The organism is Streptomyces sp. NPDC091271, assembly GCF_044757505.1.
Taxonomy (GTDB): Bacteria; Actinomycetota; Actinomycetes; order Streptomycetales; family Streptomycetaceae; genus Streptomyces.
Map to the genome: position 1 here is coordinate 1 of NZ_JBIVVD010000005.1, position 54,341 is coordinate 54,341.

General features: G+C 71.0%; 59 protein-coding genes, 2 pseudogenes and 1 riboswitch (1 of these 62 running past the window's edge). Of the genes and pseudogenes, 26 read left to right on the top strand and 35 right to left on the bottom strand.

The features are described 5' to 3' along the window. Positions 1-306: 306 nt before the first annotated feature. The 3 genes and pseudogenes from ACIQM3_RS21075 to ACIQM3_RS21085 form a co-directional block, all read right to left on the bottom strand. Positions 307-635 (bottom strand): annotated as a pseudogene (locus ACIQM3_RS21075) (DNA-3-methyladenine glycosylase); the annotation flags it as partial. Between the two features lie 199 nt (positions 636-834). Further along, positions 835-1,437, bottom strand: a complete 603-nt coding sequence (locus ACIQM3_RS21080; RefSeq protein ID WP_401626524.1) for a DNA-3-methyladenine glycosylase — start codon at positions 1,435-1,437, stop codon at positions 835-837. Then, positions 1,434-1,616 carry a 3-methyladenine DNA glycosylase gene (locus tag ACIQM3_RS21085; protein WP_401626527.1) on the bottom strand — a complete coding sequence of 61 codons (183 nt, stop codon included), beginning with the start codon at positions 1,614-1,616 and terminating at the stop codon, positions 1,434-1,436. Before ACIQM3_RS21085 ends, ACIQM3_RS21080 begins: the two co-directional genes overlap by 4 nt. 85 nt (positions 1,617-1,701) lie before the next feature. Between ACIQM3_RS21085 and ACIQM3_RS21090 the strand changes: the two genes are divergently transcribed. From ACIQM3_RS21090 to ACIQM3_RS21100, 3 genes are all read left to right on the top strand, one after another. Further along, a complete protein-coding gene (locus ACIQM3_RS21090) occupies positions 1,702-2,484 on the top strand; it encodes a sporulation protein (protein ID WP_401626530.1) in 783 nt (260 codons plus the stop codon). Positions 2,485-2,540: 56 nt separating this feature from the next. After that, a complete protein-coding gene (locus tag ACIQM3_RS21095; RefSeq protein ID WP_401626533.1) occupies positions 2,541-3,074 on the top strand; it encodes a YbhB/YbcL family Raf kinase inhibitor-like protein in 534 nt (177 codons plus the stop codon). Between the two features lie 141 nt (positions 3,075-3,215). After that, the gene (locus ACIQM3_RS21100; RefSeq protein WP_104790099.1) at positions 3,216-3,722 is read left to right on the top strand and encodes an HNH endonuclease; all 507 of its coding nucleotides are present in this window, start codon (positions 3,216-3,218) and stop codon (positions 3,720-3,722) included. Positions 3,723-3,791: 69 nt separating this feature from the next. On the opposite strand, the gene ACIQM3_RS21105 is transcribed toward ACIQM3_RS21100, so the two are convergent. From ACIQM3_RS21105 to ACIQM3_RS21120, 4 genes are all read right to left on the bottom strand, one after another. Then, positions 3,792-4,559 (bottom strand): sulfite exporter TauE/SafE family protein, encoded by a 768-nt coding sequence (locus ACIQM3_RS21105; RefSeq protein WP_401626536.1) that lies wholly within the window; start codon positions 4,557-4,559, stop codon positions 3,792-3,794. 84 nt (positions 4,560-4,643) lie between these two features. Beyond that, on the bottom strand, positions 4,644-5,573 hold the full coding sequence (locus tag ACIQM3_RS21110; protein WP_104790097.1) for an SPFH domain-containing protein: 930 nt from the start codon (positions 5,571-5,573) through the stop codon (positions 4,644-4,646). 128 nt (positions 5,574-5,701) lie between these two features. After that, complete coding sequence (locus tag ACIQM3_RS21115) at positions 5,702-6,130, bottom strand: NfeD family protein (protein ID WP_401626539.1); 429 nt, start codon at positions 6,128-6,130, stop codon at positions 5,702-5,704. A 65-nt stretch (positions 6,131-6,195) separates the two neighbouring features. Next, positions 6,196-6,996: an ABC transporter ATP-binding protein gene (locus ACIQM3_RS21120; RefSeq protein WP_401626542.1), complete on the bottom strand. Its 801-nt coding sequence runs from the start codon at positions 6,994-6,996 to the stop codon at positions 6,196-6,198. A 120-nt stretch (positions 6,997-7,116) separates the two neighbouring features. Between ACIQM3_RS21120 and ACIQM3_RS21125 the strand changes: the two genes are divergently transcribed. After that, the gene (locus ACIQM3_RS21125; protein ID WP_401626545.1) at positions 7,117-7,896 is read left to right on the top strand and encodes a hypothetical protein; all 780 of its coding nucleotides are present in this window, start codon (positions 7,117-7,119) and stop codon (positions 7,894-7,896) included. 77 nt (positions 7,897-7,973) lie between these two features. Here ACIQM3_RS21125 and ACIQM3_RS21130 read toward each other — a convergent pair. The 3 genes and pseudogenes from ACIQM3_RS21130 to ACIQM3_RS21140 form a co-directional block, all read right to left on the bottom strand. Then, positions 7,974-8,057, bottom strand: a pseudogene (locus tag ACIQM3_RS21130) (chaplin family protein); the annotation flags it as partial. Positions 8,058-8,127: 70 nt separating this feature from the next. Then, the gene (locus ACIQM3_RS21135) at positions 8,128-8,772 is read right to left on the bottom strand and encodes a response regulator transcription factor (protein WP_099175983.1); all 645 of its coding nucleotides are present in this window, start codon (positions 8,770-8,772) and stop codon (positions 8,128-8,130) included. Next, complete coding sequence (locus tag ACIQM3_RS21140) at positions 8,765-9,910, bottom strand: GAF domain-containing sensor histidine kinase (protein ID WP_401626548.1); 1,146 nt, start codon at positions 9,908-9,910, stop codon at positions 8,765-8,767. Before ACIQM3_RS21140 ends, ACIQM3_RS21135 begins: the two co-directional genes overlap by 8 nt. Before the next feature lie 182 nt (positions 9,911-10,092). Between ACIQM3_RS21140 and ACIQM3_RS21145 the strand changes: the two genes are divergently transcribed. The 3 genes from ACIQM3_RS21145 (at position 10,093) to ACIQM3_RS21155 (ending at position 12,909) form a co-directional block, all read left to right on the top strand. Continuing rightward, entirely contained in the window at positions 10,093-10,806 is a 714-nt protein-coding gene (locus tag ACIQM3_RS21145) for an SDR family NAD(P)-dependent oxidoreductase (protein WP_401627421.1), read from the top strand. Next, a complete protein-coding gene (locus ACIQM3_RS21150) occupies positions 10,803-11,855 on the top strand; it encodes an S-adenosylmethionine:tRNA ribosyltransferase-isomerase (protein ID WP_401626551.1) in 1,053 nt (350 codons plus the stop codon). Before ACIQM3_RS21145 ends, ACIQM3_RS21150 begins: the two co-directional genes overlap by 4 nt. 307 nt (positions 11,856-12,162) lie before the next feature. Continuing rightward, positions 12,163-12,909 carry a transglycosylase SLT domain-containing protein gene (locus ACIQM3_RS21155; RefSeq protein WP_401626554.1) on the top strand — a complete coding sequence of 249 codons (747 nt, stop codon included), beginning with the start codon at positions 12,163-12,165 and terminating at the stop codon, positions 12,907-12,909. Between the two features lie 138 nt (positions 12,910-13,047). Here the strand turns inward: ACIQM3_RS21155 and ACIQM3_RS21160 are convergent, their stop codons facing one another. Then, complete coding sequence (locus ACIQM3_RS21160) at positions 13,048-15,645, bottom strand: FHA domain-containing protein (protein ID WP_401626556.1); 2,598 nt, start codon at positions 15,643-15,645, stop codon at positions 13,048-13,050. A gap of 278 nt (positions 15,646-15,923) precedes the next feature. On the opposite strand from ACIQM3_RS21160, the gene serB reads away from it, so the two are divergent. After that, on the top strand, positions 15,924-17,180 hold the full coding sequence (serB, locus tag ACIQM3_RS21165; protein WP_401626558.1) for a phosphoserine phosphatase SerB: 1,257 nt from the start codon (positions 15,924-15,926) through the stop codon (positions 17,178-17,180). Between the two features lie 62 nt (positions 17,181-17,242). Here the strand turns inward: serB and ACIQM3_RS21170 are convergent, their stop codons facing one another. The 4 genes from ACIQM3_RS21170 to ACIQM3_RS21185 all read right to left on the bottom strand — a co-directional run bounded on the left by ACIQM3_RS21170 (position 17,243) and on the right by ACIQM3_RS21185 (position 19,619). Continuing rightward, positions 17,243-17,761 (bottom strand): SixA phosphatase family protein, encoded by a 519-nt coding sequence (locus ACIQM3_RS21170; protein ID WP_401626560.1) that lies wholly within the window; start codon positions 17,759-17,761, stop codon positions 17,243-17,245. A 99-nt stretch (positions 17,762-17,860) separates the two neighbouring features. After that, the gene (locus ACIQM3_RS21175; RefSeq protein WP_401626563.1) at positions 17,861-18,070 is read right to left on the bottom strand and encodes a hypothetical protein; all 210 of its coding nucleotides are present in this window, start codon (positions 18,068-18,070) and stop codon (positions 17,861-17,863) included. A 137-nt stretch (positions 18,071-18,207) separates the two neighbouring features. Further along, positions 18,208-18,324 (bottom strand): SGM_5486 family transporter-associated protein, encoded by a 117-nt coding sequence (locus tag ACIQM3_RS21180; protein ID WP_086010434.1) that lies wholly within the window; start codon positions 18,322-18,324, stop codon positions 18,208-18,210. A 17-nt stretch (positions 18,325-18,341) separates the two neighbouring features. Next, positions 18,342-19,619: a CynX/NimT family MFS transporter gene (locus ACIQM3_RS21185; protein ID WP_401626566.1), complete on the bottom strand. Its 1,278-nt coding sequence runs from the start codon at positions 19,617-19,619 to the stop codon at positions 18,342-18,344. 142 nt (positions 19,620-19,761) lie between these two features. Between ACIQM3_RS21185 and ACIQM3_RS21190 the strand changes: the two genes are divergently transcribed. Beyond that, positions 19,762-20,436, top strand: a complete 675-nt coding sequence (locus ACIQM3_RS21190; RefSeq protein ID WP_401626569.1) for a FadR/GntR family transcriptional regulator — start codon at positions 19,762-19,764, stop codon at positions 20,434-20,436. A 15-nt stretch (positions 20,437-20,451) separates the two neighbouring features. On the opposite strand, the gene ACIQM3_RS21195 is transcribed toward ACIQM3_RS21190, so the two are convergent. The 3 genes from ACIQM3_RS21195 to fabG form a co-directional block, all read right to left on the bottom strand. Further along, complete coding sequence (locus ACIQM3_RS21195; RefSeq protein ID WP_401626572.1) at positions 20,452-20,820, bottom strand: hypothetical protein; 369 nt, start codon at positions 20,818-20,820, stop codon at positions 20,452-20,454. Positions 20,821-21,010: 190 nt separating this feature from the next. Further along, positions 21,011-21,778, bottom strand: a complete 768-nt coding sequence (fabI, locus tag ACIQM3_RS21200) for an enoyl-ACP reductase FabI (RefSeq protein WP_401626574.1) — start codon at positions 21,776-21,778, stop codon at positions 21,011-21,013. Between the two features lie 5 nt (positions 21,779-21,783). Continuing rightward, positions 21,784-22,503 (bottom strand): 3-oxoacyl-[acyl-carrier-protein] reductase, encoded by a 720-nt coding sequence (gene fabG, locus ACIQM3_RS21205; RefSeq protein ID WP_099175996.1) that lies wholly within the window; start codon positions 22,501-22,503, stop codon positions 21,784-21,786. Positions 22,504-22,724: 221 nt separating this feature from the next. On the opposite strand from fabG, the gene ACIQM3_RS21210 reads away from it, so the two are divergent. From ACIQM3_RS21210 to tyrS, 3 genes are read left to right on the top strand one after another with little or no spacing between them, the layout of a single operon-like run. Beyond that, a complete protein-coding gene (locus ACIQM3_RS21210) occupies positions 22,725-24,248 on the top strand; it encodes a TldD/PmbA family protein (protein WP_401626576.1) in 1,524 nt (507 codons plus the stop codon). After that, positions 24,245-25,639 carry a metallopeptidase TldD-related protein gene (locus ACIQM3_RS21215; protein WP_401626578.1) on the top strand — a complete coding sequence of 465 codons (1,395 nt, stop codon included), beginning with the start codon at positions 24,245-24,247 and terminating at the stop codon, positions 25,637-25,639. Before ACIQM3_RS21210 ends, ACIQM3_RS21215 begins: the two co-directional genes overlap by 4 nt. 52 nt (positions 25,640-25,691) lie before the next feature. After that, positions 25,692-26,960 carry a tyrosine--tRNA ligase gene (gene tyrS / locus ACIQM3_RS21220; RefSeq protein WP_401626580.1) on the top strand — a complete coding sequence of 423 codons (1,269 nt, stop codon included), beginning with the start codon at positions 25,692-25,694 and terminating at the stop codon, positions 26,958-26,960. A gap of 72 nt (positions 26,961-27,032) precedes the next feature. On the opposite strand, the gene ACIQM3_RS21225 is transcribed toward tyrS, so the two are convergent. Further along, the gene (locus ACIQM3_RS21225; RefSeq protein WP_401626582.1) at positions 27,033-27,317 is read right to left on the bottom strand and encodes a GlsB/YeaQ/YmgE family stress response membrane protein; all 285 of its coding nucleotides are present in this window, start codon (positions 27,315-27,317) and stop codon (positions 27,033-27,035) included. A gap of 213 nt (positions 27,318-27,530) precedes the next feature. Here ACIQM3_RS21225 and ACIQM3_RS21230 point away from each other — a divergent pair, with 213 nt between their 5' ends. Both ACIQM3_RS21230 and ACIQM3_RS21235 read left to right on the top strand, forming a co-directional pair. Continuing rightward, on the top strand, positions 27,531-27,917 hold the full coding sequence (locus ACIQM3_RS21230) for a DUF3099 domain-containing protein (protein ID WP_401626584.1): 387 nt from the start codon (positions 27,531-27,533) through the stop codon (positions 27,915-27,917). Positions 27,918-28,136: 219 nt separating this feature from the next. Then, positions 28,137-28,385, top strand: coding sequence for a hypothetical protein (locus ACIQM3_RS21235; RefSeq protein WP_401626586.1), 249 nt, complete (start codon positions 28,137-28,139; stop codon positions 28,383-28,385). Positions 28,386-28,408: 23 nt separating this feature from the next. Here the strand turns inward: ACIQM3_RS21235 and moaA are convergent, their stop codons facing one another. The 3 genes from moaA to ACIQM3_RS21250 form a co-directional block, all read right to left on the bottom strand. Then, positions 28,409-29,398, bottom strand: coding sequence for a GTP 3',8-cyclase MoaA (moaA, locus tag ACIQM3_RS21240; RefSeq protein WP_401626588.1), 990 nt, complete (start codon positions 29,396-29,398; stop codon positions 28,409-28,411). Between the two features lie 195 nt (positions 29,399-29,593). After that, positions 29,594-31,237, bottom strand: a complete 1,644-nt coding sequence (locus ACIQM3_RS21245; RefSeq protein WP_401626589.1) for a cation acetate symporter — start codon at positions 31,235-31,237, stop codon at positions 29,594-29,596. After that, positions 31,234-31,599 carry a DUF485 domain-containing protein gene (locus tag ACIQM3_RS21250; RefSeq protein WP_401626591.1) on the bottom strand — a complete coding sequence of 122 codons (366 nt, stop codon included), beginning with the start codon at positions 31,597-31,599 and terminating at the stop codon, positions 31,234-31,236. Before ACIQM3_RS21250 ends, ACIQM3_RS21245 begins: the two co-directional genes overlap by 4 nt. Positions 31,600-31,908: 309 nt before the next feature. Here ACIQM3_RS21250 and ACIQM3_RS21255 point away from each other — a divergent pair, with 309 nt between their 5' ends. Then, entirely contained in the window at positions 31,909-33,441 is a 1,533-nt protein-coding gene (locus ACIQM3_RS21255; protein WP_401626593.1) for a S8 family peptidase, read from the top strand. Positions 33,442-33,525: 84 nt separating this feature from the next. Here the strand turns inward: ACIQM3_RS21255 and ACIQM3_RS21260 are convergent, their stop codons facing one another. Both ACIQM3_RS21260 and ACIQM3_RS21265 read right to left on the bottom strand, forming a co-directional pair. Further along, a complete protein-coding gene (locus ACIQM3_RS21260) occupies positions 33,526-34,203 on the bottom strand; it encodes a lysoplasmalogenase (RefSeq protein WP_401626595.1) in 678 nt (225 codons plus the stop codon). Then, a complete protein-coding gene (locus ACIQM3_RS21265; protein WP_401626597.1) occupies positions 34,200-35,084 on the bottom strand; it encodes a sterol desaturase family protein in 885 nt (294 codons plus the stop codon). Before ACIQM3_RS21265 ends, ACIQM3_RS21260 begins: the two co-directional genes overlap by 4 nt. Positions 35,085-35,498: 414 nt before the next feature. Between ACIQM3_RS21265 and ACIQM3_RS21270 the strand changes: the two genes are divergently transcribed. From ACIQM3_RS21270 to ACIQM3_RS21290, 5 genes are all read left to right on the top strand, one after another. Further along, the gene (locus ACIQM3_RS21270; protein WP_401626598.1) at positions 35,499-36,506 is read left to right on the top strand and encodes a DEDDh family exonuclease; all 1,008 of its coding nucleotides are present in this window, start codon (positions 35,499-35,501) and stop codon (positions 36,504-36,506) included. A 63-nt stretch (positions 36,507-36,569) separates the two neighbouring features. Continuing rightward, positions 36,570-36,803, top strand: coding sequence for a hypothetical protein (locus tag ACIQM3_RS21275; RefSeq protein WP_073747930.1), 234 nt, complete (start codon positions 36,570-36,572; stop codon positions 36,801-36,803). Positions 36,804-36,871: 68 nt separating this feature from the next. Beyond that, the gene (locus ACIQM3_RS21280; RefSeq protein WP_401626600.1) at positions 36,872-37,672 is read left to right on the top strand and encodes an SURF1 family protein; all 801 of its coding nucleotides are present in this window, start codon (positions 36,872-36,874) and stop codon (positions 37,670-37,672) included. Between the two features lie 73 nt (positions 37,673-37,745). Next, complete coding sequence (locus tag ACIQM3_RS21285; RefSeq protein ID WP_401626602.1) at positions 37,746-39,539, top strand: glycoside hydrolase family 15 protein; 1,794 nt, start codon at positions 37,746-37,748, stop codon at positions 39,537-39,539. 4 nt (positions 39,540-39,543) lie between these two features. Continuing rightward, positions 39,544-40,299, top strand: coding sequence for an SDR family oxidoreductase (locus ACIQM3_RS21290; RefSeq protein ID WP_401626603.1), 756 nt, complete (start codon positions 39,544-39,546; stop codon positions 40,297-40,299). A gap of 29 nt (positions 40,300-40,328) precedes the next feature. On the opposite strand, the gene amaP is transcribed toward ACIQM3_RS21290, so the two are convergent. The 5 genes from amaP to ACIQM3_RS21315 are packed head-to-tail and all read right to left on the bottom strand — an operon-like array spanning position 40,329 to position 42,663. Next, positions 40,329-40,907, bottom strand: coding sequence for an alkaline shock response membrane anchor protein AmaP (amaP, locus tag ACIQM3_RS21295; RefSeq protein ID WP_401626605.1), 579 nt, complete (start codon positions 40,905-40,907; stop codon positions 40,329-40,331). A gap of 4 nt (positions 40,908-40,911) precedes the next feature. Continuing rightward, complete coding sequence (locus tag ACIQM3_RS21300) at positions 40,912-41,598, bottom strand: DUF6286 domain-containing protein (protein WP_401626606.1); 687 nt, start codon at positions 41,596-41,598, stop codon at positions 40,912-40,914. Beyond that, positions 41,595-41,948 carry an Asp23/Gls24 family envelope stress response protein gene (locus ACIQM3_RS21305; protein WP_401626608.1) on the bottom strand — a complete coding sequence of 118 codons (354 nt, stop codon included), beginning with the start codon at positions 41,946-41,948 and terminating at the stop codon, positions 41,595-41,597. Before ACIQM3_RS21305 ends, ACIQM3_RS21300 begins: the two co-directional genes overlap by 4 nt. Then, entirely contained in the window at positions 41,945-42,136 is a 192-nt protein-coding gene (locus ACIQM3_RS21310; RefSeq protein ID WP_030920082.1) for a hypothetical protein, read from the bottom strand. Before ACIQM3_RS21310 ends, ACIQM3_RS21305 begins: the two co-directional genes overlap by 4 nt. A 32-nt stretch (positions 42,137-42,168) precedes the next feature. Then, on the bottom strand, positions 42,169-42,663 hold the full coding sequence (locus tag ACIQM3_RS21315) for an Asp23/Gls24 family envelope stress response protein (protein WP_401626610.1): 495 nt from the start codon (positions 42,661-42,663) through the stop codon (positions 42,169-42,171). A gap of 93 nt (positions 42,664-42,756) precedes the next feature. Between ACIQM3_RS21315 and ACIQM3_RS21320 the strand changes: the two genes are divergently transcribed. Next, a complete protein-coding gene (locus ACIQM3_RS21320; RefSeq protein WP_401626611.1) occupies positions 42,757-43,452 on the top strand; it encodes a hypothetical protein in 696 nt (231 codons plus the stop codon). A 41-nt stretch (positions 43,453-43,493) separates the two neighbouring features. On the opposite strand, the gene ACIQM3_RS21325 is transcribed toward ACIQM3_RS21320, so the two are convergent. From ACIQM3_RS21325 to ACIQM3_RS21335, 3 genes are all read right to left on the bottom strand, one after another. Beyond that, the gene (locus ACIQM3_RS21325; RefSeq protein WP_401626612.1) at positions 43,494-44,285 is read right to left on the bottom strand and encodes an enoyl-CoA hydratase/isomerase family protein; all 792 of its coding nucleotides are present in this window, start codon (positions 44,283-44,285) and stop codon (positions 43,494-43,496) included. Positions 44,286-44,436: 151 nt separating this feature from the next. Next, positions 44,437-44,658: a helix-turn-helix domain-containing protein gene (locus ACIQM3_RS21330; protein WP_018518904.1), complete on the bottom strand. Its 222-nt coding sequence runs from the start codon at positions 44,656-44,658 to the stop codon at positions 44,437-44,439. Positions 44,659-45,016: 358 nt separating this feature from the next. Continuing rightward, entirely contained in the window at positions 45,017-46,615 is a 1,599-nt protein-coding gene (locus ACIQM3_RS21335; RefSeq protein WP_401626613.1) for an ABC-F family ATP-binding cassette domain-containing protein, read from the bottom strand. Between the two features lie 251 nt (positions 46,616-46,866). On the opposite strand from ACIQM3_RS21335, the gene ACIQM3_RS21340 reads away from it, so the two are divergent. Then, positions 46,867-47,544: a neutral zinc metallopeptidase gene (locus tag ACIQM3_RS21340; protein ID WP_401626615.1), complete on the top strand. Its 678-nt coding sequence runs from the start codon at positions 46,867-46,869 to the stop codon at positions 47,542-47,544. A 67-nt stretch (positions 47,545-47,611) separates the two neighbouring features. Continuing rightward, positions 47,612-48,022: a VOC family protein gene (locus ACIQM3_RS21345; protein WP_401626617.1), complete on the top strand. Its 411-nt coding sequence runs from the start codon at positions 47,612-47,614 to the stop codon at positions 48,020-48,022. Positions 48,023-48,117: 95 nt separating this feature from the next. Here the strand turns inward: ACIQM3_RS21345 and ACIQM3_RS21350 are convergent, their stop codons facing one another. The 3 genes from ACIQM3_RS21350 to ACIQM3_RS21360 all read right to left on the bottom strand — a co-directional run bounded on the left by ACIQM3_RS21350 (position 48,118) and on the right by ACIQM3_RS21360 (position 51,468). Further along, complete coding sequence (locus ACIQM3_RS21350; RefSeq protein ID WP_401627423.1) at positions 48,118-49,416, bottom strand: hypothetical protein; 1,299 nt, start codon at positions 49,414-49,416, stop codon at positions 48,118-48,120. A 185-nt stretch (positions 49,417-49,601) separates the two neighbouring features. Further along, positions 49,602-50,741 carry an alpha/beta hydrolase gene (locus tag ACIQM3_RS21355; RefSeq protein WP_401626619.1) on the bottom strand — a complete coding sequence of 380 codons (1,140 nt, stop codon included), beginning with the start codon at positions 50,739-50,741 and terminating at the stop codon, positions 49,602-49,604. Positions 50,742-50,808: 67 nt separating this feature from the next. Then, entirely contained in the window at positions 50,809-51,468 is a 660-nt protein-coding gene (locus tag ACIQM3_RS21360) for a class II aldolase/adducin family protein (protein ID WP_401626621.1), read from the bottom strand. A gap of 247 nt (positions 51,469-51,715) precedes the next feature. Here ACIQM3_RS21360 and ACIQM3_RS21365 point away from each other — a divergent pair, with 247 nt between their 5' ends. From ACIQM3_RS21365 to ACIQM3_RS21375, 3 genes are all read left to right on the top strand, one after another. After that, on the top strand, positions 51,716-52,966 hold the full coding sequence (locus ACIQM3_RS21365) for an anion permease (protein WP_401626623.1): 1,251 nt from the start codon (positions 51,716-51,718) through the stop codon (positions 52,964-52,966). 12 nt (positions 52,967-52,978) lie between these two features. Continuing rightward, complete coding sequence (locus tag ACIQM3_RS21370; protein ID WP_401626625.1) at positions 52,979-53,203, top strand: hypothetical protein; 225 nt, start codon at positions 52,979-52,981, stop codon at positions 53,201-53,203. A gap of 184 nt (positions 53,204-53,387) precedes the next feature. Next, a riboswitch (cobalamin riboswitch) is annotated at positions 53,388-53,517 on the top strand. 128 nt (positions 53,518-53,645) lie between these two features. Beyond that, positions 53,646-54,341: the 5' portion of a cobalamin biosynthesis protein gene (locus ACIQM3_RS21375; RefSeq protein WP_401626627.1), read on the top strand. Its footprint extends 249 nt past the window's final position; only the first 696 of its 945 coding nucleotides appear in the window; the start codon lies at positions 53,646-53,648; its stop codon lies off the right edge, out of view.

Here is a 54,341-nt window from a genome sequence, read left to right on the forward strand (position 1 = left end):
TTCCGACTCTATCAGACTCTTTCGTGTCCGATTCCCGGCCGAAGCGGGTTCCTGCTCAATCGCTTTCCAGTTCTTCGCTTTCGCGTTTCCCTTTCGGCGTGGTCACTACATTAGCCGATTTCCTCGGTGACTCATAATCGAGTCGTCGGGCGAATTTCGGCATGCCGAAATTGCACCCGCCAGGGGTGAATCGTAGGTAGTGGTTGGCCCTCTCACGATGCTTCGACCCGGCCCGATGGACCGTGCCAAGAACAACTGCATCCGTTCAAGCGGCTCGGACTACATTAGGGAAACAGCAGGGGCGAGTCAAGTTGCCCTGCGGCGCGGCACGTGGGCGCGGGACGGCTGACCATGGGGTCGCCGTCGGTCCAGAAGCGCCACGACCGGTGAGGGCTGTCTCCGCCCACATCCGTGCGAGGACCGTTCCGCACCTGGTCGGGGGGCGGCGGGGAACCTTGCAGGACGGGCAGAGTGAGCCGCCGGCCCGCCACCACATCGACGCCGTTCCATGCGCGGTCGACGTCGAGGGCGGTGGCCGGACGCGCCGGGCCTTTGGCCAGTTCTCTGTCGTGCCGGGCCGAGAATCGACGTTTGCGGGCCGTCTCCGACCCCGTGCCGATCTCGCCGGCCTCGATGTGCTGGTGCTCCACACCACCGCACATTCGCCACAGCGCACCCAGCTCCACAGGCAGCCCGAACCCGAGGTGCCACCTCAGCTGGGAGTCGTCGGCTGTCTCCTCGTCCGTCGCGTGCGGCAGGAAGGAGGCGTACGAGAGGAGGGGAGCGTGCTCGGCAAGCCAGCCGGTCAAGGACTGCCACGCCGCCGCGACCCGCTCAATTCGGCTTGGCTCTCGGGCTCAGTCGGTACGCCGAGACCGTCGGATCACCGGCGAGGTAGAACCGGTGTTGCCAGTCGTGGGCCTTGCTCACGCCTACCCGAGGACCAACCTGGATCAGCGCGGCAGGTACGGGCTCACCCTCGGACAACACGACCGAGGTGCCTTTCAGGAGGTCTGCGCCGTCGTGCTCCGCCGTGATGCCGAGTGCCTGGCAGAAGTTCCCCGGACCTCGGGCAAGGCGTGGGCTCTCTACCTTCTCCCCTCGCCGCTCGCGGGCCAGGTCTTCCCCCTCGATGACCCTGCCTGCCCGGATGAGGACTGCCGAGGCGATGCCGTCCGTCCCGGTGGCGACGTTCGCGCACCAGTGGAGGCCGTGGGACCTGTAGACGTAAAGGTGTCCTGCGGGTCCGAACATGACGGCGTTACGGGGTGTCCGACCTCGGTAGGCATGGGAAGCCGGGTCAGCCGTCCCGGAGTACGCCTCGGTCTCCGTGATGGCGATGCTCACGGTTCCCTCGGGGGTCTTGCAGGTGAGGACGGTCCCGAGCAGCTTGGGCGCGACCTCTTCGGCAGGATGGGCGAGCAGGTCGACGTTCATGCCGACCGCCTGGGCATGCCGTAGGTCCAGTAGACGTACGAGTGACCCGGTGGCCCGGACATCACACTGCTGTCCGTGCTCCGGACGAGGATGCGGCCCTGGAGATCCGGTGCCACCCCCAGGACCGGCCTGTCGAAGAATTCCCGCGTGAGCGGCGTACGGTCCATGCCCTTGTTCATGGCGTCCGAGGGTACTGGGGTCGCGACGACGGGAACCGGCTACGGTCATGGCGCGTATGTAGGGGACAGGACCTAGGAGGAAAACATGGGCTTCAAGCGGCTGCTCGCGAGCATGGGTGCCGGCGGTGCTTCGGTCGAGACCGAACTCACCGAAATCAATGTCGTCCCTGGCGGGGTGGTCCAGGGCGAGGTGCGGATCCAGGGCGGGTCCGTGGACCAGCAGATCGAGGGGCTCTCGGTCGGTCTGCAGGCGCGGGTCGAGGTCGAGGGCGGCGACCAGGAGACCAAGCAGGACATCGAGTTCGCCAAGCTGCGCCTCGGTGGCGCCTTCGCGGTGCAGGCGAGCGCCGTGCACGTCGTGCCGTTCGGGCTGGAGATCCCCTGGGAGACGCCGATCACCATGTTCGCCGGGCAGCAGCTGCACGGCATGAACATCGGGGTGACCACGGAGCTGGAGATCGCGCGCGCACTGGACTCGGGCGACCTGGACCCGGTCAACGTGCACCCGCTGCCCGCGCAGCAGACGATCCTGGACGCCTTCGGGCAGCTGGGCTTCGGCTTCCGCAGCGCCGACATGGAGCGCGGTCACATCCGCGGCACGCGCCAGCGTCTGCCGTTCTACCAGGAGATCGAGTTCGTTCCCCCGCAGCAGTACCGGGGGCTGAACCAGGTGGAGCTGACCTTCGTCGCGGACGACCGCGAGATGGACGTCATCCTGGAGATGGACAAGAAGCCGGGGCTGTTCAGCGAGGGCAGCGACTCCTACCGTGCCTTCAAGGTGGGTCTCAACGACTTCCAGGGCACCGACTGGGCCGCGTATCTCAACCAGTGGCTCGCGCAAGTCGGCGGCCAGCGCAACTGGCTCTGACGCACCCTCTAGGGTCGGGTGGGAAGAACGCACAGCCGATCAGGAGAGGTGCTGACGTGACCGAGCCGAAGAGGGCGCCGCTGCCACACGACTTCCATCCCGAGGTCCCCTCGTTCACCGTGGTGAGCGAGGACCTCGCGCCGGGAGCCGTACTCGCGGACGCCCAGGTGTTCGCGGCGGGGAACACCTCGCCGCAGCTGCGGTGGGAGGGCTTTCCCGCGGAGACGAAGAGCTTCGCCGTGACGTGCTTCGACCCTGACGCCCCGACGGGCAGCGGGTTCTGGCACTGGGTGCTCTTCGACATCCCCGCTTCCGTGACGGAGCTCCCGGCCGGTGCCGGAAGCGGGGCGTTCAAGGGGCTGCCCGAGGGCGCCGTCCAGGTCCGCAACGACTACGGGGCGAAGGAGTTCGGCGGTGCCGCGCCCCCTGCCGGTGAGAACCACCGCTACGTCTTCACCGTGTACGCGGTGGACACCGAGAAGCTCGGGCCCGACAGCGACGCCTCGCCCGCCGTGGTCGGCTTCAACCTGCGGTTCCACACACTGGGCCGTGCCCAGCTGATCGGGGAGTACGCCGCCCCCGAAAGCTGAAGGTTCGCCTGCTGTTTGCCCTGCCCTGGTCTTGGAGAGATCAGGGCAGGGCACTTTTTATTGCGTTGTCCATCACGGCTCGCCCGGACAGAGTTGATCCGGGCCCGCCGACAGACGGGCGGCACACGGGAGGTGGGCAGGATGCGGGACACACTTGTACTCAACGCGAGCTTCGAGCCACTGTCGACGGTGACGCTCAACCGTGCGGTGGTCCTGATCCTGCAGGACAAGGCCGTCGTCGAGCAGTCGCATCCCGGGCTCCGTATGCGGGGTGCCGCCGTGGACATTCCGGTACCCCGGGTGATCAGGCTCTGCCGGTACGTACGGGTGCCGTTCCGAAGACACGCGCCGTGGTCCAGAAGGGGTGTCCTCATACGGGACCAACACCGGTGCGCGTACTGCGGGCGGCGGGCGAGCACCGTGGACCACGTGGTCCCGCGGGCCCAGGGCGGCCAGGACACCTGGCTGAACACCGTGGCCTCGTGCGCGGAGGACAACCACCGCAAGGCGGCTCGGACGCCGGAGCAGGCGGGCATGCCGCTGCTGCGGGAGCCGTTCGTGCCTTCGCCGGCGGACGCGATGCTGCTCGCGCTGGGTGCCGGTGGCCGGTCGGCGCTGCCGGAGTGGCTGGCACACTCCGCGGCGTAGGCGCCGCGTCTCCCCCACATGAACATGTGCGGAGCCCGTCCCTCGTACCGGAGGGACGGGCTCCGCCCGTCAGCGCAGCAGCAACTGGACGATGGCCGCGGTACCGACGACGACGATCAGGGCGCGCAGGAATCCCGGGCTGAGCCGGCGGCCCACCCTGGCACCTATCTGGCCGCCGATCGCCGAGCCGACCGCGATGAGCACGACGGCCGTCCAGTCGAAGTGTGCGACGAAGAGGAAGAAGAGCGCGGCGACACTGTTGACGACGGCGGCGAGGACGTTCTTGACGGCGTTGAGGCGCTGCATCGTGTCGTCGAGCAGCATGCCCATCAGGGAGAGGTAGATGATGCCCTGGGCCGCCGTGAAGTAGCCGCCGTAGACGCTGGCGAGCATGATCCCGGTGAACAGCAGGGGGCCGCCGTCGAGGCGGGCGGGGGTGCCGGTGCGGTCGCGGCGGCGCTGTACCGCTCTGCTGATGCGGGGCTGCAGGATGACCAGCACCAGCGCGAGGGTGACGAGGACGGGGACGATCGTCTCGAACGCGGTGGAGGGCAGGGCGAGCAGGAGGGTGGCCCCGGAGAGTCCGCCGATCAGCGCCCCGGCGCTCAGCTTCAGTATGCGGCGGCGTTGGCCGACGAGTTCCTCGCGGTAGCCGATGGCGCCGCTGATGGAGCCGGGGATCAGGCCGAGTGCGTTGGACACGGTCGCGGTGACCGGGGGCAGTCCGGTGGCGAGCAGGACGGGGAACGTGATCAGCGTTCCCGAGCCGACGATGGTGTTGATCGTGCCCGCGCCGATCCCGGCCGCGAAGACCGCGAGCATTTCCCAGATGGACAAAGCCATCTCCTTCGATGGTCAGTGACGCCTCCCCGCCATGAAGGTCGAGGGGCCTCACTGATCATGCACGAAGGTGTTTCGGGGTCATTCGACCGGGGGCTGCTCCCGGCGTTCCGTGCCGGTGTTGAAGCCGGGGGCGCCGCCGCCGAGGTTGCCGAACGCACCGCTGAGGCCCTTGAGGGCGTCGCCGATCTCGCTGGGCACGATCCAGAGCTTGTTGGCGTCGCCCTCGGCGATCTTGGGGAGCATCTGGAGGTACTGGTACGACAGGAGCTTCTGGTCCGGGTCTCCGGCATGGATGGACTCGAAGACCGTACGGATGGCCTGGGCCTCGCCCTCGGCGCGCAGGGCGGACGCCTTGGCCTCACCTTCGGCGCGCAGGATCGCGGACTGCTTCTCGCCCTCCGCGGTGAGGATCGCGGACTGCCTGATGCCCTCGGCGGTGAGGATGGCGGCGCGCTTGTCACGGTCGGCGCGCATCTGCTTCTCCATCGAGTCCTGGATGGAGGTGGGCGGTTCGATGGCCTTGAGCTCGACGCGGTTGACGCGGATGCCCCACTTGCCGGTGGCTTCGTCGAGGACTCCGCGCAGCGCGGCGTTGATCTCCTCGCGGGAGGTCAGGGTCCGCTCGAGGTCCATGCCGCCGATGATGTTGCGGAGCGTGGTGACGGTGAGCTGCTCGATCGCCTGGATGTAGCTTGCGACTTCGTACGTCGCGGCGCGGGCGTCGGTCACCTGGTAGTAGATGACGGTGTCGATGTTGACGACGAGGTTGTCCTGGGTGATCACCGGCTGGGGCGGAAAGGGGACGACCTGTTCGCGGAGGTCGATCCTGTTGCGGATCGAGTCGATGAACGGGACGACGATGTTCAGCCCGGCGTTGAGCGTGCGGGTGTAGCGGCCGAAGCGCTCCACGATGGCGGCACTGGCCTGCGGGATGACCTGGATCGTCTTGATCAGGGCGATGAAGACGAGCACCACCAGAATGATCAGGACGATGATGATCGGTTGCATCGTGTGCCTCGTGCCCTTCGGTTGCCGACGGATCGCGGTGATCGAGGTCGAGCGGTCAAGACGGTTTCGTTCTCATGATGATCGACTTCGAGTCTGGCAGACTGCGGCCTGCCGTGCGACCGGTTCGCTCACATGACGACGGCCGTTGCACCGTCGATGTCCACGACGTCCACCTGTCGGCCGGGTTCGAAGATCTGGTCGCCGTCGAGGGAGCGTGCGGACCAGACCTCGCCGGCGAGCTTGATGCGCCCGCCGCTGCCGTCCACCCGTTCCAGGACGACGGCCTGACGGCCTTTCAGGGCGTCGATGCCGGTGGCCTCGCCGGGCCTGGACGCCCGGTGTCTGGCCGCGATCGGGCGGACGACCGCGATCAGGGCGACCGACACCACGGCGAACACCAGGACTTGGGCGACGATGCCGCCACCGAGGGCCGCCACGACGGCCGCGGCCACCGCTCCGACGGCGAACATCCCGAATTCGGGCATCGCGGTCAGGACGAGGGGGATGCCCAGTCCCACCGCGCCGATCAGCCACCACACCCACGCGTCGATGTCCACATGGTCATCGTAGGACCGCGAGTGCCTTCCCCGACAGGGCGCAGAGGAGGTTGGCTGTGGTGCGACTACTGACCGAGGGGCAGTCCGTGTGCGGTGTAGCGGTCGCCGCGGTGCTCGACGACGAGTGGCAGGCCGAAGCAGAGGGAGAGGTTCCGGGAGCTGAGCTCGGTCTCCATGGGTCCGGCGGCGAGCACCTTGCCCTGACGGATCATCAGGACATGGGTGAAGCCGGGCGCGATCTCCTCGACATGGTGGGTGACCATGACCATGGAGGGGGCGTACGGGTCACGGGCCAGCCTGCCGAGCCGGCGGACCAGGTCCTCGCGCCCGCCGAGGTCGAGCCCGGCGGCGGGCTCGTCGAGGAGGAGCAGCTCGGGGTCGGTCATCATGGCGCGGGCGATGAGGGTGCGCTTGCGCTCTCCCTCGGAGAGCGTGCCGAACTTGCGGTCGAGGAACTCGGTCATGCCGAGGCGGTCGAGGAAGGCGCGGGCGCGCTCCTCGTCGACGGCTTCGTAGTTCTCGTGCCAGGTGGCGGTCATGCCGTACGCGGCCGTGAGCACCGTCTGCAGCACGGTCTGCCGCTTGGGGAGCTTTTCGGCCATGGCCATGCCGGCGACGCCGATGCGGGGGCGGAGCTCGAAGACGTCGGTGCCGACCCCGCCGAGCCGCTCCCCGAGGATCTTGGCCGTGCCGGTGCTGGGGAAGAGGTAGCTGGAGGCGATGTTGAGGAGGGTGGTCTTGCCGGCGCCGTTCGGTCCGAGGATGACCCAGCGCTCCCCCTCCTTGACCGACCAGGAGACGTCGTCCACCAGAGCGCGTCCGTCGCGGACCACGGATACGTCCACCAGCTCCAGTACATCGCTCATGGCGCGTTGTCTCCCCATACAGTGTCGAGATCGTCGCGTGCCTGTGGGCACAGCTCCCAGGGAAAACCTACGCCACCCGAGGAGTGCTCAGGCCCTGGGGCCGTTCCCTAGGCTGTTCCCATGCTTTCGGAACCACGCTCAGGGCGGCTTGCCGCATGGGGAAACGCGCTTTTGGCCGGACTTGTGTCACCGGACGACGCGGCGCTCGCGATCGTCGGCGAGGATGCGGTGCACCGCATCGAGGGACTGCCGGGTGAGGCGGGGCCCGTCGGGCTCACGCTGGCGCTCGGCCGGCTGAGGGGGCTCGGTGCGACCGGTTTCCGGGTCGCGCTGCCGGTGCCCGGTCATCCGCTGGGGCTCAGCGGGCCGCCGGACTTCAACGCCCGTGCGCTGGAGGCGGAGGAGGCGGTGGTCACGTCCGGGGCGCCGTACGGCCTGGTGCCGGAGGTGAGTGAGGTGGGGCCCGCCGGGGATCTGCACGTCGAGGTGGTGTGGCGCTGCCTGCCGGTCCGGGAGGCGCCGCCCGCCGATGTGCCGTCGCTGAGCGAGGCGGAGCGGGAGCTCGCCGAGGCGCTGCGGGATGCGACGGCGGTGCTGTCGCGACTGGATGTCGCCGGGTCCGGCCCGGTCGCGGAGGCCGCCGTGGACGCCTACCGGGCGCGGGCGGAGCGGGGGCGGGAGGTGCTGGCTCCGGGCTATCCGCCCCGTGCGGTGCGGGTGCTGGAGCTGGCCCAGCGCGTGGGGCTGCTGGTGGCCGTGGCCCATGAGAACGGACACGGCGGAGCGGTGAGTGCTTCCGAGATCGCGGCCCGGGGCGAGGCGCTGCGACCGGTGGAGCGGGTGGCCCGGCGGGCGCAGGTCGCGGCCTACAACGCGTACGTGGAGGAGCGGGGGCGGTAGCGGGCCGGGCAGGCGCCGGGCCCCGGCTGCCGGGCGGGCTCGGGTGAGCGCGCCCGGCGGCGGGTGCGAGGCGTCGGTCAGCCGTTCAGGCCGAAGTTGCCGAAGGGCGGGTTGAGCAGGCCCACCACGTCGACCGTGTTGCCGACCACGTTCACCGGGATTCACCGCGACCTGCACGAGGTTGTCCTACGAACCGGCCCTGGGAACGTGTCCGGCGTACGGGCGCCCGCGTCAGCCTGCCGCTCCGTGCCGGACCGCCCACAGCGCGGCCTGGGTCCTGTCCGACAGGTCGAGCTTCATCAGGATGTTCGAGACGTGCGTCTTGACGGTCTTCTCCGACAGGACAAGCGCGCGGGCGATCTCCCGGTTGGAGCGACCGTCGGCGATCAGTCCGAGCACCTCCCGCTCCCGCTCGGTCAGGGTGCTCCCCCGCCCCGTGCCGTTCCCGGTGTCGTCCTGGGCCAGCAGCGCGCCGGCGACCTCCGGCTGGAGCAGGACATGGCCGGCGTGCACCGAGCGGATGGCCCCGGCCAGGGCGTCCGGGTCGACGTCCTTGTACACGTAACCGGATGCGCCCGCCCGCAGGGCGGGAACCACCGTGCGCTGCTCGGTGAAGCTGGTGACGATCAGCACCTTGGCGGGGTTCTCCAGCTCCCTGAGCCTGCGGAGCGCCTCGATGCCGTCCGTACCCGGCATCTTGATGTCCATCAGGACCACGTCGGGCCGCAGCTCCTCGGTCCTGGCGACGCCCTCGGCCCCGTCCGACGCCTCCCCCACGACCTCTATGTCGTCCTGGATCTCGAGGAACGTACGCAGACCCCGGCGGACCACCTGGTGGTCGTCGACCAGGAGCACCTTGATGATCTTGTCAGCCACAGGGGACCTCCATCTGGACCGTGGTGCCCTTGCCGGGCTCCGAAGCGACGGTGAGGCGGCCGCCGACGCCGCCGGCCCGGTGCCGCATGGAGACGAGCCCCAGATGACGCCCCGCGCGCCGGACGGCGTGGGTGTCGAAGCCGCGGCCGTCGTCGGTGATCCGCAGCACCGTGGACGAGGTGTGCCGGCTGAGGGTGACGGTGACCTGCCCGGCGCCCGAGTGGCGCAGGGCGTTGTGCAGGGCCTCCTGGGCGACCCGGAGGAGCGCCTCCTCCTGGGCGGCGGGCAGGGCGCGCACCCCGGCGCTCTCGAAGGTGACCCGGGCGGTGTGGGCGCGGTCCATGACCTGGATCTGGGTACGGAGCGTGGCGACCAGGCCGTCCTCGTCCAGGGCGGCGGGGCGCAGCTCGACGACGGCCGCGCGCAGCTCGTCCACGGCCTCCCCGGCCAGGGTGGCGACCTGCTGGAGCTCGCCCTTGGCACGGACCGGGTCGCGGTCGACGAGGGCCGCGGCGGCCTGGGCGGTGAGCCGGAGCGAGAAGAGCTTCTGGCTGACCGCGTCGTGCAGCTCGTGCGCGAGCCGTGAGCGCTCCTCGGCGATGGTGAGCTCACGGCTGCGTTCGTAGAGCCGGGCGTTGGTGAGGGCGATCGCGGCGTGCTGGGCGAGGATCCCGAGGAGCTCCTCGTCCTCCTCGGTGAAGTTGCAGCCGGCCGTCGGGCCGGTGCAGCGCTTGTTGGCGAGGAAGAGTGCGCCGATCGTCTCGTCGCCGTCCTGGATGGGCAGGCCGAGGAAGTCGGACATGTCGGGGTGCGCGTCGGGCCACCCCTCGAAGCGGGGGTCCTCGCGGACATCGGCGAGCCGCTGGGGCTTCGCCTCGTGGAGCATCGCCGCGAGGATGCCGTGCTGGCGGGGCAGCGGTCCGATGGCCTTCCACTGTTCGTCGCTGACGCCGTCGACGACGAACTGGGCGAAGCCGCCGTGGTCGTCCGGCACGCCGAGGGCGGCGTACTCGGCGTCCAGCAGTTCGCGGGCCGAGGCGACGATCGTCTTGAGGACGTCTCTCATCTCCAGATGCCGGCTCATGGCGAGCAGCGCGGCGCTGACAGCGGCGAGGCCCGACGGTGGGCGATGACTCATGTGCTCACCGTACCGGCGGGCCCACCACCCCCGTATCGGGCTGTGGACCACCGTCGTACGGAGCTCCGGACCTAGTCCCAAGTGCCGTACGCCGCTGCGGCCGATGGACGAGGCGGCGGGCCTCGCCCCGTTCCTACGTTTGGTGGCGTCGGAACTCCACGAGGTTCGAGGGGATGGCTGTCATGCCGATCGCGATGATCACGGGCGGTTCGAAGGGGCTGGGGCGCGCGCTCGCCGCGGCTCTGGCGGGGAGGGGCTGGGATCTGGTGCTGGGCGCCAGGACGGAGGACGTGCTCCGGGCGACGGCCGCGGAGCTGGGCGGCCGGTACGGGACACGCGTGGTGGCCGTGGCCGGGGACGTCACGGATCCGGCGCACCGCGCGGCTCTGGTGGCCGCCGCCGGGGAGCTGGGCGGTCTCGACGTACTGGTGAGCAACGCGAGCGCGCTGGGTACCGAGCCGCTCGTGCGGTTGGAGGCGCTGCCGCCGGCGGGGCTGCGGCAGGCGCTGGAGACGAATGTGGTCGCGGCGCTCGGGCTCGTGCAGGAGGCGCTGCCGCTGCTGCGGGCCTCGGCGGCCGGGGCGGTGGTCACGGTGAGTTCGGACGCGGCCACCGAGCCGTACGGGACGTGGGGCGGTTACGGGGCGTCGAAGGCGGCGCTCGACCAGCTGGCCGCGGTGCTCGGCGAGGAGGAGCCGGGACTGCGGGTGTGGGCGGTGGACCCCGGGGACATGGGGACGGACCTCTATACGGCGGCGGTGCCGGACGACCCCGGGCCCCGGCCGCGTCCGGAGAGCGTGGCACCCGCCTTCGTACGGCTGCTGGAGCTGCGCCCCGCGAGTGGCAGGTACACGGCCTCCGCGCTGCTGGACTCGGACCGGCGGGCGGAGCGGTGACCGCCCTGGACTCCCTGCGGGTGCCTCCGGAGCTCTCGGCGCGGGTGCCGGCCGAGCAGCGGGGCGCGGGACGTGACGACGTACGGCTGCTGGTATCACGGGGCGGGGCGGTCACGCACCGGAGGTTCAGGGAGCTCCCCGGGGAGCTGCGGGCCGGGGACGTCCTGGTGGTCAATACGTCGATGACGCTGGCGGCCGCGGTCAACGGCCGCCTGGGGGGTGAGCGGGTCGTCGTGCACTTCTCGACCCGGGGTGAGGACGGCCGGTGGGCGGTGGAGCTGCGCCGGCCGGACGGTGACGGGACGACCCGGCCGCGTCCCGGCGGCCCGGCGGGAGCGGCGGTACGGCTCCCGGGCGGGGAGGCACTGGTCCTGGACGAGCCCCTCGGTCCGCGCGAGGGGGCCAGGCTCTGGTGGGCGCGGGTGCCGCGGGACGTGCCCGGCCTGCTGAGCCGGTACGGGCGCCCGATCCGGTACGCGTACACGGAACGGGACCAGCCGCTGTCGGCGTACCGGACGGTGTTCGCAGTGCCGTCGCCCGACGGGAGCGGCTCGGCGGAGATGCCGAGTGCGGCGCGGCCCTTCACCGCGGGCCTGGTGGCGGCACTGGTGAGCCGCGGGGTGCAGTTCGCGCCGCTGACGCTGCATACGGGCGTGGCCTCGGCCGAGGTGCACGAGCCGCCCTACCCGGAGCGTTTCGAGGTGCCGCACACCACGGCATGGCTGGTGAACGCGGCTCGGGCGGGCGGGGGCAGGGTGATCGCCGTGGGGACGACGGCGGTGCGGGCCCTGGAGTCCGCGGCGGGCGAGGACGCGGTGGTGCGGGCCTCGGCGGGGTGGACGGATCTGGTGGTGACGCCGCAGCGAGGGGTGCGGGTGGTGGACGGGCTGCTGACCGGGCTGCACGAGCCGGAGGCCTCCCACCTGCTGATGCTGGAGGCGGTCGCGGGGCAGGAGACGTTGCGGCGGGGGTACGCCCAGGCCCTGGAGCACCGGTATCTCTGGCACGAGTTCGGGGACGCCCACCTGTTGCTGCCCCCTGCCCGATAAGTCGCTTACGCTCCGCATTACTGGAGCAACTTTTCGTGAGCGCGAAGGGGTCCCCATGTGAGCCCAGGCATAGGACCCACGTCACTTACGAAGTCGGATAGTTGGCGTAAAACGGGCAAGTTGCCAGGGTTCAAACCGGACAAGGAGGTAGGAACAAGACCCCGTTCCACTACCCGGCTTCGTACGTCACACCTTTGCCACCCCATTTTGCTGGCGCTAAGAATTGCATCTGTCCCCGACGGAGATGCCTCGGCTCTTCCGTCTCGTCCTCGCCGAGGACCCCTGCAATTCGAAGAGGTACGACTGTATGTCCGTGTCCCGCATCTCCAGCCGTAGCCGTCGCCTGAACAAGGCGCAGAAGCTCTCCGTCGCGGGGGTCTCGACCCTGGCCGCCGCCGCTCTCGCCTTCTCGCTCGTCCCCGACGACGCTTCGGCCACGACCGAGCCGCAGGCCGCCGCGGCTGCCGCGCCGGTCGCCTACACCGGCTCGCAGGCCAAGAACATCCAGGCCGGCTCGATCGAGAAGAACTCGACGGCCGAGCAGCTGGTGAAGGCCGCCGACGCGGCCAAGGCCAAGGACGCCTCCGAGAAGAAGGAGGCCGCCGCCAAGGCGGAGGCGAAGGCCAAGGCCGTCGCCGAGGCCAAGAGCAAGGCCGCCGCGAAGGCCAAGGCCGACGCGAAGAAGCGTTCCGCCAAGAAGGCCAGCCGCGCGGCCGACCGCAAGCCGGTCTACGCCAACAACCTGGACGGCTGGATCCGTGAGGCTCTCGCCATCATGGACAAGAAGAACATCCCCGGTACGTACGAGGGCCTGCACCGCAACATCATCCGCGAGTCCAGCGGTAACCCGCGCGCCATCAACAACTGGGACATCAACGCGATCAACGGCATCCCCTCGAAGGGTCTGCTGCAGGTCATCAAGCCGACCTTCGACTTCTACCACGTCAAGGGCACCAAGCACGACCAGTACGACCCGGTCGCCAACATCACCGCGGCCGCCAACTACGCCGCGGACAAGTACGGCTCGATCGACAACGTCGACAGCGCGTACTGAGCCACGCACCGAGCATGACCTGGCAGAGCTGACCTGCCGGTCCGCAGCGTCGCGTGACCGGCCGGCACATGCCGAAGGGCGGCACCCCACGGGGTGCCGCCCTCGGGCGTTTGCGGGGCCGGTGCGGGCCCGGCGGCGTTACTTGCGCATCACCTCGGGCTCATGGCGGCGCAGCATCCGCGAGACCGCGACGAAGAGGACGGCGCTCATCACGAGCATCACCGTGATGTTGATCCCCCACTGGCCGGCCGAGTGCTCCCAGAGCGGGTCCAGGTCGGTCGGCTTCTTCGGGTCCCACGGCGGCATGAGGTGGGCGAGGTCGAGCGTCGTACCGGCCGCGGCCACCGCCCAGCGCGACGGCATCAGCCAGGCGAACTGCTCCAGGCCCGGCGATCCGTAGACCTGGAAGAGCACACCGGTGAAGACGACCTGGACGATGGCGAACATGACGAGCAGCGGCATGGTCTTCTCGGCGGTCTTCACCAGCGCGGAGATCATCAGGCCGAACATCATCGAGACGAACCCGAGCACGATGATCGACAGGCAGATCTCCACGGCGGGGGGCATGAACAGCCCCTCCTCCGGCAGCTGGCGGGTGGAGAAGCCGATCCCGCAGATGATCACGCCCTGGAAGGCGGTGATCACACCGAGGACGATCACCTTGGAGAGCAGGTAGGCGGAGCGGGAGAGCCCGGTGGCCCGCTCCCGCTCGTAGATCACCCGTTCCTTGATCAGTTCTCGTACGGAGTTGGCCGCGGCGGCGAAGCACATGCCGACCGCCAGGATCAGCATGATGGTCCCGGCCTTGCCGTTGAAGCGGGACGGCGGATCGGGCTCCGCCAGGCCGAACTCGGCGGGGATGACCACGCTGACGACACCGAGCACGGCCGGCAGGAGCACCATGAGGAGCAGGAACCCCTTGTCGGACGCGATCACCGAGATGTAGCGGCGCATCAGCGTCCACAGCTGGGCCGCCCAGCCCGACGGCTTCGGGGGGCGGATCTGCTGCGGCGGGGGCATGTGCACCGGCTGCGCGGCGACGGCGTCGATGTCCGCGGCGTACATCTGGTAGTGCTGCGAGCCGCGCCAGCGTCCCGCCCAGTCGTAGTCGCGGTAGTTCTCGAACGCGGAGAAGACGTCGGCCCAGCTGGTGTAGCCGAAGAAGTTCAGCGCCTCCTCGGGAGGGCCGAAGTAGGCGACGGACCCGCCGGGCGCCATCACGAGGAGCTTGTCGCAGATGGCCAGCTCGGCCACGGAGTGCGTGACCACGAGGACCGTACGGCCGTCGTCGGCGAGACCGCGCAGCAGCTGCATCACATCGCGGTCCATGCCCGGGTCGAGGCCGGAGGTCGGCTCGTCCAGGAAGATCAGTGACGGCTTGGTCAGCAGCTCCAGGGCGACCGACACGCGCTTGCGCTGGCCACCGGAGAGCGAGGTGATCTTCTTGTCCTTGTGGATGTCGAGCTTGAGCTCGGCGAGGACCTCGTGGATCCGGGCGGTGCGCTCGGCCTCGGTGGTGTCCGCGGGGAAGCGGAGCTTGGCCGCGTACCGCAGCGCCCTGGTGACCGTGAGTTCCTTGTGCAGGATGTCGTCCTGCGGGACCAGGCCGATGCGCTGCCTCAGCTCGGCGAACTGCTTGTACAGGTTCCGGTTGTCGTAGAGGACGTCACCCTGGTTGGCGGGCCGGTAGCCGGTGAGCGCCTTGAGCAGGGTGGACTTGCCGGAGCCCGACGGGCCGATGACGGCGATCAGCGACTTCTCCGGGACGCCGAACGAGACGTCCTTGAGGATGTCCTTGCCGCCGTCGACCGTGACCGTGAGATGGCGGGCCGAGAACGAGACCTCACCGGTGTCGACGAACTCTTCCAGCCGGTCCCCGACCAGCCGGAAGGTCGAGTGACCGACACCGACGATGTCGTTCGGGCCGATCAGCGCGGAGCCGGACTTGCTGAGCGGCTGACCGTTGACGTACGTGCCGTTGTGGGATCCGAGGTCGCGGATCTCGAAGCGGCCGTCGGGCGTCGCCCGGAATTCGGCGTGCAGTCGCGAGACCTGCAGGTCGGAGACGACCAGCTCGTTCTCCAACGCACGGCCGATGCGCATGACCCGGCCGAGGTCCAGCTGATGGAACGTGGTCGGGCTGCGGTCGCCGTAGACCGGCGGCGCTCCGGCGGCGCCACCGTGCCCGCCCGCGCCGGGCGGGTTGGCGTGCCCCTGCTGGTGCGGGACCGGGGGCTGCTGCATCTGCTGCTGCATCTGCGGTGCCTGCTGCCAGGCCGCCGGCTGCTGCGCCGGACCGCCGGGCCAGCCGGGGGCGCCCTGCTGGGGCTGGTGCTGGGGCTGCTGCGCCGGGGCCTGCTGTGCCTGCGCGGGGGGTACGGGCGCCTGCTGCTGCGCTCCCGCCGCCTGCCCGCCGTGGAGCCCGGCGCCCGCCGCGGCGGTGAGGCTCACGCGCGGGCCGTCGGTGGCGTTGCCCAGGTGGACCGACGTCCCCGGGGCGATCTCCATCTGCTGGATGCGCCGGCCCTGCACGTAGGTGCCGTTCGTGCTGCCGTGGTCCTCGATGGACCAGCTGCGGCCGTTCCAGCTGATCGTGGCATGCCGCCACGACACTCTGGCGTCGTCGATCATCAGGTCGCCCTGCGGATCACGTCCGAGGGTGTACGGCCTGGACGGATCGAGCGCCCAGGTCCTTCCATTCAATTCCAGTACGAGTTCCGGCACTCCGCGCCCCACTAGTTGTCCCCCGTGTCGCCCCCGTCGCAGGGAGCCTAGGGATGCTGAACATCGTGGGGAACTATTCCAGGAGCGGTCCCGTAACGGAAAGCCGGGCGGCGTGAAGAGCGCGCGGAGGCTCTCCGTCCTCTCCGGCGACTCGGGAGAAATGGGTCCGGAGCATCCCATCCGCGGCGCCCGTCCCCCGGACCGGCGTCCGCGCCGGGGCCGGCCACGGGCTGTCCGCCACTCGGGACGGCTTCGGAGCCCGACCCGCCGCCCTATACGGTGGGACCACCATGAGCGCATCTCAGCCACCTCGGTCACCCCGGTCTCCTGAGCCCCCCGAGCCCCCTCGGGACACGGACGCCCCCACTCTTCTCGTCAAGATCTTCGGGAAGGACCGGCCGGGTATCACGGCCGGACTTTTCGACACTCTTGCCGCCTACGCCGTCGACGTCGTGGACATCGAGCAGGTCGTCACCCGTGGCCGCATCGTCCTGTGCGCGCTGGTGACCTCGCCGACGCCCGACGGCACGACGGAGGGCGACCTCCGGGCGACCGTGCACAGCTGGGCGGAGTCGCTGAAGCTGCAGGCCGAGATCATCTCGGGCACGGGCGACAACCGTCCCCGCGGCTCCGGCCGTTCCCATGTGACCGTGCTGGGGCACCCGCTGACCGCGGAGTCCACCGCGTCGATAGCGGCCAGGATCACCTCCACCGGCGGCAACATCGACCGGATCTTCCGGCTGGCGAAGTACCCCGTCACCGCCGTCGAGTTCGCCGTGTCCGGCACCGGGACCGAGGCACTGCGGACCGCGCTGGCGACGGAGGCAGCCGACATCGGTGTCGACATCGCCGTCATGTCGGCCGGGCTGAGCCGCCGGGCGCAGCGGCTGGTCGTCATGGACGTGGACTCGACGCTCATCCAGGACGAGGTCATCGAGCTCTTCGCGGCCCACGCCGGCTGCGAGGCCGAGGTCGCCGCGGTGACCGAGCAGGCGATGCGCGGCGAGCTCGACTTCGAGCAGTCCCTGCACGCACGCGTGGCGCTGCTGGCCGGGCTCGACGTGTCGGTGGTGGAGAAGGTGCGGGCGGAGGTCCGGCTGACTCCCGGTGCCCGCACCCTGATCCGGACGCTGAAGCGGCTCGGCTATCAAGTGGGCGTCGTCTCGGGAGGGTTCACCCAGGTCACGGACGACCTCAAGGAGCGTCTCGGACTCGACTTCGCCTCCGCCAACACGCTGGAGGTCGTCGACGGCAAGCTCACCGGCCGGGTCGTGGGCGACATCGTGGACCGGGCGGGCAAGGCCCGGCTGCTGCGCAGCTTCGCGGAGCAGGCGGGGGTGCCGCTGGCGCAGACGGTGGCGATCGGTGACGGTGCCAACGATCTGGACATGCTGAACACCGCGGGACTGGGTGTCGCCTTCAACGCCAAGCCGGTCGTCCGTCAGGCCGCCCACACGGCGGTGAACGTCCCCTTCCTGGACACCGTGCTGTATCTGCTCGGGATCACCCGCGAAGAGGTCGAGACCGCGGACGGAATCGTGGACTGACCGCGCCCGGACAGCGGAAGGGGCCCCGGCACACTGTGCCGGGGCCCCTTCGCGCGTCGTGCTCAGTCGTTCGGCGTCCAGTATTCGACGAGCTTGCCCACTCCGTGTTCCAGGCTCTTCCACGAGCCGGGGAACTCGACGACGGCATAGGCGGCCGTCGGGAAGCCGTCCTTGGTCATGCGGGCGAGCGCATCGCCCTCGGCGCCGCCTGAGAGCGCGTCCGCGGCACCGTGCATGCCGGGATTGTGGCCGATGACCAGCAGGTTCCGTACGTCGTCGGGTGTCTCGGCGAACAGCGCGATCAATTCTCCGAGCGAGGCCTCGTACAGCCGCTCCTCGTACACGGTCCTGGGGCGCTGCTCGAATTCGTGGACCGCGAGCTTCCAGGTCTCGCGGGTCCTGGTGGCGGTCGAGCACAGAGCCAGGTCGAAGACGGTCCCTGAATGGGCCAGTCGGCGGCCGGCGACGGGGGCGTCCTTCCTGCCCCGGTCCGCCAGTGGCCGCTCATGGTCGGACTCCTGCGACCATTCCGCCTTTGCATGTCTGAGAAGGACGATCCTGCGAGGTGTATCGGCGCTCATACACCTCAGCTTCGCACGAATTGTGCCTCCGGGCGCAGGGTGTTGACATGCTCGCCCGCAGGGGGTGAATGAAGGGTTGCGGGGTGTGTAAGGAGCCGGTCAGGCGGCCAGCAGCCCCGCGATGTGCCCGAGCAGCCGCCCGAGGGCGGGGTCGCCGGCCGAGGCGTGCGCCTGGCCGGGTTCCACGATCAGCAGGAGCAGCGCCGCGAAGGCGAGTGCGGGCAGCGCGACGGCCCACCACGGCAGCCTGATTTCGACGGAGTCCGTGGCGGCCGGGCGGTGGGTCCGGGTGTGCGTACGGGCCGACATGTCCGCCTCCGTGGGTCCTCGGCTGTGTTACCCAGAACCTACGGGCAGCCCGGTGGCGGTCCCATCCGGTGATCCACCCACTCGACCCTGAACCTGGCCCCCTAGGGGACAGGGGGGCTGGCCCCACCCCCGCCGGGTCAGGGGGAGGCGATCGTGGCGATCACGCCGATGACTACGGAGATGAGAAGCATCGTCCCGAAGACGAGGAGCAGCTTCTTCTGACCGTTCTGGGGATTCGGATCGAGCACTGGCATGCGCACAGTCTCGCATCTCAGCATTCGTCCTCGATCGCCCGGTCCCGCCCCGCGAGCATGCCCGCGATCGTCTGGGGCACGAGGAGGGCCGCCATGAGGGCGAGCGGCAGGCCCCAACCGCCGCTGTGCTGGTAGAGCACGCCGACCAGCAGGGGGCCGGGGATCGAGAGCAGGTAGCCGGTGGACTGCGCGAAGGCGGAGAGCCTGACCACACCCGCGCCGGTCCGCGAACGCATCCCGATCATGGTGAGGGCGAGCGGGAAGGCGCAGTTGGCGACGCCCAGCAGCAGCGCCCAGAGCCAGGCGCCGCCGGCCGGGGCCAGATAGAGGCCCGCGTAGCCGAGAAGGCCGCACGTGCTGAGGACGAGGACGATCGGGCCCTGGGTCCGCAACCGGGTGGCCACCCGGGGGATGACGAAGGCGAGGGGTACGCCCATGGCCATGACCACGGCGAGCAGGACGCCCGCGGTGCCCGCCGAGATCCCCGCGTCACGGAAGATCTGTGGAATCCAACCCATCGTGATGTACGCGGCGGTGGCCTGGAGCCCGAAGAAGCAGGCGAGCGCCCAGGACGTACGGCTACGGGTGATCCTGAGGGCGGGGGCCTGCTCCCCGGCACGTCCCGCGGACTGCCCGGCGCCTGTGCCGCGGTCCCGTACGAGCGGGATCCAGGGCAGGATCGCGACGGCCGACAGCCCCGCCCAGACGGCCAGCCCCGTCCTCCAGCTGCCGCCCAGCGCGTCCGTGAGGGGCACGGTGAGGGCGGCCGCGAGGGCGGTGCCGAGGGCCAGGGCCATCGAGTAGAGGCCGGTCACGGTGCCGACCCGGTCGGGGAACCAGCGCTTGACGATGACGGGCATCAGGACGTTGCTGACCGCGATGCCCATCAGGGCGAGGGCGCTGGCGGCGAGGAACCCCGCCGTACCGCCGACGAACGGGCGGATCAGCAGGCCTGCGGTGATGGCCACCATGCCCGCGCAGACGACGGCGCCGGCGCCGAACCGGCGGGCCAGCCGGGGCGCCATGAAGCCGAACACCGCGAAGCAGAGCGGCGGCACGGAGGTGAGGACACCGGCGACGCTGCCGCTCATGTGCAGGGTGTCCCGGACCTCTTCGAGGAGGGGGCCGAGGCTGGTGATGGCGGGCCGGAGGTTGAGCGCGGCGAGGACCAGACCGACGGTGACGATCCGCAGCACCCAGGGGGAGGGTCCGGGCGGGGAGCTCCCCGGCGCGGGTGCAGGGGGGCCGGCAGGAGGGCTCAGGGTCGGGGTCTCGTCGTGACGCATGAGACCCATCATAGAATCATGGGATGATTGACTGTCCACTCCGATCCTCTCCCTGGGACAATCGGAACGACGATCCGACGGGCCCGCACCTCCCGGACCACCTTTCCGGACCGCCTCATCCGGCTCTTCCGGACCACGAGCAAGGAGCACCATGGCGCTGACGTCCACGCGGCGTTCGGCTCTCGCCGACCAGGTGATTGCCCAGCTGAGGAACCAGATCACCACGGGCGAGTGGCCTGTGGGCTCACGGATCCCCACCGAGCCCGAACTGGTCGAGCAGCTCGGGGTCGCCCGCAACACGGTCCGCGAGGCGGTGCGCGCCCTGGCGCACAACGGCCTGCTGGACATCCGCCAGGGCTCCGGCACGTACGTGGTGGCGACCAGTGAGCTGGCCGGGGTGATGCACCGCCGGTTCGCGGACGCCGACCCCCGGCACGTCGCCGAGCTGCGCTCCACGCTCGAGTCCTCGGCGGCCCGGCTCGCCGCCCTGCGCCGCACGGACCGGGATATGCGGCAGCTGGACGCGCTGATGGTCCGGCGCGAGGAGACCTGGGTGTCCGGGGACATGGAGGCCTTCGTGGCCGCGGACGCGACACTGCACCTCGCCGTGGTCGCGGCCTCGCACAACGACGTACTGACCGAGCTCTACGCCGACCTGAACGACCTGCTCCGTGACTACCTGCGCGACGACGTGGGCTCGAAGCCCGGACCGCAGGAGCTCATGGACCACGCGCGGCTCGTCGAGGCGATCCGGGCGGGGGACGCGGAGACGGCCGCCGCCGAGGCGGCGGCCCACGCGCTGGACTGCCTGCGGGAGCGCGTCTGAGCTGCCCCACCCCGGCTAGGACACCGAGTGGCTGACCCAGGCCGAGCCGACCTCTTTCCAGCAGCGGTCCTCGAGCTTGACCGTCCGGCCCGGCTGCACAGCGACCTCCCCGCCGTCGGCATCGACGTCCCACCAGCGCGCGCACTCGGTGTGGAGCCGGACGAGATCGGTCGTGGGGTACGGGTTGTGGCAGTAGGCGACCACCCGGGATCCCTCGACCGACGTACGGCATTCGGCGCCCGAGGGCTCGGGTTCCGGTGCGAGGGGTGCGGCCGCCCCGCTCCCCGCCCGGTTGGCCGCGCTGACGGCCACCGGGGCCAGGAGCCCCGCCACCACGGCCGCCGCTGCGAGCAGGGCCCAGGTCCGGCGACGTGTGGAGCGCACAACGATCTCCTCCCCACAGCCTGACCAAAAGTCCGGTTCCACCACATTCTGCGGTGGAACGGCCATCTTTTCGACTTGAGCGCCGGGAGGCCTTGGACCGGACCCCCATCCGGCGGCCGGTCTTGAGGACACGCGCGACGGCCGCGCACCCCGGCGAGGGGTACGCGGCCGTCGGTGAGGCGTGGGCGGGTCAGGCGCCCATCATGTGCACGCCGCCGTCGACGTGGATGATCTCGCCCGTCGTCTTCGGGAAGAAGTCCGAGAGCAGCGCCACGATGCCGCGGCCGGCCGGCTCGGGGTCGGTCATGTCCCACTCCAGCGGGGAGCGGTGGTTCCAGACGTCCGCGAGCTCGCCGAAGCCCGGGATGGACTTGGCGGCCATGGAGCCGAGCGGCCCGGCCGAGACCAGGTTGCAGCGGATGCTGTCCTTGCCCAGGTCACGGGCGAGGTAGCGGGAGGTGGCCTCCAGCGCGGCCTTGGCCGGGCCCATCCAGTCGTACTGCGGCCAGGCGAACTGCGCGTCGAAGGTGAGGCCGACGATCGAGCCGCCCTCACTCATCAGCGGCTTGCAGGCCATGGCGAGCGACTTCAGCGAGAACGCCGAGACGTGCATCGCGGTGGCGACCGACTCGAACGGGGTGTTCAGGAAGTTGCCGCCGAGCGCGTCCTGCGGCGCGAAGCCGATGGAGTGCACGACGCCGTCCAGCGAACCGAGCTCGTCCTTGACCAGGCCGGCGAGGCGCTCCAGGTGCTCGTCGTTGGTGACGTCCAGCTCGAGGACCTTGACGGGCTTCGGGAGCTTCTTGGCGATGCGCTCCGTCAGGGTCGGCCGGGGGAACGCCGTCAGGATGACCTCGGCGCCCTGCTCCTGGGCCACCTTCGCGGCGTGGAAAGCGATGGACGACTCCATCAGCACACCCGTGATGAGGATGCGCTTGCCGTCGAGAATTCCGCTCATGGTGATCAGTGACCCATGCCCAATCCGCCGTCAACGGGAATGACGGCTCCAGTGATGTACGACGCGTCGTCGGACGCGAGGAAGCGCACCGCGGCGGCGATCTCGGCGGGCTGCGCGTAGCGCCCGAGCGGCACCTGCGACACGATGCCCTTGCGCTGCTCGTCCGTGAGCACCTGGGTCATGTCGGTGTCGACGAACCCGGGTGCGACGACGTTGAACGTGATGTTCCGCGAGCCGAGCTCACGGGCGAGCGACCGGGCGAAGCCGACCAGGCCCGCCTTGGACGCCGCGTAGTTGGCCTGTCCGGCCGAGCCGAGGAGGCCGACGACGGAGGAGATGAGGACGACACGGCCCTTCTTGGCGCGCAGCATCGCGCGGTTGGCCCGCTTGACGACGCGGAAGGTGCCGGTGAGGTTGGTGTCGACCACGGACGTGAAGTCGTCCTCGGTCATCCGCATCAGCAACTGGTCCTTGGTGATACCGGCGTTGGCGACCAGCACCTCCACGGGACCGTGCTTCTCCTCGATCTCCTTGTAGGCCTGCTCCACCTGCTCGGTGTCGGTGATGTCGCACCGGACCGCCAGGACACCCGCCTCGGTGAGCGCCTGCGGCGGCTCTCCGGAGCGGTAGGTGACGGCCACCTTGTCGCCGTTGTCGGCGAAGGCGCGGGCGATGGCGAGGCCGATGCCCCGGTTTCCTCCGGTGACGAGAACCGAGCGGCTCAACGGATCACCCTTTCCTTGGCGGTCTGGTACATCGAAAACCTATCGGTACCACCCCTCATCCAAGGAATCGGCCTCTGACAGCGCCGCCGGGCCGCGACTGTTGGATCCCTACAGAACGGTGCGGCCGGGACACGGCAACGTAAAACCGGAGCACGGGGACGCCGCGACCCCCCATGATTCACTGCGGAGACATTTTCAGAGGTGGAGAAGGGGAGGCCCGCGTGGCCCACGAGGTAGATCAGTCGTTCCTGGCCCTGCCGCTGCGTGCCCTCGCCGACGCGGCTCTCGCCCGCGCCCGTGCGCTCGGCGCCGTACACGCGGATTTCCGGTTCGAGCGGGTGCGCGGCGCCTCCTGGCGGCTGCGGGACGCCCGGCCTTCCGGGACGTCGGACACCACCGACACCGGGTACGCGGTCCGGGTGGTGCACGGCGGGGCCTGGGGGTTCGCGTCCGGGGTGGACCTGACGATGGACGCGGCGGCGAAGGTGGCCTCGCAGGCCGTGGCCATGGCCAAGCTGTCCGCCAAGGTGATCGCGGCAGCCGGCTCCGACGAGCGCGTGGAACTGGCGGACGAGCCGGTGCACGGCGAGCGGACCTGGGTGTCGGCGTACGAGCGGGACCCCTTCGACGTGCCGGACGCGGAGAAGGCGGGGCTGCTCGCCGAGTGGAGCGCGCGCCTGCTGCGGGCCGAGGGGGTCGCGCATGTGGACGCCTCGCTGATGACGGTCCACGAGAACAAGTTCTACGCCGACACCGCCGGCACCGTCACCACCCAGCAGCGGGTGCGGGTGCATCCGCAGCTGACCGCGGTGGCCGTGGACGGCACGACCGGTGAGTTCGACTCGATGCGGACGATCGCCCCGCCGGTGGGCCGGGGCTGGGAGTACCTCACGGGCACCGGCTGGGACTGGGACGCGGAGCTGGAGCGCATCCCGGGGCTGCTGGCCGAGAAGATGCGGGCGCCGAGCGTCGAGGCGGGGACGTACGACCTGGTGGTCGACCCGTCCAATCTCTGGCTGACCATCCACGAGTCGATCGGCCACGCGACCGAGCTGGACCGGGCGCTGGGCTACGAGGCGGCGTACGCGGGGACCTCGTTCGCGACCTTCGACCAGCTGGGGAAGCTGACGTACGGCTCCCCCGTGATGAACGTGACCGGTGACCGCACCGCCGAGCACGGGCTCGCGACGGTCGGCTACGACGACGAGGGCGTCGAGGCCCAGTCCTGGGACCTGGTCAAGGACGGGACGCTGGTCGGCTACCAGACGGACCGGCGGATCGCGAAGCTGACGGGCCTGGGCCGGTCCAACGGGTGCGCGTACGCCGACTCCCCGGAGCACGTCCCGGTGCAGCGCATGGCGAACGTCTCGTTGCGGCCGGATCCGGGCGGGCTCTCCACGGAGGACCTGATCGGCGGGGTGGAGCGCGGGATCTACGTGGTCGGCGACCGGTCGTGGTCCATCGACATGCAGAGGTACAACTTTCAATTTACCGGGCAGCGGTTCTTCAGGATCGAGAACGGCAGGCTCGCGGGCCAGCTGCGCGACGTGGCCTACCAGGCGACGACGACGGACTTCTGGGGCTCGATGGAGAAGGTCGGCGGCCCGCAGACCTACGTCCTGGGCGGCGCGTTCAACTGCGGCAAGGCCCAGCCGGGTCAGGTCGCGGCCGTCTCGCACGGCTGCCCCTCCGCCCTCTTCCGAGGCGTGAACATCCTCAACACGACGCAGGAGGCCGGGCGATGAGCCGCGTCAGCAAGCCGTACGAGATCGTCGAGCGCGCACTGGAGCTGTCCACCGCCGACGGCTGCGTGGTCGTCGCGGACGAGAACTCCTCCGCCAACCTGCGCTGGGCCGGCAACGCGCTCACCACGAACGGGGTGACGCGGGGGCGGACCCTGACCGTGATCGCGACCGTGGACGGCGCCGAGGGCACGGCGTCCGGTGTGGTGTCCCGTTCGGCCGTCACCGCCGACGACCTGGAGCCGCTGGTGCGGGCCGCCGAGGCCGCCGCGCGTGGTGCCGGCCCGGCCGAGGACGCGCAGCCGCTGGTCTCCGGGGTGCCGGTGTCCGCCGACTTCACGGAGCCGCCGGCCGAGACCGGCTCCGACGTCTTCGCCGACTTCGCCCCGGCGCTCGGCGACGCCTTCGCGCGGGCCCGCTCGGGCGGCCGCGAGCTGTACGGTTTCGCCCACCACCAGCTGAACTCGACGTATCTGGGTACGTCGACGGGGCTGCGGCTGCGCCACGACCAGCCGAACGGGACGCTGGAGCTGAACGCCAAATCCCCGGACCGGACCCGTTCCGCCTGGGCGGGCAGGGCCACCCGGGACTTCAAGGACGTCGACCCGGCGGCCCTGGACGCGGAGCTGGCGCAGCGCCTCGGCTGGGCGGAGCGCAGGATCGAGCTGCCGGCCGGGCGCTACGAGACGCTGCTGCCGCCGACCGCGGTGGCAGACCTGCTGATCTACCAGTACTGGTCGGCGGGCGCCCGGGACGCCGCGGAGGGCCGGACGGTCTTCTCCCGGCCCGGCGGCGGTACGAGGATCGGCGAGACGCTCTCCGAGCTGCCGCTGACCCTGCGCAGCGATCCGCACGCGCCCGGGCTGGAGTCGGCCCCCTTCGTGATCGCGCACGCCTCGGGGGACGGCTCCTCGGTCTTCGACAACGGTCTGCCGCTGGCCCCGACCGACTGGATCAAGGACGGCAGGCTGGAGCGGCTGACCACGACCCGTCACTCCGCGGGGCTGACGGGCCTGCCGGTGGCCCCCTCGATGGACAACCTCGTCCTGGACGGCGGCGGCGAGCGGTCCCTGGAGGAGATGGTGGCCGCGACGACCGGCCGGGCCCTGCTGCTGACCTGCCTCTGGTACATCCGGGAGGTTGACCCTGCCACCCTGCTGCTGACCGGCCTGACCAGGGACGGGGTCTATCTGGTGGAGGACGGCGAGGTCCTCGGCGAGGTCAACAACTTCCGGTTCAACGAGTCGCCGGTCGGGCTGCTGTCCCGGGCGTCGGAGGCGGGCCGTACGGAGAAGACGCTGCCGCGCGAGTGGGGCGACTACTTCACCCGGGCCGCGATGCCCGCGCTGCGCATCCCCGACTTCCACATGAGCTCGGTCAGCCGGGGCGTATGACGCCCATAGACTGACCGGACAACCAATCGAACCCTGCAAGGAGAAATCGACCGTGACGGACATCGTCGACGAGCTGAAGTGGCGCGGGCTGTTCGCCCAGTCCACCGACGAGGACGCACTGCGCAAGGCTCTCGCGGACGGCCCGGTCACCTTCTATTGCGGCTTCGACCCGACCGCGGCGAGTCTGCACGTAGGCCACCTGGTGCAGGTGCTCACCATGCGCCGGCTCCAGCTCGCCGGGCTGAGGCCGCTCGCCCTGGTCGGCGGGGCGACCGGCCAGATCGGTGACCCGCGGCCGACCGCGGAGCGCACGCTGAACGACCCGGAGACCATCGCCGCGTGGGTCCAGCGGCTGCGCGGGCAGATCGAGCCCTTCCTCACCTTCGAGGGCCCGAACGCCGCCACGATGGTGAACAACCTGGACTGGACCGCGGGCCTCTCCGCGATCGAGTTCCTCCGGGACATCGGCAAGCACTTCCGGGTCAACAAGATGCTCACCAAGGACTCGGTGGCCCGCCGGCTGGAGTCGCAGGAGGGCATCAGCTACACGGAGTTCAGCTACCAGCTCCTCCAGGGCATGGACTACCTGGAGCTGTACCGGCGCTACGGCTGCACCCTCCAGCAGGGCGGCAGCGACCAGTGGGGCAACCTCACGGCGGGGATCGACCTGATCCACCGCCTGGAGCCGGGGGCCGCCGTGCACGCGCTGGCGACACCGCTGATGGTGAAGGCCGACGGCACCAAGTTCGGCAAGTCCGAGAGCGGGGCCGTCTGGCTCGACCCGGAGATGACGACGCCGTACGCGTTCTACCAGTTCTGGCTGAATGTGGACGACCGGGACATCTCGACGTACATGCGCATCCTCAGCTTCAAGAGCCGCGAGGAGCTCGACGAGTTGGAGAAGCTCACCGAGGAGCGCCCGCAGGCGCGTTCGGCGCAGCGGTCGCTGGCCGAGGAGCTGACGACGCTGGTGCACGGCGGCGAGCAGTGCGCGGCGGTCATCGCGGCGTCGAAGGCGCTGTTCGGCCAGGGTGAGCTCGGCGAGCTGGACGAGGCGACGCTGAGCGCCGCCCTGTCCGAGGTGCCGCACGCCCGGGTCACCGAGCTGGGCCCGGTGGTGGACCTCCTGGTCGAGGTCGGACTCTCCGCCAGCAAGTCGGCCGCCCGCCGCACGGTCAAGGAGGGCGGGGCCTACGTGAACAACGCGAAGGTCACCGACGGCGAGAGCGCTCCGGCACACGAGGAGCTGCTGCACGGGCGCTGGCTGGTCCTGCGCCGGGGCAAGAAGAACCTGGCCGCCGTCGAGGTCGCCGCCGGCTGACTTCGACGAGCACAGCGCCGCGGCCGGTCACGCGTGAAGCGTGGCCGGCCGCGGCGTTGTGTCGCGCCGGGGTCAGGTTCGCTGCCTGTTGCCCCGTTTGCCTCGGATCGACTGCCAGGCCATGTCGCCGACGCCTACGACGACCACAGCACCGATCAGCTGCAGCACATGGCGGATCCAGTCGATCCCCTTGGTGTCGTTGACCCCGATCCACGTCGCCACGGCGTTGCCGAGGATGCTGCCGAGGATGCCGAACACCACCGTCAGCCAGAGGGGGATGTCCTGCTTCCCCGGCAGGATCGCCCGGGCGATCACACCCAGCACCAGACCTACGATGATTGCCCACAACCAGCTCATATCGCCTCCTCGTGCGGCGCGGTAGTGCGCACGTCCGCTCAGTCTCGACCCGCCGGACGTACGCCGCATGCCGAACAGGGCCGTACGTGGGAGCGCGGTCCGGGCCCGGCCTTACGGGACTCGCCCCGGTCTCGAAGGAGGCGGACGCCGGGCGTACCGTAGGAGCGCACCGTCCGGGGAAGTCCGGCACAGAGATCTGGTGGTGGAATCACGATGCGGAAGCAGAGCGGTACGGAGGTCTTCCGGATCACCGGCGCCCGGCAGGGGCTTGCCGACGACGTGCGGGGCAGGCAGCGGCGCTACATCATCTCGATGTCCGTGCGCACCGTCTCCGTGGTGCTGGCCACGACTCTGTGGAATGTCGAGAGGCACGTGGCCGTGGTGGCGCTCGCTCTGGGCGTTCTGCTTCCTTATGTCGCTGTGGTCATCGCCAACGCCGGTCGTGAGAACGCCCCTTCACTTCCTACGACGTTCGTGCCCGCACCGATGCGGCCGGCTCTCGGCACGGCCCCCGCGGCCGGCCCCGCGGAGCCCGCTCCGGAGCCGGTCACGGATCCCGGGCAGGCCGGCGGCGGGGGCGGTCCGCGGCCCGCGGACTGAGCGGAGACGCTCTGCAAAGCTCAAGAAAAGCTCAGATCAATCATGACGTTCCGGTGCACCGGACCCTGACCTCCGTGACATACTTCGGGTGCGCTCCGCATCCCCCGTCGGAGCGACGGACCGACGCCGGGCAGCTCCCCCCGTGGCTGCTCGGCGTCGCCATTCTCCGGCGGGGATGCGTCGCGGAGGCCCCGGGCGGGAGCGCTTAGGGTTGAGGCCGTGAACTTCCCCGAGACTTCCGCCGAGAGCGCCACCGGCGCACCGGTCTGTTCCGCCAAGGGCTGCCGCGCCGACGCCCTGTGGGTGCTCGCCTGGAACAACCCCAAGCTGCACACCCCGGAGCGCCGCAAGACCTGGCTGGCCTGCGACGAGCACCGGGAGTACCTCTCCTCGTTCCTCGGTGTGCGCGGCTTCCTCAAGGATGTCGTGACGCTCGCGGAGTGGGAGTCCTCGGAGGCTGCCGGATGACCTCGGCCGCGGAGCGGGGGTACTCAGCCGCCGATCGCTGACATCGGCCGGTCGGGCTGCAGGAAGGTCGGGTCGTCGAGGCCGGAGCCCGCCTTCTTGCCCCACATGGCGAGCTTCCAGATCCTGGCGATCTCCTCGTCCGGCGCGTCGGAACGCAGAGCGCCGCGCAGGTCCGTCTCCTCGCGGGCGAAGAGACAGGTGCGGACCTGTCCGTCGGCGGTGAGCCGGGTGCGGTCGCAGGCTGCGCAGAAGGGCCTGGTCACGGAGGCGATGACGCCGACGCGGTGCGGGCCGCCGTCCACGGTCCAGCGCTCGGCGGGGGCCGATCCGCGCTCCTCGTCCCCTTCGGCGGTGAGGGTGAAGCGCGTGCGCAGCGAGGTGAGGATGTCACCTGCTGTGATCATGCCGTCGCGCTTCCAGCCGTGCTGGGCGTCGAGCGGCATCTGTTCGATGAAGCGGAGCTCGTAGGCGTTGTCCACGGCCCACGCGAGCAGGTCGGGGGCCTCGTCCTCGTTGAGCCCGGGCATGAGGACGGAATTGACCTTGACGGGGGTGAGTCCCACCTCGCGGGCGGCCTCGAGCCCTTCCAGTACGTCCTTGTGCCGGTCGCGGCGGGTGAGCGTCTTGAAGACGTCCGGGCGCAGGGTGTCCAGGGATACGTTGACCCGGTCGAGGCCTGCCGCCTTCAGGGCCGCGGCGGTGCGCTTGAGTCCGATGCCATTGGTGGTGAGCGACATCCTCGGGCGGGGCTCCAGGGCGGCGCACCGCTCGACGATGGAGACCAGCCCGGGGCGCAGCAGGGGCTCGCCGCCGGTGAAGCGGACCTCCGTGATGCCGAGCTCCGTGACGGCGATCCGGATGAGGCGGACGATCTCGTCGTCGCTGAGCAGCTCTGTCTTGGAGAGCCACTGCAGGCCTTCTTCGGGCATGCAGTAGGTACAGCGGAGATTGCACTTGTCGGTCAGTGAGACACGCAGGTCGGTGGCGACCCGGCCGTAGGTGTCGATGAGCACTGTGGGCCCCCTCCCCCGGTGATGTCCGCGGATGCGGTCTGACACCTCCGAGACTACGCGAGGCCGGTGACATCGCGGGGGCTCGGTTGACACGAGGTGCGACGGGGCCCCGTCGTAGGTCTCTACGACGGGGCCCCGTCGAGGCGTGGCCGGTGCGGCGCGGCCGGTGCCGCAGGGCCGGTGCGGCAGGTCCGGTCAGTGGGCTCCGGTGCCGGTGAGGGACTTGACCTCGAGTTCGGCGTACTTGCCCTTGTCCGGCTCCTCCTTGGAGAGGACCGAGCCGACCCAGCCGAGCAGGAAGCCCAGCGGGATGGAGATGAGGCCGGGGTTCTCCAGGGGGAACCAGGCGAAGTCCACGTCCGGGAACATCGAGCTGGCCTTCCCCGAGACGACCGGGGAGAACAGCACCAGGAGGACGGACGAGGCGAGACCGCCGTAGATGGACCAGAGGGCGCCCTGGGTGGTGAAGCGCTTCCAGAAGAGGCTGTAGAGGATGGTCGGCAGGTTGGCCGACGCGGCGACGGCGAAGGCCAGGGCCACGAGTCCCGCGACGTTCAGGTCGCGCGCCATCGCACCGAGGCCGATGGAGACGATGCCGATCGCGACGGTGGCCCAGCGGGCCGCGCGCATCTCCTCCTTCTCGGTGGCCTTCCCCCTGCGGATGACGTTGGCGTAGATGTCATGCGCGAAGGAGGACGAGGAGGCGAGCGTGAGCCCCGCGACGACGGCGAGAATCGTCGCGAAGGCGACGGCGGAGATGACGGCGAGCATGACGGCGCCCCCGGTGGTGCCGAGTCCGCCGAGGTACTCGGCGAGCTGGGGTGCCGCCGCGTTGCCGGCCGGGTTCTTCGCCTTGATCTCCTCGGGTCCGATGAGTGCCGCGGCGCCGAAGCCGAGGGCGATCGTCATCAGGTAGAAGGCGCCGATGATGCCGATGGCCCAGTTCACGGACTTACGGGCGGCCTTGGCGGTCGGGACGGTGTAGAAGCGGATCAGGATGTGCGGGAGACCGGCGGTGCCGAGCACGAGCGCGATGCCGAGCGAGATGAAGTCCAGCTTGGACACGTCGGTGACGCCGTACTTGAGGCCGGGCTCCAGGAACGCCGAGCCGTGGCCGCTCTTCTCCGCGGCGGTGCCGAGCAGGTCGGAGACGTTGAAGTCGAACTTCCACAGCACCATCAGGGTCATCAGCAGGGCGCCCGCGATGAGCAGCACGGCCTTGACCATCTGCACCCAGGTGGTGCCCTTCATGCCGCCGATGGTGACGTAGAGGATCATGAGCACGCCGACCAGCGCCACGATGAGGATCTTGCCCGCGTCACTGGTGATGCCGAGCAGCAGAGCGACGAGGACGCCGGCCCCCGCCATCTGGGCCAGCAGGTAGAAGATCGACACGACGATGGTGGACACGCCCGCGGCAGTGCGCACCGGCCGCTGACGCATCCGGTAGGCGAGGACGTCGCCCATGGTGTAGCGGCCCGAGTTGCGCAGGGGTTCGGCGACGAGCAGCAGGGCGACGAGCCAGGCGACGAGGAAGCCGATGGAGTAGAGGAAGCCGTCGTAGCCGAAGAGCGCGATGGCGCCGGCGATGCCGAGGAAGGACGCCGCCGACATGTAGTCGCCGGAGACGGCGAGGCCGTTCTGGAAGGCGGTGAACTGCCGCCCGCCCGCGTAGAAGTCCGACGCGCTCTTGGTCTGCCGGCCGGCCCAGACGGTGATGCCCAGGGTCGCCGCGACGAAGACCGCGAAGAGGGTGATGATCAGCGGCCGGTGCTCGGTGGTCGACGACGCCTCCGCGGCGAGCTGGATCACGGCGTGCGGGGTGTGCGCGGCGCTCATGCGTCGGCCTCCAGACGGGACTTGATGGCCGCCGCCTGCGGGTCGAGCTTGTTCGTGGCGTGGCGTGAGTAGAACCAGGCGATGAGGAACGTGGTGGCGAACTGGGCGAGGCCGAACACGAAGGCGACGTTGAAGTTCGCGAAGACGATCTTGCTCATGAAGTCGTCGGCGTAGCTGGACAGCAGCACGTACAGCAGATACCAGGCAATGAAGCCGACGGTCAGCGGGAAGGCGAAGGAGCGGTGGGAGCGGCGCAGTTCGGTGAACTCCGGGCTGGCCTGCTCCTTGAGGAACGCCTCGGTCGTGGGCTGGACGGGGCTGCCGCCCTCAGCGGGCTGGGGCGGCGGTGCTTCGGTGGCCACGGATTCTCCTCGCGACGCGGGTGCGGTGGTGGGAACGGTGGATTTCACGGGGAGTCCTCTGCGCTTTCGGGTAGCGGGGGCTGATCACACGACTCCCTGTGCAACGGCACGGAGAGCGTGGCGAAGCGGTTCACCGCAGGTTCGGTCTTCTCGGGCCGGCTCCCGTGGACGCGACTCCCGGAGGTCACACCTCGAACTCACTTGCCCGTATTCATTGATGCGCCGGGAAGATCAGCGATAACTTCACTGGTCATGTACCGGACGGACACACCGGTGTCCGGCCCACGGCACGGATGATGTGGAGAACCCATGGCTCATCTGGCATCCAGACGGACTCGCGTACTCACGCTGCCCGTCGGACTCGCGCTCACGGCCTCGCTCGGCTTCCTCCCGACGGGGACCGCGGCCGCGGCACCCGCGGACGAGCCGGCTGCGGTGGTTCCCGCGGACGGCCCCAAGCTGTCCTACGTCGTGAACACGCAGGCAGGCCACGGCACCGTCAAGCAGGTGCGGAAGGCGATATCCGCGGCCGGCGGAACCGTCGTGACGTCGTACGACAAGATAGGCGTCATCGTCGTCCACTCGCAGAACCCGGACTTCGGCGCGACGATCCGCAAGGCCAGGGGCGTCCGGTCGGCGGGCGCCACGCGCACCGCCCCGATCGTTCCGCAGGCGACGAAGGACATCGGGGTCGAGCAGCCCCTCACCGCCGCGGAGGCGCGGGCGGCGTCGAAGGACGCGGTGGCGGGCCAGGACCCGCTGGAGCCGCTGCAGTGGGACCTGCCGGCCATCAAGGCGGACCAGGCGCACAAGAAGTCGCTCGGCAGCAGCAAGGTCACGGTCGGCGTCATCGACACCGGTGTGGACGACACGCACCCGGACCTGGCCCCGAACTTCGACCGCGAGGCCTCGGTGAACTGTGTGTCCGGCGCCCCGGACACCACGGACGGCGCATGGCGGCCGGCGGCCGGTGAGAGCGACCACGGCACGCACGTCGCGGGCACCATAGCCGCGGCGAAGAACGGCACCGGGGTCACCGGCGTCGCGCCCGGCGTGAAGGTCTCCGGTATCAAGGTGTCCACGCCGGCCGGGTTCTTCTACACGGAGGCCGTCGTCTGCGGCTTCGTCTGGGCCGCCGAGCACGGCGTCGACGTGACGAACAGCAGTTACTACACCGACCCGTGGCTCTTCAACTGCAAGAACGACCCCGACCAGGGCGCCCTGGTGGAGGCGGTCACCCGCGCCACCCGCTACGCGGAGGGCAAGGGCGTCGTGAACGTCGCCGCCGCCGGCAACTCCGACCACGACCTGGCCCTCGACGCCATCGAGGACACGACGAGCCCCAACGACTCGACGACGGTCACCCGTACGGTCGACCCGAGCGCCTGCCCCGACATCCCGACCATGCTGCCGGGTGTCGTGACGGTCTCCGCGACCGGCGCGAAGAACCTCAAGTCCTCCTACTCGAACTACGGCCTCGGGGTCATCGACGTGGCCGCCCCCGGCGGTGACTCGACGCGCTACCAGGCGCCCGAGGCGCCGGCGGACAACGGTCTGATCCTGTCCACGCTGCCCGGCGGCGGATTCGGCTACAAGGCCGGTACGTCGATGGCGTCCCCGCACGTCGCGGGTGTCGCGGCCCTGATCAAGTCGACCCACCCGCGCGCCTCGGCGGGCGTGGTGAAGGCGCTGCTGACGCACCAGGCCGACGCCACCGCGTGCGGAGCGCCGTACGACATCGACGGTGACGGCACCGTCGACGCGGTCTGCGAGGGCGGCAAGCAGTACAACGGCTTCTACGGAGCCGGTGTCGTGGACGCGCTGGACGCGGTCCGCAGGTAAGGCATGAGGGAGGGGCCGGGGACAGCTGTCCCCGGCCCCTCCGCGTGCGGCTGCCGTCGGCGAACGTGACGCGGACGGCCTCGCTCAGATTCCGGTCCCCTCACGGTGGGCCCCGGGGGCGGCGCCGGTGGAGTCCGTTGGTCCGCCGAGCACTCCCCTGGTGAGCAGGTACTGCGCGGCCAGATAGGTCAGCATGATCCAGAAATCGTGGGCGGGGAGCTGCGGCCGGTCGGCGATGCCGGTGGCGATGAGCGCGTCGGAGAGCAGGAAGAGGGCCCCGCCGAGCGCGGCGTACCGTCCGAGTGCGCCGGCCCTCCAGGCCATGGCCGCGAGCAGCAGGCTGTATCCGGTCAGCGGGATCCGGAGCTCGCCCGGCAGCCCGGGCCAGAGGTAGGCGAGGAAGGCCACGAGGACGGCGGCGTACGCCAGTCCCACGGCCGGCCGGAGCCGGGCGCGGCCGAAGAGCAGGAGATAGCAGACGTGGCCCGCGGCGAAGCACGCCATCCCCGCGAGGAAGGCGGCCTCCGAGTCGGGCATGAGCAGCACGTCCCCGGCCCAGCCGCACAGCAGGGCGGCGACGAGCAGCCGGGGACCGCCGCGCGCCACCGCGCAGGCGGCGAGCAGGGGCATCAGCAGCGGCTTGGCGACGAGGTGGGCTGTCTGCACCCCGGCCAGGAGTCCGGCCAGGTCGACGGCGGCCACGGCGAGGAAGGCGACGAGCAGCGGGCGCACGAGCCGGGGCGCGCCCGCGCGGGGCGTCATCCGGTGCGCTCGGTGGCGGGGCGCGGCTCCACGGAGACGTCCGCGGGGCGCGACGGCTGCCAGCCCGGTCCGCGGAAGATCCGTCCGGCCCGCTCGCCCCAGGTGGTGGCCGCCCTTACGTCGCGGGCGATGGCGGCGTACTCGTGGGTGGCGACGCGGAGCGGGTTGTGGGTGCCGATGTTCTTGGTGAGCCCGAAGACGGGCCGCTCGGTCTCGGCGGTGAAGGAGCCGAAGAGCCGGTCCCAGACGATCAGGATCCCGCCGAAGTTCCGGTCGAGGTATCCGCCCTGGGAGGCGTGGTGGACCCGGTGGTGCGAGGGGGTGTTGAGGACGAACTCGAAGGGCCGGGGCAGCTTGTCGATCCGTTCGGTGTGCACCCAGAACTGGTAGACGAGATTCGCCGAGGAGCAGAAGGCGAGCGCGGCCGGGTGGACCCCGCAGGCGATGAGCGGGACGTAGAACGGCCAGACGGTCAGCGAGGTCCAAGGCTGGCGCAGCGCCGTCGTGAGGTTGAACTTCCGGCTGGAGTGGTGGACGACGTGACAGGCCCAGAGGACCCGGATGACGTGGTGGCCACGGTGGGACCAGTAGTAGAAGAAGTCCTGGGCGAGCAGCATCAGAAGGACCGTCCACCACAGGACGGGGACGCGCAGCGGGGTCAGCTCGTAGACGGCCGCGTAGATCGCGACGATGGGTATCTTCCACAGCAGGTCGAAGACCAGACTGCCGAGTCCCATGGTGACGCTGGTGGCGGCGTCCTTGGCGTCGTACCCGGCGGCCTCCTCGTCCGGGTGGAGCCGGTGGAGCACCATTTCGAGGACGGTGAGCAGGACGAAGGCCGGGATCGACCACAGCACGACATCGGGCAGGTTCGGCTCCATGCGAGCACCGTAGAGCCCCACGAGGTGCCGGGCATAGACGTTGTTACCGACAAGTATGTGAGACGTGGCGTCATCAGGATTTGGCGGGTTCTGCCAACTCCCCCGTCGTAGGATTTCCGGCATGTGCGCCGTCGAGGGGGAGGAACGCACGTGAGCGGTACGGAGGTTGCGCTGATCCGGCCGTCCACCGCCTCACACCCCGGGCCGCCCCCAGCAGCACCCCCGTCGCGTGCCACGGGTTCGTCATGTGTCTGCGCGTCCGGGTCCGTCGCCCCGGGAGCGTCTCACCGCGCACACCCTGGGCGCATCCCGGGCCCGCGTTTACGGCCCCGCGGTCAACTGCTCGGCACCGTCTCCGCGTTCACGTCGGGGACCGCCCGGATAGGCCGCTGTCGGTCCCGGCCCGTATTCTCTGTGACCATGCTCGACGACCGTCAGACCGCAGCGCCGTGGCCGGCCGCGTATCCCCAGGGGTACGCGGTCGTCGACGTGGAGACCACCGGACTCGCCCGCGACGACCGGATAGTGTCCGCTGCCGTGTACCGACTGGACGCGAGAGGCGAGGTCGAGGACCACTGGTACACCCTGGTGAATCCTGAGCGGGACCCCGGCCCCGTCTGGATCCACGGGCTGACCAGCGATGTCCTGGAAGGCGCCCCGCTCTTCCCCGAGGTCGCCGCACAGCTGTCCGAGCGGCTCGCCGGCCGGGTGCTCGTCGCCCACAACGCCGCGTTCGACTGGTCGATGATCGCCCGGGAGTACGCACGCGCGGCGGTCACCGCGCCCGTCGAGCAGCGGCTGTGCACCATCGCGCTCGCCAAGGAGCTCCGGCTCCCCCTGCCCAACCACAAGCTGGAGTCGCTGGCCGCGCACTTCGGTGTGGTGCAGGAGCGCGCGCACCACGCCCTGGACGACGCGCGGGTGCTGGCCGAGGCGTTCCGGCCGAGTCTGCTCGCGGCGGCGAGGGGCGGGGTGCGGCTGCCGCTGCTGGAGTGCCGCCCGCTGACGGAGTGGTACGACTCGCCGGTCACCCCGCGCGCCGGCTACCGGCCCTCGGCTGCCCAGGGCAGCTGGCGCCCCTCGCGCAAGCGGCCCGCGTGCCCGTATCCGAATCCCGGGCGCTACGAGTCGGACAAACCCCTCATGCAGGGCATGCGGGTGGCGTTCTCCGGGGATACCTCGGTCGACCGGGAGCTTCTGGAGGACCGCGCGGTGGAGGCGGGTCTGCACGTGGCCACCAGCGTGTCGCGGCTGACGAGCCTGCTCGTCACCAACGACCCGGACTCGGCGACGTCGAAGACGGTGAAGGCGAAGTCGTTCGGCACCCCGATCCTGGAGGAGAGCGCCTTCACCCATCTGCTGAGGGACGTGGCACCGGCCAGGACGGTCGCCGTGCCGAAGCCGTCACCGTCATCGGAGTGAACCGGGGACGACTCGCCCCGCACCGGCTCGCCCGCCGCCGTCCTGCGTCCCACCCTGTGGCGCATGGCACGTTGTGAGGTTTGCGGAAACGACTACGGGATGTCCTTCGAGGTGCACGCGCAGGGCGCGGTGCATGTCTTCGACTGCTTCTCCTGCGCCATTCACCGCATGGCGCCCATCTGTGAGCACTGCCGGGTCCAGGTCATCGGCCAGGGCGTCGAGGTCGACGGTCACTGGTACTGCGGCGGCCACTGCGCCCGCGCCGAGGGAAGGGCGGGCATCGTGGACAAAGTATGACGGGCTGTCCGGTCGGCACGGGGGACCCTCCGTGCCGCACCCCATGACCCCGGTTGTACGGTCATGGGGTGTACCGCTTCCTGTTGACCCGGCAGTGGGTGATTCTCACCCTCCTCGTCCTCGCCATGATTCCCACGATGGTGGAGCTGGGCTTCTGGCAGCTGCACCGGCATGAACACCGGGTCGAGCAGAACGCGCTGATCACACGGAACCTCGAGGCGGACCCGGTCTCCGTCACCCGTCTCACCTCTCCGGGGCACACGGTCCCCCGCTCCGACTACTGGCGTGCCGTGAAGGCCACCGGGACCTTCGACACCGAGCACGAGGTGGTCGTACGCCGCCGCACCTCGCAGGACGAGCGCATCGGCGTACTGGTCCTGACCCCACTGGACCTCAAGGGCGGCGGCACCGTCCTGGTCAACCGCGGCTGGGTCCCGGCAGCGGCGGACCAGCAGGCCTTCCCCGAGGTTCCCGCCCCGCCGCGCGGCGAGGTCACCGTCGCGGGCCGGCTCAAGGCGGACGAGACGACGAGCGCCAGCGGCATCAAGGACCTCCAGGGCCTGCCGGACCGCCAGGTGATGCTGATCAACAGCTCCCAGCAGTCGCAGCTGCTCGGCCGTCCCGTGCTGGGCGGCTACGTCGAGCTGACCGCCCCCGAGCCCGCCGACGGCAGCCCCGAGACGATCGCCGCCCCCGACGACAGCTCCATCGGCCCTCATATGGCGTACGCAGTCCAGTGGTGGCTCTTCGCCGCCGGGGTCCCGGTCGGCTGGGTCATCCTCGTACGCCGTGAGAAGCGCGACCGTGAGGAGGCCGCCAGGAACAAGGACGGCGACACCGCGGCGCAGCCGGAGCCGGCGACCGCGTAGGGCCTGGACCGCCCCGTCCGTTCGCACCGCTTTCGCTGCTTAGCCGGGCTCAGGTTCGGGAAGACGCCAGAGCGTGACCCCACGCATCGAGGACTACGCCATCATCGGCGATCTCCAGACCGCCGCCCTGGTCGGCAGGAACGGTTCTGTCGACTGGCTCTGTCTGCCCCGCTTCGACTCGGGTGCCTGCTTCGCCGCCCTTCTCGGCGACGAGGACAACGGACACTGGCGCATCGCCCCCCAGGGCACGGACAGCACCGAGACCTGCACCCGGCGGGCCTACGTGGACGACTCCCTGGTGCTGGAGACCTTCTGGGAGACCAGGACCGGGACCGTCAAGGTCATCGACTTCATGCCGCAGCGCGACAAGGCGCCCGACGTCATGCGGATCGTCGAGGGCGTCAGCGGCAGCGTCGACATGAGCTCCGTCCTGCGGCTGCGGTTCGACTTCGGCTCCGTGGTCCCGTGGATGCGCCGCTCGCACGGCCACCGGGTGGCCGTCGCGGGCCCCGACTCCGTCTGGCTGCGCAGCGAGCCGCCGGTGAAGACCTGGGGCCAGCAGTTCAGCACCTGCTCGTCCTTCACGGTCGCCGAGGGCGAGACCGTGGCGTTCGTCCTCACCTGGCACCCCTCGCACTCCCCCCGCCCCAAGCTGATCGACCCTCACAAGGCGCTGAAGCACACCCTCACCGACTGGGCGAAGTGGGCGGCACGGTGCACCTACCACGGCAAGCACCGGGACGCGGTGCTCCGCTCCCTGATCACCCTGAAGGCGCTCACCTACGCCCCCACCGGCGGGATCGTGGCGGCCCTCACGACCTCGCTCCCCGAGGAGATCGGCGGCGTACGGAACTGGGACTACCGCTACTGCTGGTTGCGGGACTCCACCCTCACCCTGGCCGCCATGATCTCGGTCGGATACATGGAGGAGGCGGCCGCCTGGCGGGACTGGCTGCTGCGGGCCGTGGCCGGTGACCCCGCGGACCTCCAGATCATGTACGGGCTGGCCGGTGAACGCAGACTTCCCGAGACGGAGCTGCCGTGGCTGAGGGGATACGAGAACTCGCTGCCGGTCCGCATCGGCAACGCCGCCGTGCGGCAGCAGCAGCTCGACGTGTACGGCGAGGTCATCGACTCGCTCAGGCTGGCCCGCGACGCCGGGCTCCACGACAAGCCGCACGCCTGGAATCTTCAGCTCAGTCTGCTCGGCTTCCTGGAATCCACCTGGCGTGAGCCGGACGAGGGTCTGTGGGAGATCCGCGGGCAGCGCCGGCACTTCGTGCACTCCAAGGTGATGGCCTGGGTCGCGGCCGACCGCGCGGTGCGCACCCTGGAGGAGAATCCGGACCTGCCGGGCGACGCCGACCGCTGGCGGGCGATGCGGGACGCCGTGCACGCGGAGGTCTGCGACAAGGGCTACGACCCCGTGCGCAACACCTTCACCCAGTACTACGGCTCCCAGGAGCTGGACGCCTCGACGCTGCTGATCGTGCGCACCGGCTTCCTGCCGCCGGACGACCCCCGGGTGACCGGGACGATCGACGCGGTGACCCGTGAGCTCGCCCACGACGGCCTGATCCGCCGCTACAGCACCGAGGGCGGGTCGGTGGACGGTCTCCCCGGCGACGAGGGGGCGTTCCTCGCCTGCTCGTTCTGGCTGGTCGACGCCCTGACCCGGACGGGCCGCAGGGACGAGGCCGAGGTCCTCTTCGAACGGCTCCTGGAGCTGCGCAACGACGTGGGACTGCTGGCCGAGGAGTACGACCCGGTGGCCCGGCGCCAGCTCGGCAACTACCCGCAGGCGTTCAGCCACATCGGCCTGGTGAACAGCGCGGTCGACCTCGCCGGTGAGGACTTGGCAGGATAGGGCCATGGATCTTGGACTGAAGGACCGTGTGTACATCGTCACCGGGGCGACCCGCGGGCTGGGCAACGCCACCGCGCGCGCCCTCGCCACCGACGGCGCGAAGGTGATCATCTCCGGCCGTGACGAGAAGACCGCCGCCGAGGCCGCCTCGGAGCTGGGCCCCGAAGCCGTCGGCCTCGCCGCGGACAACGCCGACCCGCTGGCCGCCCGGCGGCTGGTGGACACCGCGAAGGAACGCTTCGGCCGGCTGGACGGCATCCTCATCAGCGTCGGCGGCCCGGCGCCGGGCTTCGTCGCCGACAACACGGACGATCAGTGGCAGTCGGCCTTCGAGTCGGTCTTCCTCGGCGCCGTACGTCTGGCCCGTACGGCGGCCGAGGCGCTCGGCGAGGGCGGCGTCATCGGCTTCGTCCTGTCCGGATCCGTGCACGAGCCGATCCCCGGCCTGACCATCTCCAACGGTCTGCGCCCCGGCCTCGCCGGCTTCGCCAAGTCCCTCGCCGACGAGCTGGGCCCACGCGGCATCCGGGTCGTCGGTGTGCTGCCGGCCCGGATCGACACGGACCGGGTGCGCGAGCTGGACGCCTTGTCCGGCGACGCCGAGGCGTCCCGTACGGCGAACGAGGCGCGCATCCCGCTGCGCCGCTACGGCACCCCGGAGGAGTTCGGGAAGACCTCGGCCTTCCTGCTCTCCCCGGCCGCCTCCTATCTGACCGGCATCATGGTGCCGGTCGACGGCGGCGCCCGGCACGGTTTCTGACGGCCTCACCGGCGGTGCCGGGGCGGCCGTCAGGTCACCCGCTCCGCGCGGTGCTTGACCGCTTTCAGCCGGACCTCGGCGGGCAGCTCGTCCAGCCCGGCCGAGGTCCGCGCGTGGGTCACCGCGCCCTCGGAGAGACCGCGCAGCACCAGCCCCGGGGCCGCGTGCGGCTCCATCAGCAGCCGGACACGGGCGCGCGGGGCGGTGCGCCGGCCGGTCAGCGTGGCCTTGGCCTCGGACACTCCGTCCAGGGCCCCGGCCTCGTCGCCGAGCACACCCTCGAGGGCCTTGCCGCGCAGCAGCGCTCCCTCGCCGTCGCCGCTGTCGACCAGCACCTCGGCGAGGCGCCCGCGGCGCAGCTGGGCCAGGAGCCACCACAGCGCGAGGACGACCAGGACGGCGAGGACCGCGATGACGGTGGGCCACCACCAGCCCTGGTCCCGCCACCTGGTCCGGTCGGCCTTGCTGAGCAGCACGTCGTCCGTACCGTCGAAGGGCCACCAGGAGGGTGCGGACAGACCTAGTCCCGTGGCGAGGACGGCGCCGCCGAGGACGACGAGGATCAGCCCTGCCAGGCCGAGCAGGACCCGGTTGACGGTTTTGATCACGGGGTCACCCCTTCTTCGCCGGCCGGCGCACGTGCACCGAGTGGCCGGGCGGCCGCGCCAGGCCCAGTTCGCCGATGGCTTTGGACAGGACGGCGTCCAGGTCGGCCCTGACGTCGTCGAGTTCACGGAAGTGCGAGAGGGCGCGCACGGTCGCCTTACGACGGCTCATCTTCACCCGGACGGACTGCACACCGGCCACCTCCACGGCCCGGTCGCGCAGGACGAGGGCGGCGGCCTTCCGGTCGAGCCCGGCCCGTACCCCGGTGTGCCGGCGGCTCATGGGGAGCAGGGCACGCAGTCCTGGGGTGAGGGCCAGGAGGAGCAGCCAGAGGCCCAGTGCGGCCGCCAGCGCCGATCCCGCGAGGACCCATACGTCGTCGAGGTGACGGCTCGCCAGGTCGTCGGCGACGGAGCGCCGCCACTGCATGGCCGGGTGGTCGGCCCGCACCGCCGCGACGTCGTAGAGCAGAAGCCCGGCGCCGCCGAGCACGATCAGCGCGACCAGGGCAGCGGGAATCCTGCGCCCCGACCAGAAACGGCCCGCCCTGCCGGCGGTCCGCTCCGGCGCGGGGGCGGGTTCGTAGCTGGAGCCCGACGCGGACTGGTCCATCTCCAGCACGCCGCCGGGTGGCGGCGACTCGACGGTGGGCAGACGCCGCGTGCTGTTCTCCGGGTCCTGGGGCTCGGTCATCGGATACTCCCCTCCGGTGCGGTGCCCGCTCCTGACCGATGCAGCCGTTCGACGTGCACCGCCACTTCGGGCACCTCCATCCCCGCGAGGGCTTTTACCCGCTCGGCCACGCGACGACGCACCGCGCCGCACTGCCGGCCGATGTCGCAGGGGTAGGCCAGGTCGAGGCTGACCCGCACCCGGGCGGTGTCTCGGTGCACGGTGACGGTGGCGCGCGGGGCGTCAGCGTCCTCGGGCCGTTCGTCGACGGCCTCCTTGGCCGCCTGCGCGGCGATCTTCGCGACGACTCGGTCGGCGATCCGGGTCTGCCCTCGCGCGGCGGCGTCGACCCGGTCAGTCACCCCCGTCATCGTCGCCGGTCGCCGCGCTCGCGACTCCGGAAGAAGTCGCCGGGTTCGAGGTCGCCGTCCAGGAAGCGGCCGGCGATGAAGCCGACCGCGCCCAGCGCGGCCACCAGCAGAAAGGCCCCGAATCCGCCGAAGTATCCGGCGAAACCGAGCGCCATGCCGGCCACCAGGCCGACCACAGCCATGCTCATCGTGTGCTCCTCAACTGCCGCGCGGGAATGGCCTACTGGACGCGTGATTCGGACTCGTCCTCGTCGTCGTCCTCGTCGGGCAGCTTGACGTCGCTCACGGCGATGTTGACCTCGACGACTTCCAGGCCGGTCATCCGCTCGACCGCCGCGATGACGTTCTCGCGCACATCGCGCGCCACCTCGGCGATCGCCACGCCGTACTCGACGACGATCTCCAGATCGAGAGCGGCCTGCGATTCGCCGACCTCCGCCTTGACGCCGCGGGACACGGACTTGTTGCCGCCGGGAACACGGTCGCGCACCGCGCCGAACGTCCGGGAGATGCCGCTGCCCATCGCGTGGACCCCGGCGACGTCCCGTGCCGCCATTCCGGCGATCTTCTCGACCACGCCGTCGGCGATGGTGGTACGGCCGCGTGTCGCGGGGGCTCCCCCGCCACGCTTGCTGAACTGGCTCTGCCTGCCGTCGTCCCCGCCGGTCACACTGCCGGGGCTGTCGGGCCGGTTCCGCTGTGGGCTCTCGGTCATCGCCGCTCTTCCCTTCGGGGCGGGTTGAACTTCCGTGGCCCACAGTAAGTGCGCTTGCCCGGTCCCGCGCCGTGGATGGGGCAGGGTGGAGCAATGACAACGGCTGACAGCCCGCACCGGGCCGATGGATGGACGACTGCGGTACGCCAACGGCTCGGTCTCGGCAGACTGCTCCCTCTGGGCGGCCCCGCGGACGGATCCTGGATCGCGGAACGAGCGGCGGCAGAGGTGCTGAGGGACGCCGCGGCCGGATCGGGGGCCGCGCTGGGGAAGCTCAGGATCGCCCCGGCCGACGAGGACAAGGCCCCGGATCCGGTGGTGCCGCGGCCTCCCAGCGGGCTGCGGCCCGGACCGCTGCGGATCGAGGCAGGCTTCTCCGCGACGGCGCGGCGGCCGCTGCCCGCCACCGCTGACGCCTTGCGTGCGGTCCTGCTGGCGGCGGCGGCTCGGCGGCTCGGTCTGGTGGTCGACGAGGTGGACCTCAGGGTGACGGGGCTGCTGGAGGAGGAGCCCCGCCCCGACAGGGAGCCGTCCGCCGTCGTTCACGCGGCGGAACCCGACGGATCCGCGGGGATGGCTGCGGCAGGGGTCCCGGGAGTCGTCTCGCTGACGCGGGTGCTGGGCAGCGCGGTGCAGCACTCGGAAGGCCATGTCCAGGTGGAGCTCGCGACGGCAGGGGACCACCGGGCGCTGGACGTGGCGCAGGCGGTGCGCGGCGCGGTGGCCGAGGCCGTGGAGGGCAGGCCGACGGTCGCTGTGCTGGTCACAGCCGTGGTGAAACGGGACTGACACGGCCCCCGCCGGGCGGCGGGGGCCGGGACCAAGGCTGTTCAGTCGGAGAGGCCCGCGAGGTCGCGCAGACGGCGCCCCTGGGCGGCGCGCTCGGCGGTGCGCTGCTCCTCGTACGTACGCGCGAGGGCGCCGCTCAGCAGCGCCTTGGTCTCGACGACCGCGTCGCGCGGGGCGGCGAGCAGGGCCCCGGCCAGGTCGCGCGCCGCCGCGTCGAGCTCATCGGCGGGGACGACGAGGTTGGCGAGACCGGTGCGCTCGGCCTCCTCGGCGTGCACGAAGCGGCCGGTGGCGCAGATCTCGAGCGCGCGCGCGTACCCCACGAGGTTCACCAGGGGGTGGGTGCCCGTGAGGTCGGGAACGAGACCGAGGCTGGTCTCGCGCATGGCGAACTGCACGTCCTCGGCGACGATCCGCAGATCGCAGGCGAGGGTGAGCTGGAAGCCGGCACCGATCGCGTGCCCCTGCACGGCCGCGATCGACACGATGTCGTTGCGGCGCCACCAGGTGAACGCCTCCTGGTACTCGGCGATGGTCGCGTCGAGCTCGGCCTCCGGGCCGCGCGCCATGTCGAGGAAGGACGGCTCGCCGTCGAAGCCCTCGGGTGCGAATGCCTGCCGGTCGAGGCCCGCGGAGAAGGACTTGCCCTCGCCGCGGAGCACGACGACCCGCACGCTGCCGGGGAGTGCCCGTCCGGCCTCTGCCAACGCCCGCCACAGAGCGGGAGACTGAGCGTTGCGCTTGGCCGGGTTGGTGAGCGTCACCGTGGCAACCGCGTCATCGACGGTGAGCCGTACGCCGTCCTTGTCGAGCACAGAGTCGAGCGAGGTCATGGAGCGCCTCCGGATCGGGTGCAGTCAGCACTTACTGGCAAGTAACTGAACAGTAACCACCCGGACGACCTCGCGGCCGGCCGGGTGGCCACCCGGTGTTCCGGAGAGCCCCAGGAGCGGACGTACGCCCACTCCGAACCCGCTGTCGCCGTCAGGCCGTAGCGGCCTTCTTGCCTCGAGTCGCTCCGCCGCGTCCTCGCAGCGTGACTCCGGACTCGCTGAGCATCCGGTGGACGAATCCGTAGGAGCGGCCCGTTTCCTCGGCCAGCGCCCGGATGCTCGCACCGGAGTCGTACTTCTTCTTCAGGTCTGCCGCGAGCTTGTCGCGCGCGGCGCCGGTCACCCGGCTGCCCTTCTTCAGAGTCTCGGCCACCCGTGCCTCCTCAAGGAAGTGCGCTCTGGACTCTCATGATCACCCCTCCTGCGCTTCCTGGCCACCCATTCGGCAAGGTCCGTACGACCGGATTCCGCGTCCGGAAGCGGCGGAACACAAGCGGAATCCGGCATTCCCAGGGCCTTCGGGCCCCTGAGGAACGGCCCGCGGGAAAAACGGCCAGGTCAGGGCCGTACGGGGTGGAGTGGCCGGAAATGAGTGCGCCCGGCAGCTATCTGCCGGGCGCCGCGCCGGGGTACGAGACCCACTCACCCAGATGATGGATCACCGATGGGCCGAATGATCCAGACGCATTGGATCACCGGGCCCCGCACCGGATCCAGGAGCCCCCGGCGGGTCAGGCCAGGGCCACCAGGTCCCGGTAGTCCGCACCCCAGAGGTCCTCGACCCCGTCGGGCAGCAGGATGATCCGCTCCGGCTGGAGCGCCTCGACCGCGCCCTCGTCGTGGGTGACGAGGACGACGGCGCCCTTGTAGGTGCGGAGCGCCCCGAGAATCTCCTCACGGCTGGCCGGGTCGAGGTTGTTCGTCGGTTCGTCGAGCAGCAGCACGTTGGCGGAGGAGACGACGAGCGTCGCCAGGGCGAGCCGGGTCTTCTCACCGCCGGAGAGCACTCCGGCGGGCTTGTCGACGTCGTCACCGGAGAAGAGGAAGGAACCGAGCGTCTTGCGGACCGCGACCAGGTCGAGGTCGGGCGCCGCCGAACGCATGTTCTCCAGGACGGAGCGGTCCGGGTCGAGGGTCTCGTGCTCCTGGGCGTAGTAGCCGAGCTTGAGGCCGTGACCCTCGATGACCTGGCCGGTGTCGGGCTTCTCGGCGCCGCCGAGGAGGCGCAGCAGAGTGGTCTTGCCCGCGCCGTTGAGGCCGAGGATCACGACTCGGGAGCCCTTGTCGATGGCCAGGTCCACGTCGGTGAAGATCTCCAGCGACCCGTAGGACTTGGAGAGGCCCTCGGCCATCAGCGGGGTCTTGCCGCACGGGGAGGGGTCGGGGAAGCGCAGCTTGGCGACCTTGTCGGAGACCCGCACGGCCTCCAGGCCCGAGAGCAGCCGGTCGGCGCGCTTGGCCATGTTCTGGGCGGCGACGGTCTTGGTGGCCTTGGCGCGCATCTTGTCGGCCTGCGCGTTGAGGGTCGCGGCCTTCTTCTCGGCGTTCTGGCGCTCGCGCTTGCGGCGCTTCTCGTCGGCCTCGCGCTGCTGCTGGTAGAGCTTCCAGCCCATGTTGTAGATGTCGATCTGCGCGCGGTTGGCGTCGAGGTAGAACACCTTGTTGACCACGGTCTCGACGAGCTCGACGTCGTGGGAGATCACGATGAAGCCGCCGCGGTAGGTCTTGAGGTAGTCGCGCAGCCAGACGATCGAGTCCGCGTCGAGGTGGTTGGTGGGCTCGTCGAGCAGCAGGGTGTCGGCGTCCGAGAAGAGGATGCGGGCGAGCTCGACACGGCGGCGCTGACCACCGGAGAGGGTGTGCAGGGGCTGACCGAGCACCCGGTCGGGCAGGCTCAGCGCGGCGGCGATGGTGGCGGCCTCGGCCTCGGCGGCGTACCCGCCCTTGGTGAGGAACTCCGTCTCCAGGCGCTCGTACCGCTTCATGGCCTTCTCGCGGGTGGCGCCCTTGCCGTTCGCCATCCGCTCCTCGTTCTCCCGCATCTTGCGCAGGATCTCGTCGAGCCCGCGGGCCGAGAGGATGCGGTCGCGGGCCAGGACGTCGAGGTCGCCGGTGCGCGGGTCCTGCGGGAGGTAGCCGACCTCACCGCTGTTGGTGATGGTGCCGCCGGCCGGCGTCCCCTCCCCCGCCAGGCACTTGGTGAGGGTGGTCTTGCCCGCGCCGTTGCGGCCGACCAGGCCGATGCGGTCGCCCTTGGCGATACGGAAGGAGGCGGACTCGATGAGGATGCGGGCGCCGGCGCGCAGCTCGATGCCGGAAGCGGTGATCACGGAAAAACTCCAGGGCGGTATGGACGGCGGAGGGACAGCGGGCTCACGACTCGACGCCGTCTAATGCACAAGGAGAATTGCCATGGGACTCAGTCTACTGGCGGTGTCCACCTGCTTTACCGCATGCTCCCGGCCCGTCACCGCTCCACCGCGGTGCGTCACAGATCCGGGCACACCCGATCGAACTGGCTGGTACTCGGCACAGGACGGCACACGCGCCGTGGAGCGGCCGGAGCAGAGGGTGGCGGCCCATGCGGTTCGACGACGACGCCGGTCTGGACACGTCCGAGGTCCAGGACGCGCGCGGCAGCCGGTTCCCGGGCGGCCGGGCCACCATGGGCGGCGGCATCGTCGGTCTCGTCGCGCTGGTCCTCGGCCTGTTCCTCGGCGTGGGTCCGGAGCAGCTCGGCCTCTCCTCGGGCGACCCGGAGCCCGCGGCCACGTCCTCGTCGGCCGCGCAGGTCGAGCAGAACTGCCGGACGGGTGAGGACGCCAACACCAAGGACGACTGCCGGACGGTGGCGGTGGTCAACAGCGTGCAGGACTACTGGAGACAGGTGTTCGAGCGGAGCGGCGTGACGCAGAACCAGCTGGGCACCCTGAGCAGGGCGCAGGACGGCAGGCAGGGCACCGACAGCGGTTCCGTGAAGGTCGAGCTGCAGGCGGACTGCTTCGCCGGGGTCTGGGCGAACCACGCGACGACCACTCCGGCCGAGTCGGGGCGGCCCCTGATCACGGAGCTGACCGAGGCGGACATCCAGGACGGCCTCGACGCGGCGGCGGCCGTCGGCGACGACCGGATCCAGGAGAAGTTCCAGGGGAGCGTGAATCCGGAGTCCTGGACGCACGGCTCGTCCGCGCAGCGGCGCCAATGGTTCACCACGGGCTTCCGCACCGGCGACCCGAGCCGCTGCGACACCTTCGGCTGACGTTGTCGGTGGCCGGTGGAAGACTGAGACGGAGATCACATCCAGTTGGCTGGAGAGGGTGAGCGTGATGGCAGGCACGGACGGTGTTCCCACGATCTTTCCGACGCTTCTGTACGACGACGCGAAGGCCGCGATCGGAGTGCTGACCCAGGCCCTGGGGTTCACCGCGGAAGGGGTGTACGAGGGCGAGGACGGCAGCGTGATCCATGCCGAGCTGTCCTGCGGCAACGGCCGGGTGATGCTCGGTTCCAAGGGGGGCGGGGGCGTCTTCGCCAAGGCGATGGCCGGTGCCGGGCCCGCCGGGGTGTACGTGGTGGTGGACGACGTGGACGCCCATCACGCGCGGGCCGTGGAGCACGGCGTGGAGATCCTGATGCCGCCCACCGACCAGGACTACGGCTCACGCGACTACATGGCGCGGGACGCGGAGGGCAACGTGTGGAGCTTCGGGACGTACGCCCCGGGGGCCTCGGGCTGACTCCCCCGGGGGCCTCGGGCGGCTGCTCCCCCCGGGGGCTGCGGGCGGCTGCTCCCCCCGGGGGCTGCGCCCCGGCGCCGCGCCGGCGCGCGCGGTCAGGCCCCGCCGGTGTGCACCTGGAAGGCGGCGCGGCGTACGGCCTTGGCGAGGGCCGGGTCCGGGTGGGCGGCGGCCAGGGCGACCAGCACCTGGACGGTCCGCGGGTGCCCCACGGCACGCACCTCGTCCAGGAGCGCGGGGACCGTGCCCTGGACCGCGGAGTCGAGATGGCGGACCAGCAGCCCGGTCTCGCCGTGGTCGGCCACGGCCGCGGCCGTGTCGACCCAGAGCCAGGTTGCCTCCTCACGGCTGAGGACGTCCTGGGCGTCGTCCGGGTCGGTGCCCTCGTACTCGGCGAGCCAGAGCAGGGCGTACGGGCGCAGCGGCGCCTCCGTGACGACGGAGCGGACGACGGGCTCCGCGGGGGCGCCGACGACGCGCAGCGCCTCGAAGGCGAGGCCGCGCAGCAGGGCGTCCTCGCCGCGGGCGACGGCCAGCAGTTCGGCGACAGCGCTGCCGACGGGCCGGGCGGCGAGCCAGGCCCGGTATTCGGCGCGGGCCGGGCCGGGGGTGAGCCGGGCGCAGCCGAGCAGCATGTCGGCCGCGGACTGCTCGATGTTGCCGGCCGGGCTCTGGGCGGCGACGCAGATCTGTTCGAGCTTGACCCAGACCGCCCAGTTGCCCAGCGGGGTGAGGGTGGCGTGGCCGGCGCCGAGCGTGAGGGCGCCGACGGAGGCGAGGCCCTCCAGGGCCCAGTCGAGCAGCAGGGCGTTGAGGTCGGCGGACCGCCCGCCCGCGGACACGGGCTGGTCCTGCGGTCCGTACGGCACCTCGCACCGCTCCTCGTGGAGCTCCGCGACGCGCTGGCCCAGCAGGTCGAGGAGCGCGGGCACGGTGACGGCGCCCGCCGAGAGCTGGAGCAGGGAGAGCACCTGGGGCACGGCCTCGACGGCTTCCGCGACCGCGGTGGCCTCGATGCCGTCGGGTGAGGCGTGGACCAGTGACCAGGCGTCGAAGAGCGCCACCCAGCCCCGGAGCACGGCGGAGTCGTCGCGGTCCCAGGCACGCAGCCGCCAGCCGGGGCGGGCGGTGTCGCCGTGCAGCTCGACGAGTCCGGCCAGCCTGGCCCGGTCCCAGCCGGCCCGGACCTGGGCCGGCGACAGCTCCAGTGCGGCGGCGGCCCGCTCCAGGGCCTGGGCGGCGAGCGGGGCGGAGGCCGTGCTCGTGCCGTCCGCGGCCCAGTGGGCGATCCGTACGGCGTCGGCCAGCACGGCCCTGGCCTGGCGTGCCAGTTCCGCCGGTGGCGGTGTGCCCTCGGGTGGGCGGGGGGCCGGCCTGGTGCGCCGGGTCGTCACGGCCTTGCGGGCGGTCGCCTGGGGTCGCGGGCGGACAAGTCGCAGCCTGGAGTCGCGCGGGGTACGGGACGTCACGAGGAGCAGTCTTGCCTCTGACGGCCCGAAAGCCCAAACGGAAGCCGTGTCACCGGGGTTCGGGGGGCTTCAGGGCCGGGGTGCCAACCGGGCGGTTCCGGCGCATCAGCTCACATCAGGGGCGTAAGAAAGCGCCGTAGCGCCTCTTCGTAACCGGCCGGGTCGGCATTCCACATCGCCGCATGCGGAGCCTGCGGTACGGAGTGCAGGGACACCAGGTCCGGGCGGCGCTCGGCGAGTTCCCGGGACTGCTGCCAGGGAGCCAGGGTGTCGTCGGGGCCGTGGACGATCATCGTGGGGGCGTGCAGGGCCGTCGGCACCGAGGTGTCCAGGAGCGGGGCTCCGTGCAGTCCGGTCTGGCCCTGGGCGGCCCGGACGGCGAGGGGCAGCAGCGCGGACGGGACGCCCCGGGCCGAGGCGAGGGCGCGCAGGGTGGTCTTCCAGTCCAGGACCGGGGAGTCGAGGACCAGGCCGCTGATGCGATCACGGAGGGCGGAGTTGACGGCCGCGTGCAGGGCCATCGAGGCGCCGGAGGACCAGCCGTACAGGATGACGTTCTCGGCCCCGTAGCGCACCGCGTAGCGGATGGCCGCGTCGAGGTCGCGCCATTCGGACTCGCCGAGGTGGGCGAGTCCGTCCGGGGAGCGCGGGGCGCCCACGTCGCCGCGGTAGGCCAGGTCGAGCACCGGGAGCTGCTGGGCGTGGAGGAACTCCATCACGTTCATGGGGTGGTCCCTGGTGGTGCCGAGGCCGTGCACCGTGATCACCCAGGTGTCGCGGGCGGCGGGCACGAACCAGGCGGGCAGGGGACCGAGTTCGCCTGGGACCTCGACCTCCTTGTAGGCGAGGCCGAGGGCGGCGAGCGGGTCGCCTACGTGGAGCTCCGGGGTGAGGCGGACCCGGGCGCCCGGCTTCAGGCTGCCGAGGTTCACGCGCTCCAGCCGGCGGACGACGGTGTCGGGAGAGATGGCGGAATGACCCGGCACCTGTTCGATCACCGGGCCGACCACCGCGTGGACACCGCGGCCGGCCAGTCCGTACGTACCTGGGCGCAGCGCGGGAAAGGAGCGGGTCAGAGTGATCTGCCCGGCCGCGGTGGCGTGCACGGTGAGACGGCGGTCGGCCGGGAAGGGCCGTGGGGAGGGCGCGCCGAGGGCGGCGTCGCTGGCGTAGCGGCCGGCGGCGACCGCTGCCGCGCAGACGCCGAGGATCGAGGTTGCGGCCACTGCCGCCGCTGTTGCCGGGCGCACGGCTCCAGTGTCGTGGGCCGGGGCTCCGTTGGCCAGTGGGCAGGGGCCGTACGGCGCGGCGCCGGGCTCAGCCGCGCTGGCCGTAGCCCTTCAGGGCGTCCTGGACGTCGTTCAGCTGGGCCGGGGTGAGGAGGCTCGGGCTGTGGCCGGGCACGGAGCTCGCGGTGAGCCAGAGCCTGCACATCCATTCGAGCTGGGCGGTGCGGTCGTAGGCCTCGTCGAGGGTGCGCCCGTAGGTGACGGTGCCGTGGTTCCGCAGCAGGCAGCCGGTGCGGTCGCGCAGGGCGGCCAGCATGTTGTCGGCGAGCTCCGGCGTCCCGTAGCGCGCGTAGGCGGCGGTGCGGACGGGGCCGCCGAGCAGGGCGGCGGCGTAGTGGATGAGCGGCACCTCGGGGACGAGGGTGGAGACGGCCGTGGCGTGCACGGCGTGGGTGTGGACGACCGCCGCGGCGTCGCTGCCGCGGTAGACGGCCAGGTGGAGCGGGAGTTCGCTGGTCGGGACCAGGTCGCCGAGGACCTGGCGTCCTTCGAGGTCGACGCCGACGGCGTCCGCGGGGCCGAGCCGGTCGTAGGGCACCCCGCTGGGGGTGACCAGGACGATGTCGCCCACCCGGGCCGACACGTTGCCCGAGGTTCCGACGACCAGGCCGTCCGCCGCCGTCCTCCGGGCCGTCGCGACGACTCCGTCCCACGCCTGTTCGACAGCACGCTTATCCATGTCACCCATACGGGGATCCTAAGAGTCACGTGACCCATGTCTCCCCGAAGGGATGAATCGGTCGCGGTCAAGATCCCCCGCGTCGGGTGGCACCGGGCCCCGCACCGGCGGCGACGGTCCGGCCCACCCCCCGCGCACACAAGCGGAACCGGTGCACACGGTTGGGGTCACCGTGCCGCCCTGCCCAGTTCATCTTCCGTTCACCCTGGTTGCTTACGTTCCACGTGCCAATGACGTCGAACGATTGCCTGGGTAAATGGAACACATCACGCTGCTGCTCGCGATCGTGATCGTGACAGCTCTCGTGTTCGATTTCACGAACGGTTTCCACGACACCGCCAACGCGATGGCCACCACCATCTCGACCGGCGCTCTCAAGCCCAAGACAGCGGTGGCCATGTCCGCCGTTCTCAACCTCGTCGGCGCGTTCCTGTCGGTGGAGGTCGCCAAGACGATCTCCGGCGGGATCATCAACGAGAACGGCCTCAGAACCGAGGTCATCTTCGCGGCGCTCGTCGGCGCGATCCTGTGGAATCTGCTGACCTGGCTGGTCGGCCTGCCCTCCAGTTCCTCCCACGCACTCTTCGGCGGCCTCATCGGCGCCGCGGTCATGTCGGCCGGCTGGTCCTCGATCAACGGCGGTACCGTCGTCACGAAGGTCCTGCTGCCCGCGATCGCCGCCCCGGTCGTGGCCGGTCTCGCCGCGCTGCTGGCCACGAAGCTGACGTACCGCCTCAACCGGAAGATCACCGACGAGGCGCAGCTGAAGTCGACCGCCAAGGGATACCGCGCCGGCCAGATCGCCTCGGCCGGTCTCGTCTCGCTCGCCCACGGCACCAACGACGCGCAGAAGACCATGGGCATCATCACCCTGGCCCTGGTCACCGGTGGCGTCCTCTCCCCCGGCTCCAACCCGCCGGTCTGGGTCATCGCCTCCGCGGGTATCGCCATCGCGATGGGCACCTACCTCGGCGGCTGGCGCATCATCCGCACCATGGGCAGTGGCCTCACCGACCTGCGTCCGCCGCAGGGCTTCGCAGCCCAGACCAGTGCGGCCACGGTCATCCTGGCCTCCTCGCACCTCGGCTTCTCCCTCTCCACCACGCAGTCCTGCTCCGGTGCCGTCATGGGCGCGGGTCTCGGACGTAAGGGAGGCGTGGTCCGCTGGTCCACCGCCACCCGGATGTTCGTCGCCTGGGGCCTGACCCTGCCGGCCGCCGGTCTGATGGGCGCGGGCGCCGAGTTCCTGACCAAGCAGGGGCCCTGGGGCGTCGCGGTGGTCGCCGTCCTGCTCGTCGCCGGCTCCGCCGCCATCTGGCTGCTGTCGCGCCGCAAGCCGGTCGACCACACCAACGTGAACGCGGAGGCCGAGCCCCCGGGCGTCGTCACCACCGCCATCTCCGCGGTCAGCCCGCCGCCCGCCGGTGTTGTCGTACCGGAGCTCAAGACCACCATCTCGGCCCCGGCCACGACGGCCGGAACCCCGGCCGACCCGGCCACGGTGTAAGGACGAATCCGCATGAACATCGACTGGGCAGCTCTCGCGTCCGTCTTCGGCGTCAGTCTCGTGGTCACCGTCGCGCTGGTCGGCCTCTTCACCCTCGGCATCACGGGCATGGCCAGGCAGACGACGGCCGCGCAGGGCGGCGGCGGTGCCAACGGCCTGGTGCGCACCGGTGCGTACGCCTGCTTCGGGCTGTGCGCGGCGGCGGTCGCGTACGGGATCTATCTGATCGTCGCCTGACCGCTCCCGCACGGACACCCACCCGGGCCGGACACACCACGTGTGTCCGGCCCGGTGTGCGTCTGAGCACATTGAAGCCTCGCAGGTCAGCGGCAGGTTGACGGGCATTCACGGGGCGTGGTGGACTGCCGGTGCCATTTAGGCTGGCCGGCACACACGTGCCGGCCGGCCTTACGGCGACAGGAGAGGAAGCCGGTGCGAATCCGGCGCGGTCCCGCCACTGTCACCGAGGAGCAGCCTCCACACGGAAGTCACGGCCCGCCACCGCGGGCTGGAAGGCCGGAGGAACTGCGGATCCGGAAGCCAGGAGACTCTCGTCGCCGGTCACGTCGAACCAGGGCGCGGACCCTGAGTGAGGACATACGCCATGTCTGGCTGCCCTGCGTCGGTCGCTGCACCACCTGTCACGAAGGTCCTCCGAGGCGCGACGGCCGGCTGAGCGGTGCGAGCCGACCGCATCTTCGCGTACGGAGCCGCCGCCGGCCTGATCGGCGACCTGCTGTTGGGTGATCCGCGGCGTGGCCACCCCGTCGCCGCCTTCGGGCGTGGAGCGGCGGGCGCCGAGCGCCGCCTGTGGCGCGACCACCGCGGCTGGGGCGCCCTGCACACGCTCGTCTGCGCCGGGGGCGCCACGGGCGCTGCCGCGCTGGCCGCGCGTGCCGTGCGGAACCGTCCCGCCGCCGCCGTGGCGCTGACAGCCGTAGCCACCTGGTCCGTCGTCGGGGGCACCTCGCTGGGCCGTGAGGCCCGCGCCATCGGCGGGGCGCTGGCCGCCGGGGACATCGACCTGGCCCGGGAGCGGCTGCCTCATCTGTGCGGCCGCGACCCGCAGTCGCTGGACGGGCAGCAGATCGCCCGCGCCGTGGTGGAGTCCGTCGCCGAGAACACCTCCGACGCCGTGGTGGGAGCCCTCGTGTGGGGCGCGCTCGGCGGTGTGCCCGGGCTGGTCGCCTTCCGGGCCGTCAACACGCTCGACGCCATGGTCGGGCACAAGTCGCCCCGCTACCGGCGCTACGGCTGGGCGTCGGCCCGGCTCGACGACGTCGCCGGCTGGCCCGGGGCCCGGCTCACCGCCGTGCTCGCCGTGGCCGCCGGGGGGCGCCCGCGTGAGGCGGTCCGGGCCTGGCGGGCGGACGCG

Bases quoted from the DNA above. Each gene is read 5' to 3' on its own strand.
- ACIQM3_RS21080 (WP_401626524.1), bottom strand. From the start codon at position 1,437: ATGAACGTCGACCTGCTCGCCCATCCTGCCGAAGAGGTCGCGCCCAAG.
- ACIQM3_RS21085 (WP_401626527.1), bottom strand. From the start codon at position 1,616: ATGAACAAGGGCATGGACCGTACGCCGCTCACGCGGGAATTCTTCGAC.
- ACIQM3_RS21090 (WP_401626530.1), top strand. From the start codon at position 1,702: ATGGGCTTCAAGCGGCTGCTCGCGAGCATGGGTGCCGGCGGTGCTTCG.
- ACIQM3_RS21100 (WP_104790099.1), top strand. From the start codon at position 3,216: ATGCGGGACACACTTGTACTCAACGCGAGCTTCGAGCCACTGTCGACG.
- ACIQM3_RS21110 (WP_104790097.1), bottom strand. From the start codon at position 5,573: ATGCAACCGATCATCATCGTCCTGATCATTCTGGTGGTGCTCGTCTTC.
- ACIQM3_RS21120 (WP_401626542.1), bottom strand. From the start codon at position 6,996: ATGAGCGATGTACTGGAGCTGGTGGACGTATCCGTGGTCCGCGACGGA.
- ACIQM3_RS21125 (WP_401626545.1), top strand. From the start codon at position 7,117: ATGCTTTCGGAACCACGCTCAGGGCGGCTTGCCGCATGGGGAAACGCG.
- ACIQM3_RS21140 (WP_401626548.1), bottom strand. From the start codon at position 9,910: ATGAGTCATCGCCCACCGTCGGGCCTCGCCGCTGTCAGCGCCGCGCTG.
- ACIQM3_RS21145 (WP_401627421.1), top strand. From the start codon at position 10,093: ATGCCGATCGCGATGATCACGGGCGGTTCGAAGGGGCTGGGGCGCGCG.
- ACIQM3_RS21155 (WP_401626554.1), top strand. From the start codon at position 12,163: ATGTCCGTGTCCCGCATCTCCAGCCGTAGCCGTCGCCTGAACAAGGCG.
- serB (WP_401626558.1), top strand. From the start codon at position 15,924: ATGAGCGCATCTCAGCCACCTCGGTCACCCCGGTCTCCTGAGCCCCCC.
- ACIQM3_RS21170 (WP_401626560.1), bottom strand. From the start codon at position 17,761: ATGAGCGCCGATACACCTCGCAGGATCGTCCTTCTCAGACATGCAAAG.
- ACIQM3_RS21175 (WP_401626563.1), bottom strand. From the start codon at position 18,070: ATGTCGGCCCGTACGCACACCCGGACCCACCGCCCGGCCGCCACGGAC.
- ACIQM3_RS21180 (WP_086010434.1), bottom strand. From the start codon at position 18,324: ATGCCAGTGCTCGATCCGAATCCCCAGAACGGTCAGAAGAAGCTGCTC.
- ACIQM3_RS21185 (WP_401626566.1), bottom strand. From the start codon at position 19,619: ATGGGTCTCATGCGTCACGACGAGACCCCGACCCTGAGCCCTCCTGCC.
- ACIQM3_RS21190 (WP_401626569.1), top strand. From the start codon at position 19,762: ATGGCGCTGACGTCCACGCGGCGTTCGGCTCTCGCCGACCAGGTGATT.
- fabI (WP_401626574.1), bottom strand. From the start codon at position 21,778: ATGAGCGGAATTCTCGACGGCAAGCGCATCCTCATCACGGGTGTGCTG.
- ACIQM3_RS21215 (WP_401626578.1), top strand. From the start codon at position 24,245: ATGAGCCGCGTCAGCAAGCCGTACGAGATCGTCGAGCGCGCACTGGAG.
- ACIQM3_RS21225 (WP_401626582.1), bottom strand. From the start codon at position 27,317: ATGAGCTGGTTGTGGGCAATCATCGTAGGTCTGGTGCTGGGTGTGATC.
- ACIQM3_RS21230 (WP_401626584.1), top strand. From the start codon at position 27,531: ATGCGGAAGCAGAGCGGTACGGAGGTCTTCCGGATCACCGGCGCCCGG.
- ACIQM3_RS21245 (WP_401626589.1), bottom strand. From the start codon at position 31,237: ATGAGCGCCGCGCACACCCCGCACGCCGTGATCCAGCTCGCCGCGGAG.
- ACIQM3_RS21255 (WP_401626593.1), top strand. From the start codon at position 31,909: ATGGCTCATCTGGCATCCAGACGGACTCGCGTACTCACGCTGCCCGTC.
- ACIQM3_RS21260 (WP_401626595.1), bottom strand. From the start codon at position 34,203: ATGACGCCCCGCGCGGGCGCGCCCCGGCTCGTGCGCCCGCTGCTCGTC.
- ACIQM3_RS21265 (WP_401626597.1), bottom strand. From the start codon at position 35,084: ATGGAGCCGAACCTGCCCGATGTCGTGCTGTGGTCGATCCCGGCCTTC.
- ACIQM3_RS21275 (WP_073747930.1), top strand. From the start codon at position 36,570: ATGGCACGTTGTGAGGTTTGCGGAAACGACTACGGGATGTCCTTCGAG.
- ACIQM3_RS21290 (WP_401626603.1), top strand. From the start codon at position 39,544: ATGGATCTTGGACTGAAGGACCGTGTGTACATCGTCACCGGGGCGACC.
- ACIQM3_RS21300 (WP_401626606.1), bottom strand. From the start codon at position 41,598: ATGACCGAGCCCCAGGACCCGGAGAACAGCACGCGGCGTCTGCCCACC.
- ACIQM3_RS21305 (WP_401626608.1), bottom strand. From the start codon at position 41,948: ATGACGGGGGTGACTGACCGGGTCGACGCCGCCGCGCGAGGGCAGACC.
- ACIQM3_RS21310 (WP_030920082.1), bottom strand. From the start codon at position 42,136: ATGAGCATGGCTGTGGTCGGCCTGGTGGCCGGCATGGCGCTCGGTTTC.
- ACIQM3_RS21315 (WP_401626610.1), bottom strand. From the start codon at position 42,663: ATGACCGAGAGCCCACAGCGGAACCGGCCCGACAGCCCCGGCAGTGTG.
- ACIQM3_RS21320 (WP_401626611.1), top strand. From the start codon at position 42,757: ATGACAACGGCTGACAGCCCGCACCGGGCCGATGGATGGACGACTGCG.
- ACIQM3_RS21325 (WP_401626612.1), bottom strand. From the start codon at position 44,285: ATGACCTCGCTCGACTCTGTGCTCGACAAGGACGGCGTACGGCTCACC.
- ACIQM3_RS21340 (WP_401626615.1), top strand. From the start codon at position 46,867: ATGCGGTTCGACGACGACGCCGGTCTGGACACGTCCGAGGTCCAGGAC.
- ACIQM3_RS21345 (WP_401626617.1), top strand. From the start codon at position 47,612: ATGGCAGGCACGGACGGTGTTCCCACGATCTTTCCGACGCTTCTGTAC.
- ACIQM3_RS21360 (WP_401626621.1), bottom strand. From the start codon at position 51,468: ATGGGTGACATGGATAAGCGTGCTGTCGAACAGGCGTGGGACGGAGTC.
- ACIQM3_RS21365 (WP_401626623.1), top strand. From the start codon at position 51,716: ATGGAACACATCACGCTGCTGCTCGCGATCGTGATCGTGACAGCTCTC.
- ACIQM3_RS21370 (WP_401626625.1), top strand. From the start codon at position 52,979: ATGAACATCGACTGGGCAGCTCTCGCGTCCGTCTTCGGCGTCAGTCTC.